This is a genomic window from Paenibacillus sp. FA6, assembly GCF_051550225.1.
Lineage (GTDB): Bacteria > Bacillota > Bacilli > Paenibacillales > Paenibacillaceae > Paenibacillus_AQ.
This window is the reverse complement of the sequence record NZ_CP188820.1, coordinates 634,384-692,054: the sequence shown is the minus strand read 5'-3', so window position 1 is coordinate 692,054 and position 57,671 is coordinate 634,384. Positions and strand designations below refer to the sequence as shown.

46 protein-coding genes, 1 pseudogene and 1 riboswitch (1 of these 48 running past the window's edge) are annotated in these 57,671 nt (G+C 40.7%); of the genes and pseudogenes, 10 read left to right on the top strand and 37 right to left on the bottom strand.

What is annotated here, in order from left to right; all coding sequences use genetic code 11:
* The 6 genes from ACP8HI_RS03120 to ACP8HI_RS03095 all read right to left on the bottom strand — a co-directional run.
* A protein-coding gene (locus ACP8HI_RS03120; RefSeq protein ID WP_438349682.1) for a 5-methyltetrahydropteroyltriglutamate--homocysteine S-methyltransferase crosses the window boundary here: on the bottom strand, positions 1-767 show its 5' portion. Its footprint begins 370 nt before the window's first position; 767 of the gene's 1,137 nt are visible here — the first part of the coding sequence; the start codon lies at positions 765-767; the stop codon falls past the left edge of the window.
* 120 nt (positions 768-887) lie between these two features.
* Positions 888-1,790 (bottom strand): LysR family transcriptional regulator, encoded by a 903-nt coding sequence (locus ACP8HI_RS03115; RefSeq protein WP_438349681.1) that lies wholly within the window; start codon positions 1,788-1,790, stop codon positions 888-890.
* Positions 1,791-1,805: 15 nt separating this feature from the next.
* Positions 1,806-2,819 (bottom strand): LLM class flavin-dependent oxidoreductase, encoded by a 1,014-nt coding sequence (locus ACP8HI_RS03110; RefSeq protein ID WP_438349680.1) that lies wholly within the window; start codon positions 2,817-2,819, stop codon positions 1,806-1,808.
* Positions 2,820-2,975: 156 nt separating this feature from the next.
* Positions 2,976-3,836, bottom strand: coding sequence for an AraC family transcriptional regulator (locus ACP8HI_RS03105; RefSeq protein WP_438349679.1), 861 nt, complete (start codon positions 3,834-3,836; stop codon positions 2,976-2,978).
* A gap of 749 nt (positions 3,837-4,585) precedes the next feature.
* The gene (locus tag ACP8HI_RS03100; RefSeq protein WP_438349678.1) at positions 4,586-6,325 is read right to left on the bottom strand and encodes a methyl-accepting chemotaxis protein; all 1,740 of its coding nucleotides are present in this window, start codon (positions 6,323-6,325) and stop codon (positions 4,586-4,588) included.
* 155 nt (positions 6,326-6,480) lie between these two features.
* On the bottom strand, positions 6,481-7,527 hold the full coding sequence (locus tag ACP8HI_RS03095; RefSeq protein WP_438349677.1) for a YeiH family protein: 1,047 nt from the start codon (positions 7,525-7,527) through the stop codon (positions 6,481-6,483).
* 235 nt (positions 7,528-7,762) lie between these two features.
* Here ACP8HI_RS03095 and ACP8HI_RS03090 point away from each other — a divergent pair, with 235 nt between their 5' ends.
* Entirely contained in the window at positions 7,763-8,644 is an 882-nt protein-coding gene (locus tag ACP8HI_RS03090) for a LysR substrate-binding domain-containing protein (protein WP_438349676.1), read from the top strand.
* 172 nt (positions 8,645-8,816) lie between these two features.
* Here ACP8HI_RS03090 and ACP8HI_RS03085 read toward each other — a convergent pair whose 3' ends face one another.
* Positions 8,817-10,343: a prenyltransferase gene (locus ACP8HI_RS03085; RefSeq protein WP_438349675.1), complete on the bottom strand. Its 1,527-nt coding sequence runs from the start codon at positions 10,341-10,343 to the stop codon at positions 8,817-8,819.
* A gap of 287 nt (positions 10,344-10,630) precedes the next feature.
* Here ACP8HI_RS03085 and ACP8HI_RS03080 point away from each other — a divergent pair, with 287 nt between their 5' ends.
* The 3 genes from ACP8HI_RS03080 to ACP8HI_RS03070 are packed head-to-tail and all read left to right on the top strand — an operon-like array spanning position 10,631 to position 13,707.
* Positions 10,631-11,122 carry a DUF4358 domain-containing protein gene (locus ACP8HI_RS03080; protein ID WP_438349674.1) on the top strand — a complete coding sequence of 164 codons (492 nt, stop codon included), beginning with the start codon at positions 10,631-10,633 and terminating at the stop codon, positions 11,120-11,122.
* 5 nt (positions 11,123-11,127) lie between these two features.
* Entirely contained in the window at positions 11,128-12,513 is a 1,386-nt protein-coding gene (locus ACP8HI_RS03075; RefSeq protein WP_438349673.1) for an MBOAT family O-acyltransferase, read from the top strand.
* Positions 12,514-12,558: 45 nt separating this feature from the next.
* Positions 12,559-13,707 (top strand): DHHW family protein, encoded by a 1,149-nt coding sequence (locus tag ACP8HI_RS03070; protein WP_438349672.1) that lies wholly within the window; start codon positions 12,559-12,561, stop codon positions 13,705-13,707.
* Here the strand turns inward: ACP8HI_RS03070 and ACP8HI_RS03065 are convergent.
* From ACP8HI_RS03065 to ACP8HI_RS03020, 10 genes are all read right to left on the bottom strand, one after another.
* The gene (locus ACP8HI_RS03065) at positions 13,704-14,969 is read right to left on the bottom strand and encodes a DEAD/DEAH box helicase (RefSeq protein ID WP_438349671.1); all 1,266 of its coding nucleotides are present in this window, start codon (positions 14,967-14,969) and stop codon (positions 13,704-13,706) included. The genes ACP8HI_RS03070 and ACP8HI_RS03065 overlap by 4 nt on opposite strands.
* A gap of 182 nt (positions 14,970-15,151) precedes the next feature.
* Positions 15,152-15,715, bottom strand: coding sequence for a hypothetical protein (locus tag ACP8HI_RS03060; protein ID WP_438349670.1), 564 nt, complete (start codon positions 15,713-15,715; stop codon positions 15,152-15,154).
* Between the two features lie 192 nt (positions 15,716-15,907).
* Positions 15,908-17,497, bottom strand: coding sequence for a glycoside hydrolase family 43 protein (locus ACP8HI_RS03055; protein ID WP_438349669.1), 1,590 nt, complete (start codon positions 17,495-17,497; stop codon positions 15,908-15,910).
* 17 nt (positions 17,498-17,514) lie between these two features.
* Complete coding sequence (locus ACP8HI_RS03050; RefSeq protein WP_438351689.1) at positions 17,515-18,471, bottom strand: pectinesterase family protein; 957 nt, start codon at positions 18,469-18,471, stop codon at positions 17,515-17,517.
* A 31-nt stretch (positions 18,472-18,502) separates the two neighbouring features.
* Positions 18,503-19,387 (bottom strand): dienelactone hydrolase family protein, encoded by an 885-nt coding sequence (locus tag ACP8HI_RS03045; protein ID WP_438351688.1) that lies wholly within the window; start codon positions 19,385-19,387, stop codon positions 18,503-18,505.
* A gap of 16 nt (positions 19,388-19,403) precedes the next feature.
* Positions 19,404-20,765 carry a glycoside hydrolase family 28 protein gene (locus tag ACP8HI_RS03040; protein WP_438349668.1) on the bottom strand — a complete coding sequence of 454 codons (1,362 nt, stop codon included), beginning with the start codon at positions 20,763-20,765 and terminating at the stop codon, positions 19,404-19,406.
* A 30-nt stretch (positions 20,766-20,795) separates the two neighbouring features.
* Positions 20,796-21,908 (bottom strand): glycoside hydrolase family 88/105 protein, encoded by a 1,113-nt coding sequence (locus tag ACP8HI_RS03035; RefSeq protein ID WP_438349667.1) that lies wholly within the window; start codon positions 21,906-21,908, stop codon positions 20,796-20,798.
* Positions 21,905-22,819 (bottom strand): pectinesterase family protein, encoded by a 915-nt coding sequence (locus ACP8HI_RS03030; RefSeq protein WP_438349666.1) that lies wholly within the window; start codon positions 22,817-22,819, stop codon positions 21,905-21,907. Before ACP8HI_RS03030 ends, ACP8HI_RS03035 begins: the two co-directional genes overlap by 4 nt.
* Before the next feature lie 79 nt (positions 22,820-22,898).
* Positions 22,899-24,440, bottom strand: a complete 1,542-nt coding sequence (locus ACP8HI_RS03025; RefSeq protein ID WP_438349665.1) for an extracellular solute-binding protein — start codon at positions 24,438-24,440, stop codon at positions 22,899-22,901.
* A gap of 34 nt (positions 24,441-24,474) precedes the next feature.
* A complete protein-coding gene (locus ACP8HI_RS03020) occupies positions 24,475-25,440 on the bottom strand; it encodes an ABC transporter permease (protein WP_438349664.1) in 966 nt (321 codons plus the stop codon).
* Positions 25,441-25,742: 302 nt separating this feature from the next.
* On the opposite strand from ACP8HI_RS03020, the gene ACP8HI_RS03015 reads away from it, so the two are divergent.
* Entirely contained in the window at positions 25,743-26,651 is a 909-nt protein-coding gene (locus ACP8HI_RS03015; RefSeq protein WP_438349663.1) for a carbohydrate ABC transporter permease, read from the top strand.
* Between the two features lie 195 nt (positions 26,652-26,846).
* Here ACP8HI_RS03015 and ACP8HI_RS03010 read toward each other — a convergent pair whose 3' ends face one another.
* A complete protein-coding gene (locus ACP8HI_RS03010) occupies positions 26,847-29,096 on the bottom strand; it encodes an AraC family transcriptional regulator (protein WP_438349662.1) in 2,250 nt (749 codons plus the stop codon).
* Between the two features lie 373 nt (positions 29,097-29,469).
* Between ACP8HI_RS03010 and ACP8HI_RS03005 the strand changes: the two genes are divergently transcribed.
* Positions 29,470-30,162 (top strand): rhamnogalacturonan acetylesterase, encoded by a 693-nt coding sequence (locus ACP8HI_RS03005; protein ID WP_438349661.1) that lies wholly within the window; start codon positions 29,470-29,472, stop codon positions 30,160-30,162.
* A gap of 38 nt (positions 30,163-30,200) precedes the next feature.
* Positions 30,201-31,043 (top strand): sugar phosphate isomerase/epimerase family protein, encoded by an 843-nt coding sequence (locus ACP8HI_RS03000; protein ID WP_438349660.1) that lies wholly within the window; start codon positions 30,201-30,203, stop codon positions 31,041-31,043.
* 501 nt (positions 31,044-31,544) lie between these two features.
* Here ACP8HI_RS03000 and ACP8HI_RS02995 read toward each other — a convergent pair.
* The 8 genes from ACP8HI_RS02995 to ACP8HI_RS02960 form a co-directional block, all read right to left on the bottom strand.
* A complete protein-coding gene (locus ACP8HI_RS02995) occupies positions 31,545-31,700 on the bottom strand; it encodes a hypothetical protein (protein ID WP_438349659.1) in 156 nt (51 codons plus the stop codon).
* A 146-nt stretch (positions 31,701-31,846) separates the two neighbouring features.
* Positions 31,847-32,575: an ECF transporter S component gene (locus ACP8HI_RS02990; protein ID WP_438349658.1), complete on the bottom strand. Its 729-nt coding sequence runs from the start codon at positions 32,573-32,575 to the stop codon at positions 31,847-31,849.
* Positions 32,557-34,227 carry an ABC transporter ATP-binding protein gene (locus ACP8HI_RS02985; protein WP_438349657.1) on the bottom strand — a complete coding sequence of 557 codons (1,671 nt, stop codon included), beginning with the start codon at positions 34,225-34,227 and terminating at the stop codon, positions 32,557-32,559. The genes ACP8HI_RS02990 and ACP8HI_RS02985 overlap by 19 nt, the downstream gene beginning before the upstream one ends.
* A complete protein-coding gene (locus ACP8HI_RS02980) occupies positions 34,200-35,090 on the bottom strand; it encodes an energy-coupling factor transporter transmembrane component T (RefSeq protein WP_438349656.1) in 891 nt (296 codons plus the stop codon). The genes ACP8HI_RS02985 and ACP8HI_RS02980 overlap by 28 nt, the downstream gene beginning before the upstream one ends.
* Positions 35,090-36,061 carry a DUF4430 domain-containing protein gene (locus ACP8HI_RS02975; protein WP_438349655.1) on the bottom strand — a complete coding sequence of 324 codons (972 nt, stop codon included), beginning with the start codon at positions 36,059-36,061 and terminating at the stop codon, positions 35,090-35,092. Before ACP8HI_RS02975 ends, ACP8HI_RS02980 begins: the two co-directional genes overlap by 1 nt.
* 73 nt (positions 36,062-36,134) lie before the next feature.
* Entirely contained in the window at positions 36,135-40,778 is a 4,644-nt protein-coding gene (locus tag ACP8HI_RS02970; protein WP_438349654.1) for an S-layer homology domain-containing protein, read from the bottom strand.
* Positions 40,779-40,934: 156 nt separating this feature from the next.
* Positions 40,935-41,134: riboswitch (cobalamin riboswitch) on the bottom strand.
* A 37-nt stretch (positions 41,135-41,171) separates the two neighbouring features.
* Positions 41,172-42,470 (bottom strand): uracil/xanthine transporter, encoded by a 1,299-nt coding sequence (locus ACP8HI_RS02965; RefSeq protein ID WP_438349653.1) that lies wholly within the window; start codon positions 42,468-42,470, stop codon positions 41,172-41,174.
* Between the two features lie 352 nt (positions 42,471-42,822).
* Entirely contained in the window at positions 42,823-44,589 is a 1,767-nt protein-coding gene (locus ACP8HI_RS02960) for a DUF4127 family protein (protein WP_438349652.1), read from the bottom strand.
* A gap of 563 nt (positions 44,590-45,152) precedes the next feature.
* Here ACP8HI_RS02960 and ACP8HI_RS02955 point away from each other — a divergent pair.
* Positions 45,153-45,371: a hypothetical protein gene (locus ACP8HI_RS02955; RefSeq protein WP_438349651.1), complete on the top strand. Its 219-nt coding sequence runs from the start codon at positions 45,153-45,155 to the stop codon at positions 45,369-45,371.
* A gap of 550 nt (positions 45,372-45,921) precedes the next feature.
* On the opposite strand, the gene ACP8HI_RS02950 is transcribed toward ACP8HI_RS02955, so the two are convergent.
* From ACP8HI_RS02950 to ACP8HI_RS02910, 9 genes are all read right to left on the bottom strand, one after another.
* Positions 45,922-46,341, bottom strand: a complete 420-nt coding sequence (locus tag ACP8HI_RS02950; protein WP_438349650.1) for a MarR family winged helix-turn-helix transcriptional regulator — start codon at positions 46,339-46,341, stop codon at positions 45,922-45,924.
* Between the two features lie 208 nt (positions 46,342-46,549).
* A complete protein-coding gene (locus ACP8HI_RS02945) occupies positions 46,550-47,587 on the bottom strand; it encodes an NADH:flavin oxidoreductase/NADH oxidase (protein ID WP_438349649.1) in 1,038 nt (345 codons plus the stop codon).
* Between the two features lie 415 nt (positions 47,588-48,002).
* The gene (locus ACP8HI_RS02940) at positions 48,003-49,517 is read right to left on the bottom strand and encodes a M56 family metallopeptidase (RefSeq protein ID WP_438349648.1); all 1,515 of its coding nucleotides are present in this window, start codon (positions 49,515-49,517) and stop codon (positions 48,003-48,005) included.
* Positions 49,510-49,893 (bottom strand): BlaI/MecI/CopY family transcriptional regulator, encoded by a 384-nt coding sequence (locus ACP8HI_RS02935; RefSeq protein ID WP_438349647.1) that lies wholly within the window; start codon positions 49,891-49,893, stop codon positions 49,510-49,512. Before ACP8HI_RS02935 ends, ACP8HI_RS02940 begins: the two co-directional genes overlap by 8 nt.
* Positions 49,894-50,101: 208 nt before the next feature.
* Entirely contained in the window at positions 50,102-50,554 is a 453-nt protein-coding gene (locus ACP8HI_RS02930) for an OsmC family protein (RefSeq protein ID WP_438349646.1), read from the bottom strand.
* 26 nt (positions 50,555-50,580) lie between these two features.
* Positions 50,581-51,327, bottom strand: a complete 747-nt coding sequence (locus ACP8HI_RS02925; protein ID WP_438349645.1) for an ABC transporter permease — start codon at positions 51,325-51,327, stop codon at positions 50,581-50,583.
* 28 nt (positions 51,328-51,355) lie between these two features.
* The gene (locus ACP8HI_RS02920; protein ID WP_438349644.1) at positions 51,356-52,387 is read right to left on the bottom strand and encodes an ABC transporter substrate-binding protein; all 1,032 of its coding nucleotides are present in this window, start codon (positions 52,385-52,387) and stop codon (positions 51,356-51,358) included.
* A 17-nt stretch (positions 52,388-52,404) separates the two neighbouring features.
* Complete coding sequence (locus ACP8HI_RS02915) at positions 52,405-53,199, bottom strand: ABC transporter ATP-binding protein (protein WP_438349643.1); 795 nt, start codon at positions 53,197-53,199, stop codon at positions 52,405-52,407.
* Between the two features lie 139 nt (positions 53,200-53,338).
* Complete coding sequence (locus ACP8HI_RS02910) at positions 53,339-54,211, bottom strand: helix-turn-helix domain-containing protein (protein WP_438349642.1); 873 nt, start codon at positions 54,209-54,211, stop codon at positions 53,339-53,341.
* 500 nt (positions 54,212-54,711) lie between these two features.
* Between ACP8HI_RS02910 and ACP8HI_RS02905 the strand changes: the two are divergent.
* Both ACP8HI_RS02905 and ACP8HI_RS02900 read left to right on the top strand, forming a co-directional pair.
* Positions 54,712-55,863, top strand: a pseudogene (locus ACP8HI_RS02905) (glycosyl hydrolase family 8); the annotation flags it as partial.
* Positions 55,840-56,568: a galactose-binding domain-containing protein gene (locus ACP8HI_RS02900; RefSeq protein WP_438351687.1), complete on the top strand. Its 729-nt coding sequence runs from the start codon at positions 55,840-55,842 to the stop codon at positions 56,566-56,568. The pseudogene ACP8HI_RS02905 and the gene ACP8HI_RS02900, both read left to right, overlap by 24 nt.
* A gap of 152 nt (positions 56,569-56,720) precedes the next feature.
* On the opposite strand, the gene ACP8HI_RS02895 is transcribed toward ACP8HI_RS02900, so the two are convergent.
* Together ACP8HI_RS02895 and ACP8HI_RS02890 are read right to left on the bottom strand one after the other, a co-directional pair.
* Positions 56,721-56,984: a zinc ribbon domain-containing protein gene (locus tag ACP8HI_RS02895; protein ID WP_438349641.1), complete on the bottom strand. Its 264-nt coding sequence runs from the start codon at positions 56,982-56,984 to the stop codon at positions 56,721-56,723.
* A gap of 15 nt (positions 56,985-56,999) precedes the next feature.
* Positions 57,000-57,632, bottom strand: coding sequence for a hypothetical protein (locus ACP8HI_RS02890; RefSeq protein ID WP_438349640.1), 633 nt, complete (start codon positions 57,630-57,632; stop codon positions 57,000-57,002).
* Positions 57,633-57,671: the final 39 nt, after the last annotated feature.

Here is a 57,671-nt window from a genome sequence, read left to right as displayed (position 1 = left end):
TTACCACGGCATACATGAGTAGTAATGATCAAATCCGAAGGAAGACCGGTAATTGCTTCTTGATTGACACGAGCGTATTGCTTCGCAATTTCAGCAACATTAGCGCCCTCCTGCTGTCTTGCTTCCCAATAATTCTTGTCGCAGAGCATTCCCCAAGTGCAATCATCTAATTGTAGACTACGGCATCCAGCTTCATAAAAAGCCAGAATTGCAGCTTTGTAGGCATTCGCAATATCAGTTATCAGATCATCCGTATTACTATAATAAGCGTCTGTGCTCGCTTTATTCTCAGGGCGTTCAAGTTCTGCCAGGAATTGTGCGGGTGCCGGTATCGCCTGACGGGCAACGACGTCATCACCTGCAACTTGTTTCAAAAATTTAAAGTCCTCTACGAATGAATGAGTAGAAAAGCCAATTTTTCCCGATAACCGCGCAGTTTCCGCTCTTGTTTCCACACCTTGAAATTGGTATCCTTTTTCAATGATGACCTTCTCCACGCCATCAAGACCCCACATAAAATCAAGATGCCACCATGAGCGTCTGAATTCACCATCCGTAACGGCATGGAGTCCTACAGACTTTTGCTTCTCTACCAACTTGATAATCTCGTTATCCTCTATCTTTCTCAATTCGTCAGAAGAAATCTCATCGTTCTGAAATTTCAATCTAGCTTCTTTGATCACCTGCGGTCGTAGAAAGCTACCAACAGTATCATGTCTAAATGGAGTAACCTTTCGCTGTGTTGCGTTTTCTCTAATGTTGCTCATATGGGTAATCTCCTTTAGCCTTTGAATTGAATGTCTAAAAGAAATATACCATGGGATATCAGTTATAAGGTAACTCCAATATGCTATATCTGGTTATAGCTTTAAACTATACATGCATTGTTATTCGATAATAGCTTGATGAAGTGCCTCAACATAGGCCGATGCAAGTTTCGATAATGCAACATTTTTATGGGAAATCCATCCGACGTTGATCGTTTCCTCACAATCCAACGGGACTGGTATGATTTCATTGCCATTTAGATCAGCACTAAGTACTCCAGTAGAAATGGTATATCCGTTTAAGCCTATCAATAAATTGAAAAGCGTTGCCCTGTCCGTTACACGAATGCTCTTACTGCGCGGTAACGTACTGAGAATCTCCTCGGAAAAGTGAAAAGAATTGTACTCTCCCTGCTCAAAAGATAGATAAGGATAGTGCTGAAGCTGTTCTATCGTAACCACAGACTGTTTGGCTAAGGGATTTTTACTACTAACAAAAACATGGGGCTCTGCCGTAAATAAGCTGTTGAATCGCAGGTTCGCAGCTTGAAGTAGCCTGTTGATTACTTTGGCATTGAATTCGTTGAGATACAATATCCCAATCTCACTACGCAGACTCTTAACATCCTCGATAATTTCATGGGTTTTGGTCTCACGTAGTGCTAATTCGTATTCATCTTGCCCATATTCACGAACCAAGTTCACAAATGCATTCACCGCGAAAGCATAATGATGAGTAGAAACTGAGAAATGCTGTGGTGATGGCTTAGCATCTAGATAGCGTCCTTCCAGTAATTCCGCCTGCTCAATCACCTGACGTGCATATCCAAGAAATTCTGCACCCTCCATCGAAAGAGTGACTCCTTTATTCGTTCGATCAAAAATAGTAATTTGAAGTTCCTCTTCCAAATCTTTAATCGCATTTGAAAGACTAGGTTGGGATATAAACAAATGCTTTGCAGCTTCATTCATCGAACCCCGATTAGCGACTTCAATGACATATCTCAGCTGTTGTAGAGTCAATAGGATCTAGTCCTTTCAGTTTACATTCATCTCAAATGCATCCGCAATCAGCTTATAGGAATGGATTCTTGCCTTCTCATCGTGAATCGGACTATTAAGGAGTATCTCACTAACATTATAATCCTTGCCCATCTGTAGTAGTTGCTCTTTCACCTGAGCTGGTGTACCGATCACTCTACGTTTCCGAATCTCCTTAATATGTTGCAGATCCATCTCCGTGTATGGATAATTCGTTGCTGTCTGAACAGACGGCAAGAATGGGATCTCCAACCCTGTTCTAATTCCGAGGAATAACAAATCACTACTCATCGCCAATTGGCTTGCTTCTTCTTCCGTCTCAGCACAGATCGCAAGGGTTGCAATCATCGAACGCGGATGATCCTCCAATACATGATTGGGCTCGAAATTCTCATTATAATGTTGTGTCGCCATTTCACCGCCAGGCGTGCCAAAGAACTCCGCGAAAGCATAAGAGGTACCCAATGTGGCAGCAATTCGTGCACTCTCCCCACTCGAACCTAGAAGCCAGATTTCAGGAGATGTGGAAATGACCGGAGCAGCTATTAGCTTCTCAAACGGGTGTCCAGCAGGAATTGAATTATTTAAATAGCCGATAATATCAAGCACCTGTTGAGGATATTTATTCACATCAACATACTTATCCTGCTGTAAAGCTCTCGTCGCAAGTGGCATACCGCCCGGCGCTCGACCTAGACCTAGGTCGATGCGACCGGGATGAAGAGCTTCCAGCAACCGGAAGTTCTCAGCCACCTTATAAGCACTATAATGCGGGAGCATTATACCGCCAGAACCGACACGAATTCGGTTGGTAGCTGCTGCTAGATGAGCAACGAGCACTTCTGGACTAGAGAAAGCAAGTGCTGGCATGGCATGATGCTCGGACACCCAGTATCGAGTGTATCCTAGGTCCTCCGTTGCTTTAGCGAGTCGTGTTGATTGATGAAGACCCTCTGTGGCCGTTTGTCCTTCATTAACATATACCTGGTCAAGTACGCCTAACTTAATCATATTTATGCACTGCTCCTCTTCTCTATGGTTTGAAACTTAAATGATACTAAAAAGACCCTTCATGAAAAGGGTCTGATGCTATGAATCATGAATTGTTAACTTACTAAAGTATAGCATTTAATGCTGTTGTGATCCAATTCAAGTAGCGTATCTTTGTTACTGGCCACCTCTCTCTCGGTAGTTCCTCGGGGAAAATCCAGTGATACGTTTGAATACGCGCGAGAAATAAAAAATATCTTTATAACCGAGCGTTTCTCCAACTTCCTTAACGGTCAAATCTGTATTGAGCAGGATATTTTTTGCTTCCGCTACCTTGAGCTGGTGAAGAAATTCATTTAACGGGTATCCTGTATACTCATGAATGATTCTACGAAGTGTCGACACTGATATATGATGCCTAGCTGCCATGTCCGTAGTCTCTTGTGATAAGTGTAGTGAACGGGAGATATCATCAATGACCTTCAGAACGAAGCTTCCTCGATTACCAGCTTCACTCTGATCCGCTTGAGCAACAAGTTCATACAAGAACGATTCTAGCATCAACGAGGCGCGATCTAGATTACTCGGAACGCCACTGTCAATGAGCATGAACATCAATTCCATCTTATGAACAAAAGGTTCATCAATGTTCGCTTTCTTAATGAGTTCCGGATCAGGAAGCCAATTCTCCAACCACTCGGCTATTCTATTTCCTTCCACTGTAAAATAATACTCATCCCAATACCCATCCTTATGCGGTCCATAATTAAATACAGCACCGGGATATAGACAAAACCAGCTTCCTTCTTCAACGATCTGCTGTTCGCCTCCATTAACCTGGTAGTAACCGCCTCCACCTGTAATCATAACGAAAGCCCAAGATTTGAAATCCGCATCCTTTCGCTGAAGTGTTCTTGCGGGTAAATGTCCCGCATTTACCACAGTAAGCGACCTTATTTTCTTTTTACTCGAATCTACCATTGGATCATACACACGGATCGGATGAGGACTGATCATATAATCCATATACTTTGTCATCCTGCCCATCCTCCCCTTTAAACAACTATATTAAATTAATCATACTTAGATAAATATAACATGTATACGCATAAATATTGATCTCATTGTACCAATATCGTATAGATAACGAAAGAAAGTAAGCGCGAACAGACACAGCTTTTGAAGATGTTCCGCTTGGTGAGGGCAATGTAGATTTCCCAGCCGACTTCGCTGTCCTACAGGAAATTGGTTACAAAGACAATTTGACGATTAAGCGAGGAAGTCGGATCAAATCCTGAAGATGATATACGTAAGACAGTCACTTTTATCAAGTCCTATCGAGGATGAAAACCAAATCTATTACTAAAGAGAAGCATAAAGTACACTTAAATCCGGCCAAATTCCCCTATCACTAAGTTTAGTTGCATAAAGGGCATCTAATTACTGGAAAGTCATCTATTTTCACTATTTCCCCTGTTTTAACTGCCATTTCTGCAACTATTTCTTCATCACCCACCCTTTTCTTCTGAGTAAGTACCATTTCTGCAACTATTCCATCTTATTCTAGCGACCTACACGTATGAAATGTTCTTCTAAAATATAAGAAATAGAGTATCAAGTGAAACTTATACTTTCTTATATTTCAAAAAAAGGACGCCTCTTGGCGTCCTTGGTGAAAGATTTCATGATGTTAGAAGGGATGTAACTCATCCCCTTCTTTGGTTCTACTTTCGAGGGAGCTTCTACTTCCATTTTTGTAATAAGTACACTTAGATCCGAATTTCCCGTTATTCTAATTTAAACTTTCCAATCTCCTTCTCTAGATCATTAGCCATCTCTTTAAGAGTTGTAGCAGAGCTTGATATCTCTTCCATCATGGCCATTTGTTCCTCAGATGAAGCGGCGACACTTTGTGAATTTTGTGATGCATCTCTACCAATTCTGGCAAGCTCATCGAGTGAAGCAGCTACCTGCTCGCTCCCAGCAGACATTTGTTCAGACGCTGCCGATACTTCATGCACTTGTTCAGAGACGCTCTGTAAAGCTCCAACAATCCCTGAGAACGTCTCTCCTGCTGTATATACGGATTGAATCCCATTGGTGACCTGACTCATGCTTGTGTTCATAGCTGCCGAAGCCCGATCGACGTTCTTAGCAATATCATTTAATAGAATTGAAATCTGCTGAGAGGAGTCATTCGATGACTCTGCCAGATTCCGGACTTCGTTCGCGACAACAGCGAACCCCTTCCCGTGTTCTCCCACTCTCGCAGCTTCAATAGATGCGTTCAGTGCCAGCAGATTAGTCTGTTTGGAAATGTTCGTAATAATGGCTAGAATCTTTCCAATTTCCTGAGATCGTTGCTGCAACTCGGCTAGTATATTTACGGTATCTGATACCGACGTATGAATAGCTTCCATCTCATGAACCGATCGATGAATAATATCATTCCCTTGCTCTGCGTTTCCTGTAACTTCATTAGCACGTTCAGACAATCTCGAGGAAGATTCCGCAATTCGCTGAATTCCGATAGCCATTTCCTCCATCGCAATTTGGCTTTCCATCGCAGACTGCATTTGTGTCTCCGAACCAGATGCCACCTCTTGAATAGAACTTGCAATTTCTTCGGATGCCTTTGAAGTCTGTTCTGCACTTATCGTCAATGCATTCGAGGATGCTGTAACATTTACAGATGTCGACTGGACATTGTGAAGTAATTGACGGATATTACTGATCATCGCGTTGAAATTTCCCGACAATATCCCTACTTCATCCTGATTTTTAACAGGTATATTAACCGAAAGGTCTCCATCAGCAACTAACTTACTTAGTTCAGACAGCTTACCGATGGGGCGTAGTGCAACTCGTATCAGTACGATAGTTAACACTACAAAAAGAATAATTAGAACTGCTCCAATAATAATCGTCACTTTTAACTGAGATGCTTGCTTTTCAGCTAAAATACCATAGTCAAAGTCGACTCCAAATATCGCAATTCTATTCCCGTTATCATCGTTGATCGAACTGACAATACTTACCCACTTGCCGAATTCATCCGTAAACACATCCGAAGATGCATATCCGTCTATTTCCATCTTAGCTAACGCTTCAGCGAAAGTCCCTGTCGCTTCATAGCTAGTACCTGGCAACAAATTTGAGTCGTACAATTCTTGATTAGCCAGTAATAGTTCTATCTTTTTAGTATCTCCACTCGTCTCTACATCCGGCATATAAATATAACTATTCGCTATCATTTGATTGCTTTTCATGCTATTTAACTGCCGCTGTACTTGTTGAATCCCCTCATCTATCATGAACTTATCCGAGCCAATTAAGGTTTTTGCTTTCTCGATCGCTGGAATCTCTTGGACCATTAAGTTATGCAATGTCCATTCCATCATAACCATTTCCTCGTCTTGCTCCGCTCGTAACCGTTCGAAAGAAATATAAGCCAACGTACTCCCGAACAATAAAAACAACAACGATAATACAATACTTGATTTAAAGACTAAACTTTTCGTTTTCATTATATATCCCCCCGTAATTCCATAATGTATTTGATTGTGTTCCCTGCAAAGTAGAACCTATCGATATAATAGTTCAAATTTGTGATACTCTCTTATATCGACATTTAATCACTTAAAATGAATGGTACCTTTTGGTGGGAAAACAAAAAATCTCTTCATTCCAGCCCGAAGAGATGTACCAGCGTATAACCTAAACCCGAGAGCAAGACCGATCCGACGAGTCCCGCAACAAATGGCTTCATTCCCAGTCTTTTAAAAGTCACCAAATCAACGTTTAATCCCAGGCCTGCCATGGCCATAGCAATGAACATATAAGCGATGATTACAACGCCATTTGCAATGAACGGGGGAACAATTCCTAGCGAATTAACTCCGCTAACAAACAGAAACCCAAGGATAAACCAAGGAACCGGGATCGACTTCCACGAAGTCTTGGCATAATTGCCCTGCTCTTTTCTCTCCGAGCGATTGTTCCATACGCCAATTACAATTGCAATCGGAACCAGCATCGCCACCCGTGTCAACTTGACCATAACTGCCATATCTACTGCATCATTTCCTCCAGGGGCCGCAGCCGCAATGACGTGAGCAATCTCGTGCAATGTTGCTCCCGAGAAAATTCCATAACCTATTGGTGATAAACCTAGGACTGGATATAGGAAGGTGTAGCACAGGGTAAACACTGTCCCTAATATCGCTACTATCGCTGCTGCGATCGCAGTTTCGTCGTCTTTCGCCTTGATTTGTGGAGCAATCGCAACAACCGCTGCAGCACCGCAGATCGCTGTTCCGCATGCAGTCAAGATGCTTAAACTCTTCTCTATTTTAAACAAACGAGCCAGTCCATAAACGACTGTAAGAGTAAAAATAATTACGGTCACTGCAATAAGAAATACTTTCGGGCCTGCATGGATCATATCCATAAGATTAAGCCTCATACCAAGCAAAATAATACCGAGTCGCAACATTTTTTTACTAGAAAAATGAATCCCAGCAATGATCGTTTCCAGTACACCGACAGTTGCCCTCCAAGCAATCCCAAGCAAGATAGCAATTACCAGTTGTCCCATGATAGCGAGGAACGGGAGACCAGCTAACACTTTTGCTACTATTGCAATAATGAAGGTTATTCCGACTCCCAGCGTAAAACCAACATATTGTTTCTTCTTATTCTCTATGGAAAGTATGTGTAATTGACCCATGATCGTACTCACTCCTTGTTAGAATATCTAGTTGAGGAAGCATGATTGCTTTCTATGACTCAACTATAAGCCGCTCCAACTTAGATGTGAAATACCGATATGCTATCGGATGTATTAGGATTACTTATGCTTCCACAAATAATATAGAGGTTGTTTGTTCATCAAGAAAGAACGCGATACAATGGATCTAAGAAATGAAACGATTATAGCGTATCGGATAACGGAGGAATGTTGATTGTTAGATACATTGAAAGTATTTATAACGGTAGCAGAACTGAGCAACTTCTCACGTGCTGCGGAAATACTCAATTTGTCTCAGCCTGGGGTTAGTCTGCATATTCGGAATTTGGAGAATGAATTCGGAGTCCAGCTCATGCATCGATCTTCTAAACATGTGAAGATGACTGAAGCTGGCCATATTTTATACAAGCAAGCCAAACAAATATTAGCCCAGTATGAGGCAGCGAAAGAGGAAATACACCTTTTACGGAATGAGGTCACGGGATCTTTAAAAATAGGTGCAAGCTTTACGATCGGTGAGTATATACTACCTCGTCTTCTAGCTCAATTTGTCAATCAGTATCCGCAAGTCGACATTCAGGTAACGATAGCCAACACAGAAGAAATCGCTCAAGCGGTTCATTCCAATGAACTCGACGTCGGCTTGGTCGAAGGTCATGTTGAATATTCGGAGATTCAAGTACAACCTCCTTTTATGGAAGATGAAATGTTGTTAGTCTCTTCTACCGGTCATCCTCTACATTCCCTAAGAACCGTTGAACCACAGATGCTGCAAGATCAAACCTGGGTATTTAGAGAAAATGGCTCAGGCACTCGGGCATACAGTGATCAATTTATCCAAGATACAGATCTTCGTGTGAAACGATCTTTCGTGTTCAATAGCAGTCAAGGTGTCAAGGAGGCCGTCGTCGCTGGACTAGGTATTGCTATGTTATCTCGCTGGGTCATACATAAGGAGTTGGAATCAGGAGATTTACATCATATTCAAGTGAAAGGGCGCCGTTTCACTCGCGATTTTCACGTTCTACTGGAATCCAAGTCCATTAGCACGATGGCTGTGAAAATGTTCATTCAGAAACTAAGAGAATTTGAATAATCAAGTAGAAACGGCTATGCCGTCCTTTGTCAAAGACGGCATCCGTTTCAGCAGAAATATAAGAAATAGAGTATCAAGTGAAACTTATACTTTCTTATATTTCAAAAAATGCCAAATCCCTTGATAAACAAGAGATTTGGCATTACATATTAGATAATCTATGCAACTAATATTACTTCTTAAACGCTAATCTGAATTCATTCATCGCTTTTCTATGCCGTTCAATGTAGTTCCACACCCAGAAGACCAGTATTAGGGAAGCTACTAAATACAAAATTGGGACGATTACAGTAATACTGTTTAATAGAAAAGCGAACACAAGAAGTAAGCCATTGAACAAGTGATTTATCGCCGTATGAGCGTTACTCGGGATCAAATCTACAGCATTCTTATCATAGTTCTGATGTGCGTAGCGGATCGCTTGTGCGGCAAATGGGATGGATAAGAAAGAAAAGTATAATGTATACGGTCCATATCCAAGAATCGGAAGCAAAGCGATGATTACATAACCTAGAACGAAACTACCGATGAGCACGTTCTTAGTTTTCTTCTTACCAAGGCGAACGACCAACGTTTTTTTGTTAGAGTTCCTATCTGATTCTTCATCTGGGAACTGATTAATAATCAATACATTATTGATAAACAGGGCGACAGGTAGTGAGATCAGGAATGCTTGTAACGAATAGTGTCCAGTCTGCACATAGTAAGCTCCCATCGTCATTAGAACACCATAGGTCGTAGCGACGAGGAATTCAGCCACACCTGCTGCCATATTAATGAAGGAAAGTTTTCCTTTTCCACCCGTATAAAAGATACCCGCAATCAATCCATAGCTGATTAGTGGGATCAGACCAAGTCCACTAGCGAAAACTAAATATATCCCAATTAAGACGGCACTGGTCGATAACGTTATCCCGAAGAATCCCATATCTGCTCTCGAGATTAATCCGAGCTGAATCATCCGCGATCCCCCGGTAAATGGGCGGATACCTGTACGATTCTCGCTGTCACGTTCGGCGTCCTTCCAGTCATTGATCATATTCGTCCCAGCTTGAATCATGATCGCTCCGAATAGGGTTAATAAAAAAGTAAGCATATTGATCTGATCCGTTTGCGACAAAGCCAGGGCTGCGCCTAAAAGAATTGGTACTAATGACGCTGTAAGCGACAACGGACGAACCGCTTCTTTCCATGCCCGTGCCTTAGCTTTAACATCATCCCACACATTTACATTCTCGCGATTATGTTCGAATTCGAACACCGTTGGGGGTTCCCCTTGAAGAATTTCTGGTACATAACGATACTTAACCGTAAATGGCTTAACACGAATAAACTCCAATCGATCGAGAGCACCAATACTATGAAATTGACCTACAATGGGTGAACGGTTTAATAGTAGTTCAATCGCTTTATTTCGTTCCTTCTCATCTTTCAGTACCTCCGCCCTTCCGATGACTTCGCATTCTTCCATTTCCATGAAGGTAGGACCCTGATGGATCAATATAGCTGTCTCAGGTATGTTAACCCATTGAATCACCTTCGGATCACCCTTCGTACTCGTCAAATAGAAATTAAATTGTTCATCCACTGCGAAATGCATCATTCTCTGCCGTGGTAAACCCATATTAGAGGTACCCACTGCTGCGACCTCTGCCCGTCCTAAATATTCGAATACCTCTTGCTTACTACGCTCTGCCATACAATATATCTCCTCCGTACTTTTCTATTATAATTAAATACCGCACATGATATTTAGGTAACTATTCTATCTTACTATAACAAAGGAAGAGACAAACCGATAATCGTCAAATATATCTCAGGAGGCTACCAGAACGCATTATTGGGCGTATTATGGGGATAATCAATATATAATTGCAACATTAACGACATCACTGCCGTCTTTACTTTTAGATGTTGTTCAAAAAGTCATCTTTTGAACTCGGACAATTATAGTGGCAATACACACAACAAGGAGAATGAACAAAAATGAGAAAAAAGAATGTTGTAATGATCATGGTAATCGTGCTTGGAATTATGCTAACGGCATGTGGGGGATCGAACAAGAAAGAAGAAGTCTACCAACCGACACAATCTACCAAAGAAATGATAGACACCGTATTAGCTCAGATTGAGCAACCCTCATTAATGGAGATGCCCGAAGATATGATTCTCCAATTCTACCATTTAGATACGGCTCTGCTTGATCAATATACGATTATGATGCCGATGATGAATGTAAAGACCAATGAAATTGCTGTTCTGAAAGTTAAAGATGCGAAAGACATCCCCACAGTAGAAACGGCTGTCAAACAACGTGCAACAGATATTCAGAAGCAGTTCGAGACTTATCTGCCAGACCAATACGAGCATGCCAAGAACTATAAACTCGTTACAAAAGGCAACTATGTGATCTTCATTATTTCAGAAAACGCTGCTGATATTGAGACAGCATTCGAAAAATTCTTCGTTAAGCCTTAAGCCGTATGGTATTCAGTAGCCTACTATTCTTATTTTTGTTCTTGCCTGCTGTTTTAGCTATATACTATTGCTCACCACGGCGTTCTAAGAATCTAATCCTATTCGCTGCTAGCCTCGTATTCTATGCGTGGGGCGAGCCTGTATATATTGTCATCATGCTGCTCTCCACCTTCACTGATTACTGCTTTGGTCTGCTTCTAGACAGACCAAAGTTCAGTGATCACAAGCGGAAGTGGATTGTGGTATTTTCTATTATCGTTAATTTGAGCTTACTATCATACTTCAAATATGCGGACTTTCTGATCGACAATATCAATACGCTACTCGGTACTAATATTCCTTTAACCGAGCTACCGTTGCCGATTGGCATATCCTTTTATACCTTCCAGTCCATGTCCTATATCATTGATGTGTATAGAAGAACCACCCCAGCACAACGTAATTGGCTCGATTTCGGTACATACGTCGCTTTATTCCCACAATTAGTAGCTGGTCCTATCGTGCAATATTCCACCATTGCTGAGCAATTACGTAACCGAACTGTGAACAGAGAAATGTTCGCAGAAGGGGTTCGTCGTTTCACCATTGGGTTGGCTAAGAAAGTGTTGCTTGCGAACAATATCGGACTACTCTGGAACACAATTTCCAGCTCCAACCCAGATACACTATCCGTTCTAACAGCTTGGCTTGGCATTATCGCCTTTGCATTCCAAATTTATTTCGATTTCAGTGGATATTCGGATATGGCTATTGGTCTTGGACTCATGTTCGGCTTCCGGTTTAATGAGAACTTCAATAGGCCTTACATAGCACAGAGTATCACCGACTTCTGGAGACGATGGCATATTTCATTAAGTTCCTGGTTCCGTGACTATGTCTACATTCCTTTAGGTGGTAATCGCCGCGGGCTAGGGATACAACTGCGGAACATTCTGATCGTATGGATACTGACGGGGATATGGCATGGGGCAAGCTGGAACTTCCTCTTATGGGGCTTGTACTTCGGTATTATTCTTATATTCGAGAAATGGCTAGGGCTGAAGCTACTTCAGCGCATGCCAAAGTGGTTGCGGCATAGTTACGCATTACTGCTTATCTTGATCGGTTGGGTGCTGTTCGCATTCGATGAGCTTCTTATGATGGGAAGTTACTTTAACGCCCTGGCAGGATTGAATGGACATTCGTTATGGGATTCTGAATCATTGTATCTCCTATACACGAACGCGATATTGCTCGTTGTACTAGTGATTGCCTCTGTTTCAGACCGGACGAGCCCGCGCTTGGAATCTAGACCCTATCTACAACTAACATGGCATGCTGTATTGTTTCTACTCTCTATTGCATATTTGGTTGATGCAACCTTCAATCCATTCCTATACTTCCGATTCTAATAGAGGTAGTTCAAAAAGTCTTACTATAAAAGGAGCATGATCGAGATGAATAAACGCGTAGATCAATTGTATATCGCTGGATTTGTCACTATTCTCTTCATCATGCTCTTCTTGTTCCTTCTTCTTCCTAAATCCTATTTCTCTGACACGGAGAACCGTAACCTACAAAAGGTTCCACAGTTCACATGGGATAATCTTTGGTCGAAGACATTTTCAGAGCAGACTGAGAACTATATTACTGATCATTTCCCCTTTCGGGATAAATGGGTTGCCGTGAAATCGACCATGGAGCAACTACGACTTCAACAGGAGAACAACGGAATCTATAAAGGCCAGAACGGCTATTTATTCGAGAAGTTCAATCAGCCTAATTATGAATCCGTACAGAAATATACAGATGCTGTTAACAAGTTCGCAACTAACCACACCGATGCTAATATAACGTTCATGCTCGCACCAACATCCATTGGCTTATATCCGGAACGGCTGCCTTGGCTTGCTACTGCTTATTCCCAATCGAAGGTGAACGGGTTCATTAGCGAGCAGTTGGGAAACAACTTGTCTTTCATTGACGGGTTTGATTATCTACGTCCTGCAGCTAACGATACGACACCGATATACTACCGTACGGATCATCACTGGACGACCTACGGTGCTTACTTAGCTTATCATGCCTATGCTGAGAAGATGGATTGGAGGGTAAAGGACGAATCGGAGTTTACTGTTGACACAGTCACCGATTCATTCCTTGGAAGCTATCAAACGCGGAGCCAATTCAATAGATTGGATGCAGATTCCATCCAAGTCTATCTACCGAAATGGCCTGTTATTTCGGAGTTGTATATCGCGGACACAGATGAAACCGTATCTGGTCTATACGACTCTAGTTATTTGGATAAAAAAGATAAATACTCGTATTTCCTCGGTGGGGTTCATGCACTGATGACCATAACTAGCGATATTAAACCAGTAGACATTGAACAGCAAAAGCTGCTTGTTCTCAAAGATTCCTACGCTCATAGTGTGCTTCCATTTCTAGCCCTTCATGTGCCAGAAATTCACGTCATCGACCTGCGTTATTACAACGGAAATATTAGCGATTATATGACCGAGAACGGGATTGATGAAGTATTAATGTTGTTCAATACCTCAACGTTTGTGGACAATAGAGAAGTGTTGAAGCTGGGGTATTAGGTAAGTTTACTTCCCTTTGTAAACCATTCGTTCTTGGGCTTACGAGCTGGGTTCGCCTTCGATTTAGCAGGTTTGGCAACTGTGGGTTTCGATGAACCTTCTACCTTCGCAGATCGAATTGATTTAGGCATCGGATAAGAATGATCCTTCACTTCGGGAATGGACTTTCCGATTAATTTCTCTATATCGCTGAGGAACGGAAGTTCATCCACTTCGCAAAAGGAGATCGCACTCCCGCTCAACCCTGCTCTACCAGTACGTCCAATTCGATGAACGTAGGTTTCTGGAATATTAGGGAGGTTGAAGTTAATGACATGCGAAAGTTCGTCAATATCAATTCCTCTAGCTGCAATATCCGTCGCTACTAACACTCGTGTTACACCACTCTTGAAATTTCTTAATGCATTCTGTCGGTCTATTTGAGACTTGTTTCCATGAATGGCCTGAGCAGAAATGTTCTCTCTAGCCAGATCACGCACAACGCGGTCGGCACCACGCTTCGTACGGGTAAACACCAATGCCGATACAATGGATTTATCTTGCAACAGATGATTCAATTGTTTCTGCTTGTTCCCCGTTGCTAGCAAATAAACAGATTGTTTAATTCTATCGGCAGTGGATGATACCGGAGTAATCTCTACCTTTACTGGGTTAACCAATAACAATTTAACCATTTTAGATATTTCAGGCGGCATCGTTGCCGAGAAGAAAAGAGTCTGTTTTTTGTTCGGCATTTTTGCAACAATTCTCTTCACATCATGAATAAAGCCCATATCCAGCATTCGATCGGCTTCATCAAGTACTACTATTTGGACATGTTGTAAATCAATACGTTTTTGACTTATTAAATCGATGAGCCTGCCCGGGGTTGCAATAATAATATCTGCACCATGATTTAGCGCCCGTTCCTGTACTTTTTGAGATACGCCACCCACGATGGCAGTACAACTCACTTTGGTATATTGACTATACGACTTAATATTTTCTGAAATCTGAAGGGCAAGTTCTCTTGTCGGTGTTAAAATCAATGAGCGAATATGACGCCCAGCGTTTGGTTTACTTTGCTGTTCGCTCAACAGTTGGATAATAGGTACAGCAAACGCAGCGGTCTTCCCCGTTCCAGTCTGGGCGCAACCAAGCAAATCTCTACCCGCTAACACAGCTGGAATTGCCTGTTCCTGTATGGGAGTCGGAGTAGTATAGTTCTCTTTACTTAAAGCTCTTAGGATCTCGGGTATAATATTCAATTCATTAAATGTCATGTTGTCTCCTTAATTATAAATACATTTCTTCTAAACATCTCTCTTAGCATTTCCTTAAATCGCTACTTTACGTCATAACATACAAGGATAACACACATAAGCGCAGAAATAGAAGCGGAAATTTACCCGCTCCATTATTGGATGTAGCTTACTCTATATAACCAATTAACGATGTTCTCCAATTAATCATCCAATTCCACGCTTAGAATTTGTCCATCGGTATCTACTTCCCATTCGATTTCAACACCTTTATTCAGCCCAAGCTTATCCTCATCATCGATGACGATATCATTTGGAATGGTCAAAGTTTGTTGTCCTCCTCGTTCCACTTGAACGGTGACCTCATTTCCTTTAACTGCCAGGATGACTCCGTCATATTCAAGATGCCGCATGACAATCCCATGATTCGAATCCGTGATTGTCATGCGCTTACCGCCGTCTGAAAGCAATTCAACCTTTTTACGATAGCCATTTTTTATCACTTCATCTTTGATTATTTTTTTGATTGTCACACCAGCGGGAATTCCCTCTGTATCATCGGACACAGTTGAACCTGATTGCGAATTTGGTTGTTCTGTTGTGTTATTCGTATTCGATACTGTAGGTGGTGGGGTTTCTACTAGAGGAGTTGATCCTTGTGATTCAGGTTGTGCCTTAGAACAACCACTTAGTAGAGTGAATATACAGATAAGTAGAAGAAGTGTCGATTGAATAGGACGCCGAATGCTCTTTTTATTAGGTATCATCTCGTTGCCTCCTTAGGATTAACTTGTATTCAAATGTTACATCTTGGTCATAGTTTTCACTTCTTATTTTACTATTATGCACTAGATATCTTATAAGTTGAACATTAGCTAAAAACCCGAATGTCATTCCTTTTCAAGGAATGACATTCGGGTTGGTTTGCTTTTATAGGTTGCGCATGAGCCCTCGGAACTTTAATCTTGAGAGGGTCTATCATCGTTTCCTTGATAACGGAAGTGAACGAAATCAGCGTAACTCCCTTTAAACTGTTGCATATCATGAGCCGCAATACCGACAAAATTCCCAGTAAATCCACCTGATAAGAAACTAATGTTTTGAGTTTCAAATAGTGGCACCCATACCGATTCATCTCCAATATGGTAATAAAATTGCGCTTGTGTTTCATTTACCTCTACTGCCAAATGAATAGGGAGATCATCTTTAATCGCTATCGCTTTAGGTACTAATGTAAACGAATTTTCCTCACATCTCATCATCCGTAATACCTTTCCTTGTCCCTCTTCATGACTGACGTACGCATACAGGTAATTCTCATCATTGAGATATAGCAACAATCCTGCCATTTGCAAATAACTTTTAGGATCATACTCTAGAGCCGTTTCAACCCGAAAACGCATATCCGTTTGCCGTATCGCAACAATATGGTGTTGGAAGAGACTTTGAATAGATTCTCCAGCCACCAATCGAAGATAACCGGGACGCTCTGTAAATGAACACCAACTATCGTCTGCCAGTATCCGCAACGAATTCCATGTTTTCTTTAATTGTGGACCCTCGAAGGAATCTTCAAATATATGACGCGGTTGTTGTACTTGCACAGATACCCCTTTAGGTGCGGGAACTTGCAATTGTGGTGTATTGCCCCCTGCTGTTAATCGCAACCAACCTTCTTCATTCCAGTACACTTGCTGTATGGCGGACTCACGTCCTAGGATGGCATACTTCCCTTCAATGGGACGGGTACACAAATGTGCCATATACCATTCCCCATCTGGCGTCTGCACGAGACTGCCATGTCCTGCACATTGTAGCGGTAACTCGGGATGATCACTAGAAGTAAGCATTGGATTTAGCGGGTCAACCTCATATGGTCCTAATAGTTCCTTGGAGCGTGCTACGGTGACCGCATGTCCTGAACCCGTTCCACCTTCTGCTGTAATCAGATAATAATAACCATTTTGTTTGTAAATATGAGGTGCTTCTGTTTTCTTTAATGGTGTACAATCAAATAGTTTAACAGGATCGCCAATCACTCGTTGTTGTTTACTATCATATTGTTGCATGACAATACCACTGGATTTATTACCCTCCGTAATACGATAATCCCACAGCGCATTCAGTACCCACTTACGTCCATCATCATCATCATGAAATAAGGAAGGATCGAACCCGCTACTGTTCAGGTAAATGGGTTCTGACCATGGTCCTTCAATCGATTCTGCAGTGATGAGATAATTATGCGCGTCTTTGAATGGACGTTTCGTACTTTTAACATCTGTATATACTAGATGGAATAAGTTATCGTGATAGCTAAGTTGTGGTGCCCAGATGCTACAATTTTTCGCATTTCCTCTTAAATCAACTTGATCAGTTAAGATATCCGTACAATGCTCCCAATGAGCCAAGTCCTTCGATTCATACACCCTTACTCCTGGAAGCCATTCAAACGAGGATACTAGAATATAGTAAATATCCTTGACTCGTATAATATACGGATCTGGATTAAACCCTCTTAATATCGGGTTTTCGATCATATTAGTCATAACTCTCACCAATCCTTCTACTTATTTGCCAAACTCGAATTAGCAAAAACATACTCCTTACTCAATTCTACTTCCACTGTTTCAAAACAATCTGCCCATGGAACACGTTGCAAACGTACTGCAGCAGCGTCCTTCACGCCATATTCTTGATAGCAAACCGTTTTCTTATTAGCGGCATTATTCCAATGATCCCATCCGAGTGGATGAATATATTCGCCCATCTGACAATTCACAAATGCAGTCTTGGCATATTCACGCCAAGGACGTCCCAGAAATACCGGAGAAATATCAGGTTCTGCTGTTAAGAAACATTGATTGAAAATATAACCGTGTGCTGCACCCTCGGGTGTAGATGCCGCTGTAATATAACCTGCTTCATTCTCACAATGTCGTAAACTACGAATTTCACATCGTTCAAAATATGCCGTTGCACCACCAAATATAAAATCCACGGTTCCCTCAATATAACAATTCTGATATAGCTGACGATAGTGTGTATGATGTTCCCGTATAGGAACTCCGCCAAACTCTAATCGCTCTCTGGGTGCGGGTGGCAATGGACCTGTAAATAATGTATCTTGATAGCCTTTGAAGGTACAATTTCTAAACATCGTTTCATCACAGTGAGCGTAGACTGCAATAGCCTGGCCAATATTTTTTCCTTGCCCCGATGAGTTCACAATAGTGAGGTTGTCCAAGACAAGATGACTGCCTCCCAAGAATAAGGTTGGAGTTGCAAAGGTTTCGATTTCTGTTCCTGTCTCATCCCGTTCTTTGGCATATCGATTCATTCGAATCTCCACATGCCCAACGCCTATCATTGTAAGATGCGAACGATATATTCGCACCTCTTCTTCATAGACACCGGACAATATAACTAACGTTTCCGCTTCGGTTGTAAATTGCTGTTCTAGCGAATCAACGGCTTCTTGAATCGTGTGAAAATCACACAAGGGTTCTTTTCCTACTACAATCATAGTTGGTTTTATGTTCCCTTCATTTAAGTTATAGGTGTTTAGCTAAAAAATTCTGCCACCTGCTCCGCATCTCTAGCGTCTCCATATGTCCGCCACTAGCAACGACAGATTCCCAATGTTCCAGCTTCCCTGCATCTTGGTAAGCTTCGGACAGCCCCTTAGCCAAATGTTCTACTCCTTCAATGGGACACATCCGGTCGTTTCTCCCTACTAGACTCATTCGCGGACGAGGAACAATACGTTTTTGAATATCCAGTGTTGTATAATGCTTTAACAAACCGGGGACATAAGAATAGAAACCATGATGATCCAATCCCCTTTTGGCAATTAAGGTATGGGCATCGACTTGTCCGCAAATGTCGATGGTGACCTTAACCCGTTCATCTAATGCAGCTAGCCACCAGGCCATCAAACCGCCCATGGACATACCAATCGTTGCAATTCGAGACGACTCAATGTCCTCACGCTGGCACATATAATCCACCATTCGAATATTGTCATACAGCATCATGCCCCACATCACTTGCCCCTGCCACAACATTTCCTTTACTAGTTCACTCTCTTTTTTACCACCACGTTCATTGAAGCCCCACATGTCAATGCAACAAGCTGCATAACCCATTTCCGTGAGGGTCTTAACGAATGATGGCTGTTGCAAGTAAGGACTACTACGAACAAATTCGTTGCGCCCATTCGTATAATCTCCCCCATGAGAATGATTGAAAACAACCAAAGGAAATGGGCCTTCGCCTTGCAAGGGTATGGCTACATAGGCAGGTACTTGTTCAATGCCGTTCAAATCCAGCAAGAGCGATTCGAGACGATAACCATCTCGCTCTTCTTGCTTCAGCACCGTCACCGTAATCGGCTTGTCCACGGGCAGATCACCTAACAATTGCTTCAATTTATCAATACCCATAATCTACCCCCTACTCAGGAACATTTTGCTCTGAAGGTGATACAGTAACTTGTTCTACAAGCTTTTCTGGCTTGCTTGTATTCCTCGAATGACAATTTAAAATTTCAACGGCTTCTCCATTTTCAATGTAAAAAGCAGGTCCTTCATGGTTCTCAATCGTCACCTGATGAAATTGGACATCTCTCACATTGCCTAAATAAAATCCTCGGTTATTCATATCCTTAAGACCTGTCATCATATCAGGTTGGCCCGGAGTACCGTTTGGCGCCATTGAAATATCGATGTTAGTAAACGTAACTTCTGAAACATATTGCTCAGCAAGTCCATATATGAAACCCGCAGAGGCATGAACATTACGTGCGGTAATATTTGCGAAATGAATACGTCTGAAACAAGGTGTTTCCTCTGTAATCGGATACGGATTCTTGTCCCACACATATTTCTCTTTACCACGAGGCCCACAGAAATAATAAAGGTTCATCGTAAATGGACAAATCACATCTTCCATCACAATATTGCTGATACGAATGTCCTCAACGACCCCCCCGCGTCCGCGTCTTGATTTCATGCGGATACCACGATCGGTTTGTTTGAAAATACAATTGCTAATTGTAACATTACGAATATCTCCACTCATTTCACTTCCAAGTACGACAGCACCATGTCCGTGAACCATCGTACAGTTCGTAATCGTAATATTCTCGCAAGGAATCCGGTCTTTTGTATCTTCCGTTCCTGCCTTTATAGCGATGCAATCATCACCCACATCAATATTGCAGTTGCTAATACGAACATTAGAACAGGATTCTGGATCGATACCGTCTGTATTCGGTGAATCAGCTGGATTAAGAATAGACACATTATCAATCGTAACATCATAACAAGCGATCGGATTCACGGTCCAGCTTGGGGAATTCTTAAGTGTTACATCTTTGATTGTCACCCGCTGACAACGATCGAAGCTGATTAGCTTCGGTCTTGGATACTGTAGGTTCTGCCGATTATTACGGAATAAATCCCACCATGCTTGACCATTTCCCTCTAGAGTTCCGCTTCCTGTAATCGATACATTATGCAAATTCTCGCCATACACACAAGAAGCATAGACCTCTTGTTTGACACCTTCCCATCTAGATACAACGACAGGATAATCCTCTGGATTCGTACTAAATGAAAGGGTAGCACCTGGACTTAGATTCAACTCAATATTACTTTTCATAATAATAGCGCCGGTTAGGAAAGTACCTGCGGGAATATGAACCGTCCCTCCACCTGCGTTACTTGCCGCTTCAATTGCAGACGCAATAGCCTCAGTTGCAAGCGTCCCACTATTCCTAATCGCTCCGTAGTCTAAGATATTATACATATTCATCCACCCTTCACCCATTGTTTATATTCCTTTCTATCGTCTTAATTGTTCATACTCACCGCAAGCTTGCAGGAATGCACCTAATCCCTTTTGATCGTTAGTAATGATCGGTTCACTAATATAATACTCAAAGCTACCGTCACGCTTCTCACCTACACCTAAGCCAGCAACTTCACAGTTTTTATTGAGATTTACCCATCCTTCTTTCGTTTCAAGTACAAACTCTGTGATCAATCCATTAAATGCCAAGTCCAACGTTTCATCCCAGCTCGTGTCCAATACTCCTAATCGAATCCCTTTAGCCATAGCATAGGTAATCATGCTGGAAGCAGATGCCTCTAGATAATTCCCTTTGCGTCCTCCAAGATTAACCACCTGATACCAGACTCCTGATTCCGCATCTTGGTACTTCTTCAATGCACTTAAAGTATCGTTTAGAATACGTACAAGTTCTTGATAATCTGCATGTTCAGTCGGTAATATTTCCAATACGTCCACTAACGCTATGAGATACCAACCTAATGAACGCCCCCAAAAGTTAGAGGATAGTCCCGTTGTAGGATCACACCATAGTTGAACACGTTGTTCATCCCAAGCATGGTATAGCAGACCTGTAACGGAATCCTTCGTATGCTTCTCGCAAAGAATGAATTGTTTCGTCACGTCATCTAATCCTTGTCCTTCTTCGAACGTCAACAAGTATTCCAGATAGAAAGGCGCTCCCATATAAAGACCATCCAACCAAATTTGATATGGATATATTTCCTTATGCCAAAATGCACCTTCCGATGTACGAGGGTGTGTTTTTAGTTGTCCTCTTAACAAGGTTGCTGCTTGTTTGTATTTATCTTGCTTGGTTTCTTTATATAGAAGGAATAACAATTTCCCATTATTAATGTGATCGATATTGTACTCGTCAAGACGATAACCTTGAATGCTGCCATCTTCTTGAATGAAATAGTCCATATTGTCTTGAATGAACTGCAAATATTTACGATCTCCCGTTTGCTTGAACAGCAACTCGAATCCTTTGAGTATCACGCCATAATCATATGACCATTTACCCTTTTTCCCTTTGTCTTCGTATAGTTTCGGTGTACGTTCCATGATGGAATCGGCTGTTTGGATCGCCCATTGTTTATTCATGTAAATCCCCTCCAACATATATTTTTATCATTTACAAAATCCTTGTCATCCAATTGTTGCGCCCAAGCCACACGTGTAGTTGAGCTTGCTCCTGGCCCTACCGAACCTAACTCTCCATAATATACGGTTGTCTCCGCAGAGACTTTATCCCAGTCATTCCATCCTTCTTGATGAATATGTTTATCCATCCAACAATCAATAAATACGGTTCTAGCATAATCTCGCCATGGTCTTCCTAGAAAGACGGTATTCTTATCGGCTTCACTTATTAATTTGCATCTATGAAAAACAAACCCTATTTCTTTATCCATCGGTGTGGCTGCGGCGGTAATATATCCATTAATCTTCTTCCCTTGATCAATACTTACGATTTCACATTTATGAAAGAATGCCGTTGCTGAACCGAAGATGAAATCGATATCTCCAACAATCCGACAATTCTCAAAGTAGTTCCGCCCACTTATGTTGCTAAGTTCTTCCTTAGGCCTTCCTAAATACAACGTATCTTGCGCTGATATAAAAGTACAATTCTTAAATGAAACCTTATCTGCATCTACATATAATGCAACTGCTTGAGCTACCTTGTCACTTTCACCTGCTGAGTTCTCAAAAGTAATATTGTGAACTTTAATATTGTCAGCTGTAATATAAGTACTACTCGAAGCAAAGGTCCCCATAGGAACACCTAACTGATTAAGTTTCGGGGAATAATCATCAAAAGTAATCTTTACGTCTCCCTCTCCGAATAGATGCAGGTTGGGTTTATTAATCTTAAGTTTTTCCTTATATACACCTGATTCAATAGTGACCATTATTTCCTCTGTGGAATGATTCGGAATACTATTTATCGCTGCTTGGATCGTTCTGAAATCACCGTTTCCCTGCTGACTTACCTTTATCATGTTCTTCATAGATTCACCTTTAAGTTGTTTTCGCTAACCAATTGTTAAAAGTGACCCCACCATAAGGTGGGATCAGCTTAATAACTATTTACTTTTGTGATTTTTTATAAGCTTCTTCATATTCAGCCGTAATCGCGGATCCACCATTTTTCTTCCAAGATTCTACTGCTTTTTTGAAGTCATCTTCAGTAGCTTGGCCCATGATGTATTTGAATGAAGCATCTGTGATGATTTTCGCTAATTCAGTACCTTTTTCATTGGAAGTAGCTGAATCCAATGGAACAGTTGGATCAAATATTGCAAACTTATCATTTTCTCTGATCAATTCATTAGCCAGTTGTTTCTTAGGATTGGAATCCTGCAAATCATAGGTAACTTCACTTGGTCTAGAGCTAGAGAAAGGCTGTACATCCGCTTCCCATAATTTTTGATTTATAATTTTGAAGGCTCCCGTAGCATCGAATTCATAGTGAGTTCCTTCAATACCACCTGTCATATACATAAATACTTCTTCATCAATCAAATCATTTACGAATTGTAGCAATGCTTTCAGTTCTACTTCTGTTTTAACATCTGATTTAGGGAATGCTAACAATCCACCGACTCCGCCGCCTTCAGACCAGATACGATATTGTCCATCACCATTAGAAATCTTATTAACAGGGATTAAATCCATACCCTCTTGCAATCCTTGTGCTAAATTCTGTAGGTTGGCAATGTCAACCATACCTGTGTAAATACCGGTTTTACCTTGTGCGAATTGTGCCTGTTGGTCCGTTTTAGCAGTTACCGCGAAATCTTGAGCCAAATACTTATTCTCATATAACTTCTTGGAGTAGTTAAGAGTTTCTAAATATTGTGGTGTATCGAATTCAGGAGTAAACTTGCCATTCTCATCTACTGCCCAACCATTCGGTGTTCCGAAATAAGAACTAAGTGTTTTAAAACTACTGTATCTTAGATCTGATCTATCACCAAAACCTGCTGTATCATTTTTGCCATTACCGTCAGGGTCATCCTCTGTAAATGCTCTAGCTATTTCGTAGAGTTCATCCAATGTTGTTGGTTCAGGTAGACCCAACTTATCTAGCCAGTCTTTACGGATGATAAGACCTGAACGTGCCAAGTTCTTCTGGAAAGGTACGCCATATAGAACCCCTTCTATGGAAGCTGCATTTCTTACTCCTTCTGGTATCTTCTTCAAATTCTCGTAGTCATCAATATACGGACCTACATCCCAGAACATTCCGGATTTCAATGAGTTTCTAACAGATGAATTCGTCATCATCGTTAGAGTAACGATATCTGCTAGCTGACCTGAAGCAAGTGATGTTGTAATACGCTCCTCTTTGGAAGCATCTGGCACCCAATTGAAGGTAATCTTAGTATTCGTATATTCCTCAATTTTTTTCTTAATTACATCCGTTGGAGGTGATGCCGTATGCAGGATATGTAACCAAGTAAATTCAAGTGGCTTAGCAGTTTCCACTACAGCTGGAGCATTGCCGCTACCCGTTGTTGTACCGCCACTGTTATTTTGTGCTGTGTTTCCACTTCCTCCTCCACATGCTGCCAGCATTGAACCCATCAAGGAAAGAACAAGCACCGAACTCATAAACTTTTTTTTCATTTTAATTCCCCTTCGCTATTTTTTATTGTCGATCTTAGTACACGCCATCTTCCCCAATTTTTCTAGCAAATTTGTTAGCTGCAACGACTAGGACTAGACCAACCACCCCTTTGAACATTCCCATTGTCGTACTGAAACTTAACTGACCATTTTTTAAACCTGCTGTGTAAATATAAGTATCAAATATTTCAGCAACTTCGCGGTTTAATGAATTTAGGAGCAAGAACATATGCTCAAAACCAAGATCTAATGTGCTACCAATCTTCAATATTAGCAACGTAATGATAACTGGCCGAATTGCCGGTAGTGTCACGTGCCACATTTTTCTTAAGCGTCCTGCACCATCCATTCCTGCTGCTTCATAAAGAGTTAGATCTACTGTAGTAACAGCAGCTAGATAAATAATGGTTGACCACCCAAGTTCCTTCCAAATGATTTGTCCGATATACATCGTCCTTAGCCACTCTGGTGAAGTTAAGAAGCCAATCTTTTCTCCTCCCATAGAAGCTATCAATTCATTGACTACTCCACCGTCTAATGATAGGAACACATAAGTGATGGAAACGATGATAACCCATGACATAAAGTGTGGAATGTAAATAATCGTTTGAATCATATTTTTAAAGAAACGGTTTGTTACCTCATTTAACATTAACGCCACAATAATAGGTAATGGGAAGAAAAATAATATATTCATTCCAAACAGTATCAATGTATTACGTAACAACATAATAAAGGTTGGTTCCGTAAACAATCGAATGAAATGCTTAAACCCTACCCACTCGCTTCCTGTGATACCTAGATATGGTTGATAGTCTTGAAACGAAATGACCAATCCCGCCATTGGCAAATACTTAAATATAATGAAGTACACTAATCCGGGAAGTATCATAAGATACAGCAATTTATATTTCTTTAAATTTGCAATAGCTGTTGATATTTTCCCCTTTTCCAATTTCTCTAAATTTATATTGGTTGCGGTTACAGTGGAACTCTTCACTTCTCATCCTCCTCTACCTAATCGTTGTTTGCTTTCGTTGTTTGTTCTCTCAGATTAAATAATTTATTGCATTACGTATATAATCATTACATGACAGCGATTGCATTTCCGCGTAAACACTGCGATCTTCGCCTATCAAACTCATTTAAAGACCATTCAACAAGAAATGATTACTCACAGATTTCAAGATGCTTCCATCCATTCTATAGATAAAAGATGAATAAGACATGACCGGATTATTCACGTAATGCGACACTCTTGTTACAATTTAAGGGTAACATCAATTAAGAGGAGGAACATACATGATAGAGAAATCCAAAAAAACCGAGATAAAGATATCCAACAACACTGAGTCCCTTGCCAGCCGTCTTTTCGCAATAGCAAATAACCTTATATTGCTACTACTTGCTCTGGCCTGTCTATTGCCGTTTATTAATATTATCGCTAGTTCTTTTTCTTCCACACAAGAAATGATCGAGAGAAGGTTCATGCTGTTTCCAAGAACATTTTCACTGGATGCTTATAAGTACATCCTGTCAACTTCAACTATCTTTAAAGGACTTGCAGTTTCGATTGGCACTACCGCAGTTGGAACAATCGTTAGTATGGCCCTGACGTCCACGATGGCCTATGGATTATCAAGAAAGTACCTTCCAGGTAGAGTTACTATCAACTTTATAGTCGTATTCTCTTTATTGTTCAGCGGTGGCATGATACCTACTTTCTTAGTTGTAAAGAGTGTCGGACTTATCAATTCCTATTGGGCACTGATTCTACCTGTTGCTATTAACGCCTTCAATATGATTATTATGCGGAACTTCTTCCAAGCTCTTCCGGAAGAATTAGAAGAATCAGCTAAGATTGACGGTTGTAATGATTTAGGTACCTTCTTTAAAATAATGCTTCCGCTCGCGCTACCATCCATAGCGACCATCTCTCTCTTTTACGCAGTCGCTTACTGGAATACGTATACGCAAGCGATTCTCTATCTTACAGACTCATCCAAATGGACGATTCAAGTATTACTTCGTCAAATCGTTATCGTCTCCAGTGGGATGCAAGCTGAAGGAACTTCAGTGGATATCATTCCACCCGCACAAACGGTCAAAATGGCTGTTATCGTCGTAGCAACCGTTCCAATGCTCATATGCTATCCTTTCGTACAGAAACACTTCAATAAGGGTGCATTGATGGGAGCGGTCAAGGGATAATCTTTATCTCTACACAAGTAGAAACGGCAATGCCGTCCTTTTTCAAAGACGGCACCCGTTTCAGCGGAATTATAAGGAATAGAGTATTAAGTGAAACTTATACTTTCTTATATTTCAAAAAAAGGATTGTCCCTAGCCATTCAAGATGGCTCATGGGACAATCCTTTTTATTAACTTAAGGTGTGAATTATCTCCCTATACACCTTCATGCATCTTGCGGTAAATACCAGGCGTAACATGCTCTTCCTTTCGAAATGAGCGGATAAAGTTTTGCGAGTTATTGTATTGTAATCTTTCAGCTATTTCTTTAACAGTCATATCGGTCTCAGTCAACCACTTCTTTGCTATTTCTAGTCGGTAGTTCTTCAAATACTCACTAAAAACAGTCCCATATTCTTTTTTAAAGATTCTGCTTAAATAATTGGGATTATAGTGAAGTCGCTCCCCGATGATTTCTAAAGTTAATTCTTGATCAAATTCAGTACTAACAATGGAGATAATCTTTTCTGAAATACCCCGGAATTGATTATTCGTTTTCTCCTGCATGCTATCCACCATTGGATAAATAACTTGTTCCACCAAGATACGTTCAATCTCTTCTGGATTACGGATATCCAACAATGTGTGATAAAATTTCTGATTATCTTGCGTCAGTAGTACATTTATCCCTAATTGTTGCTCTAATTGAATCAGGTTATTGACTAATCGTACTAACATCACTTCGAAGTTCATTGAATTCTTATTTTTCCCCATCATTTCAGCTAGAAATGGATATAAAGCTTGGCTGACCTGTTCTTTGTCTCCTAAGCGAATGCCATCAAACAGCTGCGATTCTAGATCTGCAGGATAATGAAGCAACACTGGGCCTGAGACCACCATAGAAATATCTTCATAGAATATGATAGATTCTTTCCCTAAATTTAAACGTTGGTGCAAAGCTTGTTTACTCATTTCAGCAGCCTTTTTACTCTCCATTAAATTATCATATGTTGCACTAATGCCAATACTAATAGATAATTGCAAATATTCTTTTACTGCCCTTAGGAGCGCTTTAGCATATTCTAGTGTTTGCTTACTCATCTCTTGTTCAGTCTTCCCTGTAAACACCAATATGGTTGCTTGAGTATTGTCGTTTAAAATAACAGGAAGCATCCGTTGCTGCTTCGGAACAACATCTTCTACAATTTTATTAATTGCTAGTAACAATACATCTTTATCAGAAGACTCTTGGTTACCGAAATTATCTAATTGAATCAACATCGTGACATACAATTGATTCTCTGTCTCCTGATACCCGAAACGTTGCAATTTACGCACTATTTCCTCCGAAGTTATTCGATTTCGGAATAGGTTTAGAATCAATTGTGTTTCAAGTTGTGGCATTTCAGCTTGAATTAGGTTTTCCAGAGATTCTTTCTCTGTTAGAATCATATCGATTGAATCCATAATCCATTCAATTTCATTTCTAGGATTAGAATCAGACTGCGGATCTTTAGGTAGACTACGTTTAATTTGTAGGATTGGCTTCGTAAAGAAAATAGATATTACATAAGCTATCACCACAATAAATATCATTAACACGAGTCCCATCGTAGATAACCCATATTTGGTTATTTTCAACGATTTAGCAATTTCCTTCTGATCTAATATAGTAAGATAGATCCAATTGTTATATTTAGATTTAGCATAAATAAACTGAGTAGATTGATGATCCACATTTTCCTGTGTGACCATTCCTGTATCATTCTCTGATCCAATACTCTCGGAGATTTGTTGGAGCTGTTCGTCGGTGAACATTTTTTTGTCTGGATCAGATTCATACATCAAATCGCCTTGTTTGTTCAGAATATAGACTGTCGTATTTTCTCCTGTTTTGATAGTACGATCCAATGTTTGTAGCGAGATATCCGACAGTGCAATGGCTTGTTTATTCTTGGAGAATACAGGTAAGGTGTTCACAAAGCGTATACCCTTATCTGTCTTGATCCAGAATAGCCCTTGATCCTTATTGGCAATATAGGCTTCAATCAAATTCTCCCGTTCACTTACCGTTAAGTAAGATAGAGTTCCATTAGAGATTTGCCAATTCTGCACTAGACTAATCAGGGAATACTCTGTCCCTTCTAATGCCATCGAGGCAATATAATTAAGCTGTGTATTTACATCTCGATAAGCTATGAAATCCTGTACCGTAATGGGATTCTTAACTACGTCTTGAAATGAACTGGTAGTACTGTACGTATTGAAGGCATATTCAATGCCTTGAATTTTATTCTCCATATTATTCTTTATCTGTTCAATATAACTTTGTTTACTACTAGAGAATCTGTCAATAACTGAATTTATTGTACTCAAGTAGATGTAACTTCCAAAACTAGCTACCAGTCCTATTGCTAAAACTAAAATCGGAATAAAGATTCTATAGAACATTTTTCCTCTTTTCATGTTGCAGCCCCTTTAATTCATATCCACTTTATATATTATAGCGCTTTCATGAATCAAAACCAATCATTTAACGTGTGCATTAACTTTCATGACAGATACGAACCTATCTAATCGAATACGTTTTCCTAATAAAATCGATTGTTAACCAATCTTCTTCAATGTCAATCTATAATATCATAATAACATAATAACATAATCACTAACCCTCGACATGTTAGGTGTTTCATATGTGCATTCCATTTTAATCCTTGACTTAAAAATGGGTACTTATTAAAATGAAACCGTTAACAATATTACGAAATACTGATGAAATATACTTTATACAAGAGATAAATGTTAACGTGTGCAAAATAATGCTAAAGAAGGAGAACAAATGACACATACACTGTTTATTGCTGGAGATTCTACTGCGGCTATTAAAGGGGCAAGCGAAAAACCTATGACCGGCTGGGGAGAATTCCTCCAAAGTTATTATGGTAAATCTATTAAAGTGGAGAATCGAGCTATCAACGGCCGAAGTACCAAATCTTTTCTAGCAGATGGTCGCTTGGCTGCTATTGAACAAGACTTTCAAGCTGGCGATTACCTTTTCATACAATTTGGACACAATGACGAAAAGAAAGAAGATCCATCTCGCTATACCCATCCTGATACAGAATATCGTCATAACTTAATTCAATATATTGAATCTGCTCGGCAGCGTGGTGGAACTCCCGTGCTGTTGACATCTTGTAGCCGTCGTCTATTCACCACAGAGGGTAAGCCCGACCCACTTGCTGTAGGTCCTTATCCAGCAGCGATGAGACTAGTAGCCGAAGAGACACAGACACCACTACTCGATATATTCGAAGCTTCGCAACAGCTATACGATACACTAGGTGATGAAGAATCCATGAAACTATTTATGCATTTACCTAAAGGTGCACATCCAAATTACCCATCAGGTGTTGAGGACAACACTCATTTCTCTGAAGAAGGTGCTCGGCAAATCACCAAGCTTGTAGTACATGCGATTGAACAATCCACTGACTTACCTTTACTAGAGTTAAAGGAACTATTGCAATAATCCGATTCATATCACATTAATTAAAGAGGAGTAATCATATGACAACCCCCCTTCATCTAGGTATACGAGCGCATGATTTCGGACAAATTCCATTAGAGGACTTGATTGGAAAGATACAACAGTATAACTTGTCACATATTCAATTTGCTCTAAAAAAGTCATTTCCTAAAAGCGCTCCGAGTCTAGAAGCTATTAGTCCAGGAACGGCCAGTTACTATGGTAATGCATTCAGACGAGCCGGCATCCAAATAGCCGTTCTCGGCTGCTACGTCAACATTGTGGATACTGACCCACAAAAGCGATCACAGGCTCTATCTGAATTCAGTACTCATCTTCGCCTAGCCAGAGACTTCGGAGCTAGTCTAGTAGGCACAGAGACCGGTAGTGTTGGGCAAGGCTATACAACGGACAACTTTACAGAAGAAGCTTTTCAAGAGGTTGTTACTTCCGTAAAAGCAATGGTGGCGGAAGCCGAACGCTTTGGTGTGACCGTGGGTATTGAAGCTGGATTACATCATCCGCTGTACACGGCACCATTGACACGACGGCTACTTGATCTTGTTCCTTCCAATAATCTTCAAGTGATTCTAGATTGTGCAAATCTTATGTCGCCTACTAATTACTCACAACAGGAATCCGTCGTTGCAGAAGCTTTCGAACTTCTAGGAAATCGGATTGCCGTCATTCACTTGAAAGACTTTATAGTTGAGGATGGACGAATCCAAATTGTCCCTGTCGGCCAGGGTTGGCTTCAGTTTGAGCCTATCCTTCGCTATATGAAACACCAACGCCCGCATATTCAGGGTATATTAGAAAGTACCACTGAAGAATATTTGGAAGAAAGTATAGCCTTTTTAAATCGAGTTTATGAGGAAGTATAATGATAAATCAGTCGCAACTCATTAAATTATCAACAAAAAAAGTCTACACGAATCTGTGTAGACTTTTTTAACATAGTAGAAAGTGGGGGTACATAGTGATAAGATACATGTCAAAGAGACCTTTATTCCTCGCACTCATCGCCAGCAGTTGCATAAAGTACAACTAAATTCGGGTGAATTGTCCGAAGACTCATTATAGTTGCACAACCTACATCTAGATACGAGTAAACAGCCACAATTCATCGTTACCAGCAAAGTAACTGTACATTATGCAACTGTTTTCCACTATCGCTATCTTTCCTGCTAAATAAGTGTACATAATGCAACTACGATAGTTGGCGAAACAAGAATTATAAAGGAGTGCATGGTTATATCTACCGGATCGAAGATCGGTTAGCAATAGATCTGGAAGTAACAGAAGGCTCGGAGTAGAGTAACAGAAGGCTCAGAATAGAATAAGAGAAGGGAATGGATATGGAGCGAAAAGTTTACGCTCCGCCTTTAAAGTCGTGTTTCATCTTTTAAGAATAAATCAAGGAACACGACTTTAACAGCTGATGTAGCCCATAGCTCAAAGCGATACAGAGTATCGCTAGCATCGGAAGCATAAGTTCCCTTCCCACCCACGCTCGTAGCTTTTTCATGGTCCTTAAACACTCGCTCTTTCCGCAGTTCATTTCTACTAATCCACTACATAAACTCCTCAACCAAGGACGCCGCAAGGTGTTTTTCTTAGTGATCTCTAAGCAGGTTTAGTCTGCTAAATATGCTGGAGCCTAGGAGGAACGAATCGAACTACGGAACTACGGATCTATTAACCCATACTTCATTTTGATCCGATCCAATTTTTCAATCATGGGCTGGGAGATGAAGAAGAGGAACACGACCGTGGCAATGGCATGCACCATATCGAACCAAAAACCTGAAATATAGGTGGCAAGCAATGCCTCCCATGAGAAGTGTGAGGTGAACATCAACAATGAGCCTATATTAATAATTCCACCGTAAATAAACAATGTCGCTAATCCTCCAAATATACACAGGGAAAGCTTTGTCTTTTTAAGCAGACCCTTTTCAAATAAAATGCCTGCCACAAAACCAATAATGCCAAAACAGAACATTTGCCAAGGTGTCCAAGGACCTTGCCCAAAGAAAAAGTTAGATACAAATCCCGTAATGGCTCCTACAAGAAAGCCCGCCTCTGCACCTAAGCTCACACCTGCGATAATGACAATGGCAACCACGGGCTTAAACTGCGGCAACATGAAGAATGCTCCTCGTCCTGCCACCGCAATGGCTGTTAATACAGCGATCACGATTAACTCTCGCGCCTGTGGCTTTCTCTTCTCAAACACCATAGCGAAAGGAATCATCGTATACAGTACGATTAATAGGCTTATAAAGTAATATTTCCGATCATTTAATACGAACACTCCTATCATCATCGTAGTAGGAATGACTAGGAAGATAAGTACCGCTGCTAGCCATGTTCGACGACTCAAACGATTAACCACTAGCTGCTTCTCTGACATCGTTCAATCACATCCTCTATCGTTACTCCATCACGCCATATATGACGTACCATACGATTGGCAGCCGTCGTATAAAAGCTATTTCCTGAGAAAAATGGTTTCGTAGCATTCGAAGTAATGATACTTCCATCAAAGAACATCGCACAAACTTCTGCATACTTGGCACAAAACTCAATATCGTGCGAGACCATCACAATCGTAACCCCTTCAGATTGTAGCTTCTTCAGAAATGCGGCAAGCTTTTCCTTGAAGAACCCATCCAGTCCTTTGGTTGGCTCATCAAGTAGCAAGATCTTCGGCTCTAGTAAAAGAACCTTGGCCAACGCCGCTCGCTGCTGCTCTCCACCACTCAAGTCATATGGATGCATAGAGAGTAAATGTTCGAGTTCAGCAAACTTGACCACGGCATCAACTTTACCCGCTTTTTCTTCTGCAGTTAAATCCACATGTGATAACATTTCGTATAAATCTTGTTCTACTGTTTTTTTCACAAATAATGTTTGAGGATTTTGCGGAAGGATGCCTAGATTGTTCGTAAAAAGTTCTTTTGATTTCATTGAGGCCGGGTTTTTACCACCGATTAGAACTTTCCCTCTATATGGCTGGAGAATTCCGCTAATAAGAGATAGGGTCGATGTCTTCCCTGTTCCATTCCCACCAACGATACAATAGAACTGACCCTCCCTCACTTCAAACGACAAATCTTTGATAGTATCGGGTCCGCTCTTATCATATTTAAACCACACATCTTTGAACTTTATAGCAATAGGACTGGATACATCGGAAGTTTCCTTCGCATCAACCCATTGGGTCGCTGTTTTATTATGAAGGAAAGCATTCAGCCATTGCCGTCCCTCCTTCACTGTAATAGGACAGGACAAATCATTATCCACGCCAGCATAAATCTGCATCGGTGTCGGCATCGCACAGAACATAGGATGATTCATAGCACTTAATATTTCTCCAACGTGATGAGGTGAATCATCTGCGATGATCACTCCCGCTTCCATGACAATGAGACGATCAGAGATCGGCAATATATCCTCCAGACGATGCTCTGTCATAATAATGGTTGTCCCTAGATCCCGATTTATTTTTTTCACCGTTTCTAAAAAATCAGCAGCTGCAATCGGATCTAATTGAGACGTTGGCTCATCCAAAATTAAAACCGATGGATGCATCGCCATAATCGATGCCAAATTTAGAAGTTGTTTCTGACCTCCAGAAAGATCTGACACATTTTTGTGAAACCAGGTTTGGATTCCAAAAAAACTTGCCATTTCAGCTACGCGTAAACGAATGGTACTCTGATCATAACCTAAACTCTCCAGTCCGAATGCTAGCTCGTGCCATACCTTGTCTGTCACAATTTGATTGTCAGGATTTTGGAGTACAAATCCTATTTCTGCGGCCTGTGTGCGTTGGTCCAGATCCTCTATCGGTTGACCGTTGAACGATATACGTCCATTACGTTTGCCGTGTGGCGTAAGTATCGTTTTGAGATGCCTAAGTAATGTACTTTTCCCACAGCCTGACCTCCCGCATATCGTAATGAACTCTCCACTATTTATCGTAAGATTAATAGCGGAGAGGACCGCTGTTTCTTGTCCAGGATAACTAAAGCTTAGTTCTTCGATTGTATAAGTTTCCATTTCATTGCCTCCACCGCATTGATGATCACAGGTATCATGCATAGAACAGAATAGGCGATATATACAGCCACACTAAACGGCGTCATTGCTAACGCTTTAATGGAAGGAAAGAATCGTATCGTATTCTCACCCATTGCTGCGCCTATCAAGATCATTGTAATTAATCCCATCATGATGATGAGTACTACTGTATCCCGGCTATCAAACCGGAAGATAGAAAAGCTCGTGCGGTTTGGCAGTCCATAACCTCTTGATTTCATCGAATCAGCCGTTTCGATAGCATTTTCCAATGCCCAAGTGGTCATTATAGAGAGAATGGTAATCCCATTCCGAGCCCTCTCTAGTAATTTCCCCTGAGACACATCTCTGCCTATACATTTCTGAGCATTGGAGATCACCTTTATTTGTGTTATATACCTCGGTACGAATCGAAGAACCATTGAAAAGATCAATGATAATGCAGGTAGTATTTTCCCGAAAATATAAATAAACTTATCTGAAGTCATCACGACGTTATAACAAGAGAACCATATAATAACTGTCACAAACATACACGCTGCTGCCACTCCAAAAAGAATCGATTCAAGCGTAATGGGGTTCCCATTGTTTAGATAGAACAGAATCGTAATACCCGCATGATTAAAAACAGGATTCATAGCTGCCATGAACAATAGTAGCGGTAACATATATAGTAAATTAAATATCATAGCACGTTTTCCTTTTAACATAACGGAATAAACAACCGCGCTGATAAGGGCAATAACTTGAAAGATCGGATGCATAAACACCATACTAAACACCAACACCATGACGAAATAACCGAAATTAATAATCGGATGAAAGGTAGTAAAAGAATCTCTCATTACTGCCCGGCCCCCGTTACTACCGTATCTCCACCTATATCTCGACCTAAATCACATGTGTATACCCAGTCCACGATATCCCCGTCTTTGAGTACATAACGACTACTGCCGTAGTTGGGAAACCATCCATTGACCTTATACATCCAACCGCTCAATTCTCCACAGTCGAATTCATATAGATTGTTAATACCTTCAATATAATTACTGTTGTAGATCGGTGTCATCGAGAATTCCATATGAATTTTATTGTTCTTCATCTCTCTTAGTAACACATCAAACACGGACTCTCCCTCATAAAAGGTTACCGTTTGGGCTTTATAAATAATCCCGTCCGCTGGCAGTACTTCAAGCTTATCCTTATTAAATTGATCCATATTATTCAAGATCGTTTTTGCTGATACAGACAAGGTGATGGTTAATTCTTCACTTTTGTTTATCGTTGCATCCTGCCACTCCACAGGTTTAGGTTTCCCCTTCGGTATGGGATCGGTCAAATACTTGTCTTTTTTAGTTTCCTGATTATCTACTTTTGGTTTCGGAGTCACTGCAGGCTGTTTTGAGACGGCCTTTTCTGACTCTTCTACTTTACTTACTGGTTTGTCTGTCTCTACTGCTTTTTCTGTTTCTAGCGTAGTTTTCGTTTCCTCTTTTTCTATTTTTTCAGCTAATTTTTCTATTTCTGCTGGTGTATCTTCTGACTTAGGTAAGTCCTGTGAATCTTCTGTTTCTAGCTTCGTTGCGTTTCCATCCGATTCTATTGTTGTTATTGTATCCGCTGGACTATTAGCCTCTTCGTCTAGCTGGGACTCCATATTTTGAGGAGAAGCTACCTCGCTTATACCTCCAACCTCAGTCTCAGAGTTAACTTCAACAAGCTTCGTCGAGTTCTTCTGAACATCCCCACCCCAAAAGAATGCGATAGCCAGTACGCTTATGATCAATAAAGCTGTTAACCATCTTTTGTTATTCATTTGCTAATTCCCCACCTTAAATAACTAAGCAAGGGCACAATATCTACCCTTGCTTAGTTCTCCAAATGATTTGCTATTTAACATCTGTCATGTCATACAGACGTGTGTGTCCTTTTATAAATCGATCGTAGGCTACAAGTGCATACATAGCCTGATCTGTAGCCATAAGATCAACTTCTCCTGGTTTTGCACCACCATTATCTGTCCCACCTTGCTTAATGTGATAGAATCCTCCATCTACTGCAGCGAAGCTCAGTAAGGCATCCATAGGTGACTTTCCATTTTTAATAAATCTAGCGTCATTGTGTGGATCTATGCCAAGGCTAGTCAAAGCTACTATAACCTGAGCAACGCTCTCAGAGTTAGCGGATTCCCAACTTGCATAACCGCCATCCGCTTTCTGAGCTTTGGATAACCATACAACCCCTCGATCCACGGCAGCTTTCACATTTGGATTTGTTGAATAGTACGGCGTAAGACCTTGAATAGCCATTCCGGTAATATCTGGGTCTGGTTGAGAAGCGTTATTCCCTAATGCCCATCCACCTCCGCTAATCTCTCTTTTCACAATGAAATCAATCAGCATCTCTCTAGTTGTCTGTGTCTTTACACCTTTATCGATCGGTATTTCATAATGATTACTATCCAATGCGATAAGTGCAAAGATCGGTCCATTAATGCCTTGTTTGATTAAAGTATCAAAATCCGCGAGAGGTTCCCGTAAGTTATATCCCGCTACATTGTCAATTCCTTTGCCCATTGAAGTTAATGCCAAAATAACTCTATCGTATTCCGTATATTTTACACTGTGCAGTTTCCCTGACTTCTCTTTCAGTATCTTCTCAACATTGGCATAGTATTTAGCATAATAGGCATCTGGAACGTATACTTCCGAACGTGCTAACCCGAATACAGTCCAATCACCGCCAACACTAGCTATAACTGGATCAGTAATTGCCTTTTGCAAAAAGACTGCTGTTTCTTGAATCGTTTTCTTAACCTCTTTGTTCTCTACTTTACTTACATTTTCAACTTTCACGTCATTTTCAACGGTTACTTTATTTCTATTCTTATAATCGTAGGCCCGAGTAGCGATTACTGCTGCCATCTCTCTTGTGACTGAATCTTTAGGTTTAAATTGACCATCACTACCCAACATTAATTCAAGCGCGACAATCGTCTCTACATCTGTTCTAGCCCAAGCGGATACCTTATCGCTATCTTTCATGACAGTAGTAAGCTTGGTAGGTTGAATACCCAGCGCTCTTATGATCGTTGCTGCCATTTGCTCACGAGTTATTGTATCGTTCGGACTAAATTCATCATTAAAGCCCGTAATGAATCCTGCTTTATACGCAGCATTAACATAAGGATAGAACCAATCATCCGCAGCAACATCCTTAAAGTTAATGACCTTGTCCGTTTGAATATTAAGCCCTAGAACAGTAACCAACACTTTGGTGAACTCTGCTCTTGTAATGTTAGACTTCGGATTGAATTTACCATTGTTACCTTGGATAAATCCATTTTTCGTAGCTTCACCAATAGCCTTATACGCCCAAGACGAGATGGCATCAGCATCTGTATACATTTTTTTCAAATCAACATTATTTACCGAATCAACTTTGGTTGTTACATCAGCTTTACCTACAGTGTAGGAAACGAAAGTAGTGAAATGGTTTGTTTTTACAATTAAATCGTTACCGTTAACAAAAGCATAGGTTTTCTTATCATTTCCTTTTGTTTCCTGTAAGCCTATTTGTTCTGTTTCATAAATCTTAATAGGTGTAAATTTATTGGATTCAATAAACCCTAGATGCTGCCCTTTTCCACCCTTAAAGGTTAAGGTGAGCGGCTTATCAAATACAACCGAACTCGCTGTATTACCCATAATGAAGGCTTGGTTAATTTCAACAAACTTATCATTGCTGCTTAGACCGTCTTTGATTAACTCTTGAATTTTAGTATCATTCGGAGCCATTGTTGTAATCAGCTCTATGTTTGTATTTCCGCTTTTTAATTGGGTACCTTTCTCAATAACAAGTGAAATATCCCCTTTTGTAACTGTGATCATGGGTATATTGCTTATGACATCTTTTAGAGTAAGGAATACTTTTGATGTAACATCCGGGATGTTAATTGTGATATTAATTGTGTTTTTCAGTTCCTTCGCTATATTCAAGGTGTAATCCTTTTGAATATCCTTTGGAACATTGATGACAGGTGTTTTATCATCCGGATGAATGACGATTCCTTGACCCATCGATATAGAACCATCTGGAGTCTTCTCATACTTACTCAGGTCTTCTCCTAAGTCAGCACCTAGATCAGTAGTGTAACGCCATTGTAGCGTATCGCCATCACTTAGAGTATACTTACTTGCTCCATAGTTGGGGTACCAACCGTTGACATTATACATCCAGCCACTACCGCTACCGTGGTCAAATTCTCCATCACCAGCTATAGATTCTACATATACGCTCCCGTATTTTTCAGTCCATATATAATCGTAGCTGATACTTCTGCTATCAAGCATTCTTTTTAATACTGTCCATGCTGTATCACCAGATTGTATTTCCACACTTGTAGGTGTAACCACATAATCTTTGTTGATGGTTAGCTTATCGACTGAAAGCGTCACATATTGTTTGGGTTGAGGAACAGGAACGGTTCCACCGCCGGTATTCCCTCCATCACCGTCACCGCCAGGCGTTTCTATTACGCTGGAAGTATACGCTATGAAATCAGTAAAGTGGTTTGTTTTGACGATTAAGTCATTTCCACTGTCATAGGCGTACTCATTATTGCTACTATTTAGCCCTTCTGAATCACCAGCATATTTGTGAATCGCATGAATGGACCCACCTTGGATATAAGCAGCTTCCTTACCGCTCATCCCCGCAAAGGTTAACGTAATAAATTGGCTAAACTCTATCCTTGTATTGCCGCCCATGGAGAACGCTTGAATAATGTTATCCAGCTTCTCACCCTCAGGAACAATCCCGTTCACTTTATTTATTAATGCCGCATCAGTTTTATCTTTAGATGTCATTAATTCAAGTGCAGATGCATCACCACTTGTCACTTGTGAACCCTTCGGAATAACTAAGGATACATTCCCCTTCGTAGCCTTTAATTCAGGTAAACTGCTGTTCACAGGCAAATTAACACTAACCGTCGAATTCTTATCAGCTGGGATTTCTAATGTGATTTCTTTGTTGCTATCCTCTAGATGGATAGGAATGATATAATCTAGCTCATCTTCTGGAATGACAACTTCTGGTTGATCGCCAGATGGCAAGGTTACTTCTATTTCTTTTGGTGACTCTGGTACTTCTGGTACTTCTGGTACTTCATCAGTCATATCATAAAGACGGTTTTTACCATCTACAAATCGATCATAAGCAACAAGTGCATACGTACCTTGATCCGTAGCCATTCCATCTACTTGCCCTGATGCAATATGCTTAAAGCCACCTTCAGGTAAAGCAAAGGTAAGTAAAGCATCGATAGCTGACTTTCCATTTTTGATAAATCTTGAATCTGTATGTGGATCGATACCCAATCCGGTTAAAGCTACAACAACTTGTGCAGTACTTTCAGTGTTGCTACTACCCAAGCCCGCAAAATTACCCGTACTTGCATAACTACCATCGTCCTTTTGAGCTTGTGATAACCAAGTAATTGCCCGATCAACTGCAGCTCCTACATCCGTGTTCGTTGTATAATATGGCGTAAGTCCTTGTAGTGCCATTGCCGTTATATCGGGATCTGGGCCCCCACTGCCTAATGCCCATCCTGCTGCAGCATCAGTACCCTTCTTTATTTCTGCATTCAAAATATATTGTATGAGCATTTCTCTCGTTGTTTGAACGGTCACGCCTTGCACTTGTGGTACTTCGTAGTTCTTACTATCAAGTCCGATAAGAGCAAAGATAGGACCATTAATACCTTGTCTTAGAAGATAATTAAAATCAGCTAGAGATTTCTTTAAATCGTACCCACCGACATCACTTATATCTTTGCCAATGGAACCGAGTCCCAGTATTACTCTTGAATGTTCTGTACTTTTATTTTTATCAAGATGACCATTGTTGTTTTTATTTGAACTTAATTCAATTACTTTATTTACTACATTGCTATAGTAAGTTTCGTAATAGTTACTAGGCACAGGATAATTGGCTCTTGCTAGTGATAGAATCGACCACTCTCCGCTAATCGTTCCAAATGTCGGATTATCTACGGTTTGAACAAGAAAAGTAAGATTCTTATCTAACTGTTCCTTTATTACATCGGTGGATCTTACTTTGTTGAAGACTTCTTTGTAATGGACGACTAGAGTTTCCTCTGCCTTATTTCCTGCTCCGTCTATTGCAGTTATTATAACTATATTATCGCCAGCATCTAGAGAAACTTTGTATTCCTCATTTGAGGCTGATATGACAACGCCATTTAACCTAACCTCTGGCGTTATATCATGATATACATGGTCTGTGACCGTTACTTTAAAACCAAATTCCCTTTCTGTTACTTCCTCATTATTTACTAGTCCTTCTACTACAATAATTGGACTTTCTGTATCTTCCTCTTCCATATTCGTATGTACTTGTGGTACAGATTTTATTACATCCGCATATGACACAGTCAAACTAGTTGAAAACATGGACAAAAATACACTTACAACAAGTAACCAAGCTATGAATCTATTATTTCTCATTTGTACAAACTTCCTCTCATTCTCTTGCTCATAGTAAAAAACGTGATGACACCAACACAATAAAAAAACCCCTCAACATGACATAGTTAAGGGGTTTAATAGAGTAAACAGCTGATTAGCGTGCACTAAAAAACACCTTCCTATCCATCGTAGAGTTAAGGTATATCAAAACAGGCAGGTATTCTGGCTCAAGTATCATCATCCCTACAACCTTCCCAGTTTCCCAGTGGTTTCTTGCAAGGACTCCTCTATTACAGCGGCGGGACCGCGTGGGATTGTCACCCACTTCCCTTTTAACCAATTCATCGTTCAGTCTATCGAACGAAAACATCGGCACCTGTTTTTCTTATTTTATTATCTTGGTCATCATCATATCTAATATATCTTCTTTTGTCATGTTAATATTTTCTTGTCAATATCTCCCCATTTAATGGTAGTCTCCATGATCAGAGAAATAAGGACTCCCATGATGAATCCATTACTAATTATGGGTTGTACAACAGCAGGTAGATTAGCGAATAGCTTAACATCTATTGACATCAGACTTACCCCTATGAGAACTGGTGCTGCAACCCTATGAATAGTGATCGAATCAAATGTGTATCCCTTTAAACTTTTAAAAGAAGTTCCCAACAACTGAAGATAGGCAATAAATAGTACTGCGTTCCCCACTGAGATCGGGAGTGTTGCCAGCATTACCCCAAGGGACGGAATGATTCCTAGAATGATAATAAGTGCTCCTCCAATAAAGAATGGCTTTCGATGAAAGATTTGCGTACTTTCCAAAAATCCGATAGAAGAAGCAAACGGTGCGTAAGACACAAGCCCGAATAACGATGCTACCATACAATATGCACCTGTTAAGAAAAGGGAGTTTCGATATTGACTCGTTGAAGCCTTTTCATTTAATAGTTTAGAAGCTGCTTGAAGAGATGCGATCGTATTGCTCATATTAATAAAACAGCCTAAAAAAGTAATAGTGATAATCCCAAATTGTAAATTTGGACTGCCCAGTGGAAATATCGAAAAAACACCAACTTCGTTCCCACTTAGGGAGTTTGCAGTTGGAAAGAACATAGCATAAAGGCTCCATCCTACGACGATGCCGATTAATAATGAAAAGTTTCCTATGTTCTTACTTCCTTTAATTTTTAAGAGAGCTACAAAGATAGCAATTCCTAATGAAAACAATGTGATCGGCAAATCCAATGTCCCATCTTCATTCACTGTCAACATACCTTTAAAAAAAATAAAAGCGAGCTGAAACGTTAACAGTAACAAAAATACGTTCATCACCATTGGGCCGAATATCTTACGAATAAAAGGAATCGCATTACAGGCAGCCAATATCATAATTAGAGCCCCGGCAAGCAGCATTCCTGTAGCAATTCCCCCTCCGATTTCGACCAGACTAAGTCCAAGTGTAGGAGCAGATAAGCATAAGTTAAGAATTAAAGCCCACATGACACCGGAATGACCTTCCATCAAGGGAAACCGATGCCCAATTAAGCCCTGCAAAATACACGCGACACCTGTCACAATTAGCGAACTTCGTAGAATTGTAGCCACCTCATGGGGAGGTAAATCAAAAGCTAAACCGATTGAAATCGGCACAACGACAATGTTAGCAAAAATGAAAAACACCCATTGTATCGATGCAAATATCGTTACTCGAGAAGTAATTTCCTTCATACTCACCCTATCCTTTATATTAGTAAAATCTCTATTTCTGTTGATCTGATGATATCACAACAACAAAGTCAGCTAAGCTTAACAAATAGACCGCCCCTCGCAAGGTATGCAGTCTATGCTTTCTCGTATTATCGAAGCTTACCACTTAGAAGCTATGTATTGTGCATAATATCAGTAACTGCAAAATCCTTTTAACATTTCATTATAACCACATGCTCTTAAACTTGCAAAATGGAAATCTGTACAATCTAATTGGTCTTAATACAATCTGCCAAAAAAACCAAAGGCTGACCACCCATTTTTGTGGTTCCAGCCTTTGGTTCTGACTTGGTATTATATTAAATCAACCTTATCATTCCAATGTAACCTTAGGGCTTAAGGTAATTTCAAATACACGCTCCCAAATATAATCAGGATTTGCATACGCAAGTGATGCGCTAAAATATTCTGAAAATAACCACGTTGACCCGCTGATTTGGCGTACATTGCAAGCATTCGTCGAAGAGCCGATCCGGAAGGCACTTTTCCCTGCAAGGGTGTTTGTGTAAGTCTGCATCCGATCTCTCAGAAGGATAATCATATGGTTGTAGTCACTCGTCGAGTTGAAAAGACCCATATTTTGATCCGGATAAAGAACATTCGTATACAGCGTATGTTCTCTCGAAAAGGTTCGGATTTCGGCAATGGCCACAGCTTTATAGTAATAGTCTTTCAAGAAACGTTTGAACAAAAGCGACCCATGCGCATTCACTGCCTTCTTTAGGGCTGCGGAATGCGTTTCCGTTACCAAATATGCGTACCGTGCCTGTCCCATTCCAAGTGCAATCCCGATTTTATTCCCCGCAGTATTCCACGCGCTGTATCCAAGAAGACCTCCTGTGAATGGACTGTCGAGTAATGCCCCTGTTACCGTTCCATTAGCCGCACCGTTGGCCACAAAATCAATTGCGATGGTCGGGATACGGTTCTTACCATTAGATTGAATACGACTCACCGCACTGGATACTTCGTTAGCGTCCGTAATTGCGATAATTTCCAGGTCATACGAACCACTTGTGACAAATTCACCGCCAATTATTTCAATGTGATGCTGAATATTTTGATGCACGGTCATATACTCGTATGGGTTAATGATCGTTGAACCATTTGGCCCATAGTATTGTACCATGTAACGCGGTTTTTCTCCGCAGCGATACAACTGGTTCGCCATGCGAGCCATGAGCGAATGACCCAATCCGTCTGCGTCAGGAAGAATAATAGCACGGTCAGGATTCTGCCCTTCAGTACCGCCTCCAAGCCAATCATTGATGCGTCCTTCAATAAAGGAAATTTCATTTGCCTGCACCCCTTGGGTAGATGAATCATCAACACCAATCGCCAGAAAGTCAATATAATCTAACCGGGCAAGTTGATCCAGGATATAATAGTTCGATTTAAATTTATGGCTTCGTGCATTATAATATTGCTCCTTGTTGAAGTAGACCGAATCTTCAAAAGTCGTGTTGTCTGTTTTTGTATTATAGCCGTTCAAAATGTCATTGAAATCAGAAAAACTTTTTCGAGGCTGTTGGTTAAAGTTACGGGACTCCGTATAAGCATCATAATTCTGACCCTCAACATATGCTGACGTAGCCAACCGCATGATGGTGTCCAGAACATAGACAGGTTTACTCGGATAGCATTGCTTGATTTCGCGAATAACGTCTAACAGATTTGTTGTAGCAACATCGTAGTTCGGATATGTCCCTCCGCTGCTTGCACGAAGACGTCTGCTTCCGATTAGTCCACCATAAGCAAGCATATCCGTCGAAATAATGAACCCGTCAACAGATGATGCGTTATTGAGAATGAATTGGCGAATGTTCGACGTTGTTCCAAAGGTGGGTGAAGATGTGCTTAGGAGCGTCGTTCCCGAATTTGTTTTTTGTGAGTCTAGACGGTTCTTAATATCCTTAATACGTGGCGTAATGACCTCAATTCCAGCCGATCTCCCCAGTACGATGACATCATCCAAGTTTACCGGACGGTCATCAAGTGGTACATACAGAACTTTTTTCATATTAACAACCCCATTCAGTAGTGATAGGCACATAAGTTCATTCCATTTCTTTTCTTTCATGTTTGTGCCTTCACTTATATAGGTAATTCACGGTTCAAAAAAACAACCGACAAGTATATTCTTTTACAATAATCGACTCACTATTTTTCTTTTCTGTACGTTTAATAGATTTAGTTGCCTGCGTCCGTTGGTTCTTCAATTCAAATTCACAACTAATCATCACTAAAATATGGTACAATGTATAGAACGTATGTTCTCATTACGATTGTGGAAATGCACTTGGAGTTTCCCTATAGATATAGACCACACAGAAGGGGAGAGATTTAATTGGCATTTGAGACACAACAGAGTGTTTATGAACGTTACAAAACAGAGGTTTATCGTATTGCATGGAGGTTACAATATCGAGCTAAAGTCATTAATAAACGGGAATGTTCTTTCTATGGAATAGAGCCTGCTACACCCAACTTCACTACCTCCACTGAAAACAAAATATTGGTTCAACAGCTCATAGACACTTTACCTCCATATGGAAAGATCATTCTGTATAAACTCTATATACAAGATCAGACAGAATCCGAAGTCGCTCGTCAACTAAAAATGAGCCAACAGGCGGTGAATAAATGGAAGCGAAAAATGATACAGAAATTATCCCAGACAGTGAATTCCTAGACTTACTTCATTCGGCGAAACAAGATGATCATGAGTCCATGTTGGAACTCATTGAATTGTTTAAAGAGGACATCCTTCGACTAAGCAAGTTTATCTATATGCCGCAAGAAGATGCCATATCTCAAATCGTTTTAGAGTTTCTTGAATATATTAAGAAAAGTAAGGATTAACTCTATATTCTTAAGCTGAAGTACCTTCATTTCCCTAGCTGTCATTGAACGAGTTTGCCGCCATCATCCGACTCCACTCTTCCATTTCTCTAAACAAACAAATTGTCCAAATGCGCCCTATGCACCGATACGGTGCTCTTCGTATATCATAGCAACCTTAATCCACAGAATTATATACTTTCTTATATTTAAAAAAAGCCGGTCCTATACAGGACCAGCTCGGATTATTTTGTATTAAGCACAGAACTTTACAGTGTGAGACAAGGTAATCCTCTTTTTCTAATTACAAGTATGCCTATATGAATTAATATGTAGGAAGCCGTTTGCCACTGCTCTTCTGCTATCAAAGGGAGTAGCTCCCTAACTATTTAACGATCCAAAATTCCATCCCCAACCTACAATGATTCCGATTATTAACGAAAAATTACCGATGTTCTTACTTCGTTTTAATCATAATTGCGAATATTATCATCGTTACAACAACATATGGATCATTAATTTCCCCTTTTAAAAAAGGTTTCTATGACTTAAGTAAGCTAGAACATATTTATTATTGTTTTAACTTCAGCATTTGTTGCAGTAACTGTTCTACTTCTATCTTTGGAAAAGCCGCTAGTAAAATTTCTTTAAAAGTTACTTGTGATTTATCGAGCTTATCTTGGCCTATTGGTGTCAGTGAGGTGTAGATACTTCTGCGATCATTATCGCATGCATGTCTTTGTAAAGCCCCACAACCTTTTGCTTCAAATCGACTAACAAGTCTGGATACAGCGCTTTGGCTTAAACCAACCATTGACTCCAACTTTTGCAATTTCAGCTTCTTATCTGGTGCCTCAGACAAAAATAACAGCAAATAAAATTCTTTTAATGACAGGTCATGTTTCTCTTGCAAATTAGCTTCTAATTCATTGGTTACGTTCATTTGTATATGCGTTAATGTCAACCAGTTAGTTATAAGGTCATTGTTCATCTCTCGATTCCTTTCCCGGGTGTATAGCTAATGATGAATTCATTTATCTTTCCACCTGATATTATAACATTAGGATAATCATTTAACGAGCATACTTCCGTATTCAAGCCTTTACTATACCTAACATCTTTTATGAAAAAAAGAGACCCACTTAGCTAACAAAGTCGGTCTCCCAAAAAGTGTTTATCATTTTCGGTGGTTGTTGTCTTTACCCTTTGATTCTAGGAAATCCAGGTCCATACTGTTTGGGTATGTCTGTCTCTTTATTAAGTGCGACCGCAGCCTCCAATGTCCAGTAAGGATTTCTTAGCATTCCCCGTCCTACTGCTACAAGGTCAGCATCTTCATTCCCGATTACCGCATTGGCAAGCACTGGTTCATCTAATCTTCCAACCGCAATAACAGGAACATTCAGGTTCTCCTTAAATTCTCTAGCCAACGGAACTTGATAAGCTGCATGCGTTCCTGGCATTCCTGCCGCTGCAATAGCTCCTTCACCACCTGCGCTAATATGAAAAATATCTGCTCCCGCTTCTTTATATACCTTACTGAACTCCAGACTCTCGTTAATTCCATATCCCCCTTCGACATATTCCTTAGCGGAAATACGCATGATTAAAGGCATACCTGTTGGCATTTCACTTTTTGCCGCATGAATGACTTCTTTACCAAATAGGGTTAAATCTTCTCCATATTCATCCGTTCTGCGGTTTGTTAGAGGCGAATGAAACTGATGAATGAGGTATCCGTGCGCACCATGAAGCTCAATGACATCAAATCCCGCTTGGATAGCTCGTCTTACACCCAGTCGGAATTTCTCGACCATCCCTTTCACTTCTTCAGTCGTTAGTTCCCTCGGCGTTTTAGATTCAGAGTTAAAAGGAACTGCCGATGGGGCTACAGGAACCGGAGCATCCTCAGCCTTACGTCCTGCGTGGGCAATTTGGATACCCACTTTAGCACCATAAGAATGGCAGGCCTCAACGATTCTGGCCAACGCAGGAATCTGTTCATCGGACCAGATTCCGAGATCATAATCGCTAATTCGGCCATCAGGTTCAACATCAGTCATTTCTATAATAATTAGCCCGGCTCCACCGATTGCTCTGCTCACATAATGCATATAATGCCAATCCGTAGCGATTCCGTCTTTGTTATCGACAGAATATTGACACATCGGTGGCATAACCACACGGTTTTTCAATTTTAAATCCATCATTTCATAGGGCGTAAATAAATCCTTCATAATCTCTCTCCTCTTGATAATATATCTAAGTTTATTTTACTCATATATACGAATATTTATAATCACATATTAAATGCATGCTCATACATGTAATATATCTAATATAGATACTTCTGTCAACAGCCGATAAGTTCCATGGGTTTATTGTCGGATTAAACAAGTAGAAACGGCCTCGACGTCATTTTTCAAGGACGTCACCCGTTTCAGCGGAAATATAAGGAATAGAGTATCAAGAATCAGTTTCATAATTACGCAACCCGATTTAGCTGCATCGGCGATTATGAAATTGATTCATGTGAAACTTATACTTTCTTATATTTTGAAAAACAGATCAACCACGTCTGGACAATGTGGTTGATCTGTTTTGTTAACGAAGAATGAAACTGATAAATAAGGTATCCGCGTATAACATTCACTACTCAGTTACATAGTCAAACTTGCCGTCTGATGCAAATACATATTCGCAACTATTGTCACCCCATGTAGCTGTAATGCTAAAGACACGGCCTGAAGTGGGAATATCACTTACCGCTGCCGGAGGATTCACAAATTCATATACACCATTAACATTCATTACAGAAACATCTATACTTGGAAGCAATGATTCATTAAAACTCTCTGTTAAATACGCCATTTGTACTGTTACTTTTTCCGGTGTATACATTCCGAAATCGACCTGTAACTTCTCCCCTGGTTTTAAGCGGCGAAGCCCTGTTAATAAAGTAGGCTCACTATGCCAAGCGGCTTGGTAAAACGAAGGTCTATCATATTTAGAACCATTCCAGCTCGTCTTAAGTATTTGATAGTTTTCAATAGGATCGGAATCATACTCATGTGTTATTGTAATAGGCGGAGGTTCTGTAGGGATTATGATGTCGTTACCGTCTTTATATAGATTGGTTATCCCTCCACTTGCTCCAAGTACTACAGCACTACCAATGAACAATGCCATTAGAACCATTGAAATGATCGCAGTCCTTTTCGACTTTTTATTATACTTCATGATGGCCACCAACCTATCTTTAAGATTCGATTTCTCCTCAGTGAATGTTGCATGCAATAATCCTCGGGGATGTATATTCTCAGAGGCTACAGATATTAGAACTTCTCCATATAGCTGCTTTTCTGAGGAACTTAGATTTCTAATAACGGCTTCATCACAAGATAATTCTCCAGCATGATTGATTTCCTTTTTCAGAAAATACATAAGAGGGTTGAACCAGTGTAATGAAGTAACTACCATTGTGAACCATTTAACACCAATATCATACCGTTTCACATGTGTCATTTCATGAAGCAATATATTCTTAAGCTGATCTTCGTTAAAGGTAAAATCCGGGATAACAATGATAGGTTTTCGAAGTCCAATAAGCATAGGGGATGTAGCATATATGTTCCGAACTAGCCTCACGTTATATCGTTCATTTAACAAAGAAGTAAGCAATCTGTTCTCCCATTCTGAAGCCGGTATGCTCGTTTTCTTAAGCTTTTGTGAAAACTGGATATATCCTGCTATGTTTACTGTTAGGAAAAGAATCACTCCAGCTATCCAAATAAAAATAACATATTGATTGATTAGAGCTCCCAAATATGTACCATGATCCGTATCCCCATTATATAATCCAGTTGCCACGCTATTCTCTACATCCGTAGTTATAAATGACTTATTTTCATCCAGAACCGTATTAACATGTTCCGTATTTGAGGACATTGTAGATGCCGGTGATAGATCTCCGCTAAAAACGTAATTCATTATACTCCCATCCAATGAAAAGGGAATAACAAGTCTTAGGAGTACCATAATCCATAAGTAGTATTGTATCGACTTTGATAATCTGTGCTTCATAAAGGGCTTCATCAGAAATAGTAATCCTGCCATAATGCTTCCTGATAATGAAAGAGACACAATTAATTTCAATGTGTCATTCATCTTTATTACCTACTTTAAATAAAGAACGTAGCTCTTCAATATCTGCATCATTAAGCTTATTCCCTCCCAGAAGTGATGCCACAAGACTTTTCGCACTTCCTGCATACAATCGATCAATTAAATTTTGAGTCGTATACTCGTTATAATCCTTTTCACTAAATAAAGGTTTGTAGTAAAATACTTCCTTCTTGCTAGCCTCTACCACACCTTTTTCACAAAGCCTGCGGAGTAAGGTTTTTATGGTGGAACTGTCCCAATCGCTTGATTGTTCAAGAGATCTTCTAATATCAGAAATGGGCAATTCACATCCCGCTTCCCACAATACACGTATGACCTCAAGCTCCGAATCTGTTATCTTAGATAGTATCTTCATCATTCCCTCCTCACAGGTTACAGGTGTAACCTTAATTAGAGTTTACAGTTGTAACCTCCAAAAGTCAAACATTAGATAAATACTTCAAAATAATAAAAGACCCTCTTGATATTCTCAAGAAGGTCGATCTATTCCCAATCTAACGTTCCAATTCCATCTCAAACATGAACCCGCGCTGTGCAAGCATCATCATGACGGAATCATTCATAAATTATGTGCAACAATTTCCACCTTCTAATGTACAACTGCTGCCTTCATGCGGAGCATCTGTTGGATCAGATTCTATATAACTGATAGCGATATGTGGGCCAACGGTGCGCAGAACCTTGCAGTTGCTTTTCACATGCTGCAATAGATTTGCTTTCTGCTCAGCTGTTAGATCCCCCGTAAAAGTAACTCCAAAGTCTATAGCGGAAATATCCCCATTACTGTCCATCCTATCTTCCGCAGTAACCGATACAAACGTGAGCGGTACAGCCTGCTCTTCCGCATAGCGAAGTAGCGTCATCATCGAACATGATGACAGGCCGATGAGCCATAGCTCCGTCGGACGAAAACCCAAATCCTCGCCTCCGCGTTCCACGCTTTGATCAATGCTTACCGTACGGTTCTGTGCGTGAGCCAGCTGTAAAAACCTTTTCACGCGCTGCAAATATATTTTCATAACGGATTCACTCCCTTGATATTGTATTAGCCCTTAAGCGCCCAAGAAGCAAACCGCTTCTTCAACGGATAGAGCAGTGCAAATTCGAAAAACATAGCCAAAATACCAATAGTGATAATTCCAACCATAACTAACGGCGAATTACCGATTTGCCCGCTAGACGAGATAAGCCATCCGATCCCTGCGCTTCCACCAATCATCTCCGCTGCAACAAGCGATCGCCACGCGACTCCGAAGCCAACGACTATACCCGTGAATGCCGATGGCATCACCTCTGGCAAGTACACATGCCATGCCAACTGAACCCGATTGGCGCCGAGTGTTTGGGCAGCACGGATATGTGAAATTTTGATTCGTTCCATCCCTTGAATAACATTAACGAGAATAGGAAAAAATGCGGCAATAACAATAACAGCAATCATCGGTGCATTCCCCAAATCCAGCATCAAAATAAGCAATGGAGCCCATGCCATCGGTGGCGTTGCTTGAAATAGCATGACCATCGGAGATAGAAATTGCCTGAATGCGTTACTTATCCCAGCTAACAGTCCCAATACGAATGCGGAAATGGCCGCTATCGCAAATCCGGCGAATAATCGATAGAGACTAATCCCGATATGATGGTAATAATCCGGGGAACCGAGTTGCTTCTTCAGCTCTAGCCAAGTAGCCCATGGTCCCGGGAAAATAATAGGAGGATATTGCCTTGCAACAAGCATCCATACAATTATGATAAAAGGGATGGCAAGTATGCCAAAATGAAATTTTCTCATGCTGTTCCCCCTGCCTTTGAAGGCTTAATTATTTGATCCAACTTGTATCCATGATCGTTTCTATGTCAAGCGGGTTCTCAATCGATTTAAGTGTAAAACTATTGTCCGCCACCTCTTGGTAATACTTGAGATCAGCATCGGTAAATTGATATGCGAAATTGTTGCGCTTCAATGCTTGGGTCATCACCTCAACCGGAGTGTACGTTTTATCTATCCCTTTAATCTCCGGCACGTTAAAAGCTTTGGCCAACACCTCGGCAGCTTCTGCCTCATTAAGTTTCAATTCCTCAATCGAGGCGATATGTCCTTGAATGAATTTATTCACAGTATCAGGATGATCATTTAAGAATGAGTTCGAGCCGAGCACCACAAACGCTGGATCCGGAAGTTCCTTTACAACCTTAAGTCCACGTAGTTCCGCAAACGTCAAGAATGGCTCACCAGCTACTGCCGCATCGATTGTCCCGTTCGTAATCGCTGTCTCCATGTTCGCGGTCTCCATCTGTACTAATGTTACGGATTCATCCGTAAGCTGTCCCTCCGGAAGTAACACAGCACGGATAAGATAATCTACACCGCTACCTTTGACCAAGTTGCCAATCTTCTTGCCTTTCAGGTCAGCTACTTGCTCGATTCCAGAAGATTCTTTCGTGAACAGCCCATTCTTCCCGTCATTCACTTTAGAAATCACTTTAAATTCTGCTCCTCGTGAGCCCCAGTTGACTGCCGCTGGCATGCCCGCATACGCCACATCCAGCTTCCCTGAGGATAGAGCCTTATACAGATCCGGTCCATTCGCAAAAGAGTAAAATTCTGCTTTCAAACCCTGCTTTTCGAGCAGTTTCTTCTCCTTAGCAATAATAGCCGGGGCTGCCGCTATCAGATTGACATATCCGACCTTGATTTCCTGTTGTGTTTGCGCTGCACCCTGACCTTGACCCGCTGCAGAATTGCTCTGTACGTTACTATCTTTGCTTCCGCATCCAACCGTTAGTGCTCCTACCAGCACAAGGCTACCTACCAAGCTGAATAATTTTGTCGTTCCTGATCTCTTTTTCATCTGTATATTCCCCTTTTTTATATCCCAGAGCCATCGGACTCGTAGTAAATTTGAAAATCATATCTTAAATCCTTCATCAACTGCTTTTTATATTCATTAAAATACGATGACACCCGAATTTCCGGAATTCTTGGTCTTCCTAAGCCTATATTCAAAATGTTATGTATTTGTCCGCGATCATCAAACACCACGACCCGATCCGATAAATAGATCGCTTCATCAATACTGTGGGTAACCAAAATAATCGTCATTCCCGTCTCCTTCTGGATACGGATCAGTTCCTCTTGCAACGATTCCCTCGTCTGTTCATCCAAAGCACTGAACGGCTCATCCATCAGAAGAATGCTTGGTTTCGTCACCAATGTTCGGGCTATGGCTACCCGCTGCTTCATCCCGCCTGAAAGGTCTGAGATGCTCTTATCCTCAGAACCAGAAAGTCCAACCATCTGAATGGCTTCCTTGCTACGCTCGACTCTCTCCTTCTTACTAATCCCAGCCATACGCAGGCCGAAAGCAACATTGTCCAGTACATTAAGCCAAGGAAATAAGGCCAAATCCTGAAATACAAACCCACGATCCGGTCCAGGCTTGCTTACCTCTTGACCATGAATAGCAATACTTCCCTGCTTCGGTTGTATGTACCCAGCGATCACATTGAGCAACGAACTTTTGCCGCAACCGCTCTTGCCGATAATACTGACGAATTCACCTTGATTGACAGTGAAATGAACATCGTTAATGATACTTTTATTATCCTTATAAGATACCGTGATATGGTTAATTTCTAACATGGAATTAGCTGTGTGAGACATGCTGATCACCCCTATTTCAATTACAAGTATGCCGATATGAATTATTATACAAATTATCACTAAATGGTTGTTTCGTCAAGATTTATCTCTGCTGATTCCAACAGCAGTTGCACATTGTACATTTAAGTCTTCTTCATTACTAATGCTTCGCTTCACCCAATACCTCGGTTCGATACCCCTTTGGCGTTATCCCAAATGCTCCTTTGAATACCCGACAGAAATAGGATGAATTCTCGAATCCAACCTCACTTGCAATCTCACTAACACTTTTGGACGTCGTCTCAAGTAAATGACATGCCTCTCTCAATCTCCTAGAACCTATAAACTTCGTCAGACTACTACCCGTTTTCGCGCTAAATGTATGCGACAAATAAAAAGTAGACAAATGAAGGTCTTTCGACAACTTTTCCAACATGAACTTTTCTCTAAAATTAGCATTCACCCAGTCGATAATGAGCTTAATCGTCAAATTGGTTTTCAGCTGAGGAGTCGAGTCCTTTAGGGGAGCTAATTTGTCCTCATAACGACGAAGTTGCTGGAGAAATGATATCACGAATAAAACAAACTCCTCATGCGATTTAACGAAAGAGACATTTTTAGACCTTTGATTCAACATTTCATATAGGTTTAGAAACTCATTTTGGACCGGTGGCAAATATAGAACAGGATGAGCTATCGTAGATTTCCATAGAACCGTAAAAAACTTGTGGAGGGATGGAAAGGCAATCAGTACCGAATCTATAGGAAAAGGATCAAATATAAACACCGTCCTTACAAAAAGATGACTAACCTCCAATCGATGCGGCTGAAAAGGCTGAAACAGCAGCAGCATCCCTGGCACGATCGGAAACAGATTACCATGGATGTGGGCTCTACCTTCGCCTTCATGCACATATAGAAACTCCATACCTTGGTGAGCGTGAACGGTCTCCCAGTTGCGTTGATTGCTCGTTTTGAGATAGTTAAGGTGGAAAGGCTCCTTATTCAAATTTACTTTCGTGCTAAATTCCATATGAAACCTCCTAAAAAGTAAAATAAAAGTATTTTATTTGAAAATACAGCAATTAAATATCATTTTAAAACAATAGATTGAAAGTTATAGCGCTTTCATTTTGCTATACTTAATGTATGGCAACATTTCAGATGATGTCATAATTCTTAAGTGAAGAAGGTGATGAGACCTTAGCTATGTAATGTAATATGCTGCTTACGAGCATCCGGTGATTTGACAACATCATAAGATACGCCATCTTCGATCCAGGTATTACAAGCCCAATGGTTGAAGTATTGAAGTGTCATACAACGGTAAAATCTTCTAAATTAATTTTAACATAACACTAAGGTTAAAGCGCTTTAATTTAAAAGGATTCATTATACTAAAAGGAGGAATTAATTATGAACAACGCAACATCAATCAAACGTAATTTGAAATTGATTGGCCTTGTACTTCTATGCCAAGCTCTGCTTATGACGCTTCTGGTTGCCCCCACTCCATTTCAACCGAAAGCTCATGCTGCAGGAGAACTCAAACCGTTCCCGCAACAAGTCAACTATCCTGGCATCATAAAGCCTAATCATGTCACCCAAGCTGCTATGAATAGCGCAGTTTCAAGTTACTATGACTATTGGAAAGGAAAATACTTAAAAAATAACTTGTCTTCACTGCCTGGTGGTTATTATGTGAAAGGTGAAATTACTGGTGATTCTGACGGTTACACTGCGCTCGGAACTTCAGAAGGACAAGGATATGGAATGGTCATCACAGCTCTGATGGCAGGATACGATTCAAATGCAAAAACGATCTATGATGGCCTATTCAAAACGGCAAGAGCTTTCAAAAGTTCGAACAATGCAAATCTAATGGGCTGGATTGTCGCGGATAGCAGCAGTGCCCAAGGGCATTTTGGCTCAGCTACCGACGGTGATTTAGATATCGCTTATTCCTTGATTCTTGCAGATCGTCAATGGGGATCGTCTGGTACCATTAATTATTTGGCAGAAGCCAAAAAAATGATTACCAATGGAATCAAAGTAAGCAATGTGACAACGAATAATAGGCTAAATCTTGGAGACTCGTTTGGGAAAAACACATTGGACACTCGTCCATCCGATTGGATGCTCTCCCATTTAAGAGCTTTCAACGAAGTTACAGGAGATCAAGTATGGTTAGATGTCATCAATAACTTGTATACCGTTTACGGCCAATTCTCAACAACTTACTCATCTACTACAGGTCTAATCTCTGACTTTGTTATTAGCAATCCACCTAAACCGGCTCAACCCGGCTTTTTGGAGGGTCCGTATGATAAAGAATATAACTACAATGCAAGCCGGGTTCCATTAAGAATTGTAATGGACTACGCTTTTTACGGAGATACTAGAGGCCGGGATATTGCTAACAAAATGGCGGTATGGATTAAAGGTAAGACAAGTGGCGTTCCAGGCAACATTAAAGACGGATATCAATTGAATGGTACAGCAAGAGGATCATATGCTACAGCCGTGTTCGTATCACCGTTTATTTCAGCAGCGACAACGAACAGCGCTCATCAAACATGGGTGAATTCTGGTTGGGACTGGATGAAGAACAAGAAAGAGGGATATTTCAGCGATTCCTTCAACATGCTTAACATGCTCTTCATTTCAGGAAACTGGTGGATACCAACGGCTGGTAGCGTAACACCAACACCAGATACACAAGCCCCTACAGCTCCTTCTAACCTGACTACAGCCGTTGTATCAAGCAACCAAATCAATTTAAACTGGACAGCTTCGACGGATAATGTTGGCGTAGCTGGATACCAGGTTTTCCGCGATGGCACTCAAGTAGGCACACCGACTGGTACCACTTTTAATGACACAGGCTTGACTGCATCAACGGCTTATAGTTATACCGTTAAAGCAGTTGATGCTGCTGGTAACCTTTCGGCAAACAGCAATACAGCGACAGCTACAACAAGTACAAATCCAACGACCGGATCTAACCTCGCTCTAGGCAAGACTGCTGTGGCTAGTTCAGTAGAAGAAGCAGGATTCGAAGCTTCCAAAGCGACTGACGGCAATTCTTCAACAAGATGGGCAAGTATCGAAGGAAACGATAACGAGTGGATATACGTGGATCTGGGTTCAAGCAAGAGCGTCAACCGGGTGAAATTAAACTGGGAAGCCGCCTACGGTAAAAGCTACAAAATTCAAGTATCCTCCAATTCAACGTCTTGGACGGATGTTTATTCAACAACAACCGGTAATGGAGCAATAGATGATATTACATTTACGCCCCAAAACGGACAATACGTACGTGTGCTTTGTTCAGCGCGAGGTACAGCGTATGGATATTCTCTCTTTGATTTCGAGGTATATGATTCTTAATCTACAGAAGGCCTAACTCCTCCTATGCACCATACGCTGTACTTGATAAAAGGAACCACTTCCGATGAAGTGGTTCCTTTTTTTGTATAATCAGCAATGGATCGCATCTACGGAAAAGGAATAGCAGCGCGCGGGGTAACTTTTTCATCTTTTCACTCCGATAGCTTCCATCTTTCCAACTTGTGAATACCTCTAACAAACATACTGGCTAAAAACTTCGGAAGCCCCATTTCGATACATTTGTTTTTTACAAACTCCTTCATCTCCTCAACAGAGATACCCTGTTGCGTAAACTTGCCTTCCTGATAACAATGATTGCAATACATCGAACTTTTTACTAACATTTTTTCGGTTCCACGATCCTCCGCTTTTTTTAACGGCATGGCGCAACTTTGGCATTTTTTATATTCTTTCATAGCGAGTCCTCCTGATTATTCATTATTGGACAACGTTTTGTAGATTTTTTTGATTCTCTTGAGCTGCGCAAGCGTAAGAAAAGGCTCTCTTTGCGTAAGCACGTTGACATAGGAAAGTTTGTTGTCATCCGTGACGGCAATCAAGGTGCTCTCCGCATGCTGTGGAACTTCTTTGGATCTACAGGTTGCTAGATGTTGAAGCAAAAAAGGAAAAATACGCTCATTGTAGGAATGATCCACCGATGCGAGCTTGGCCAGCGTTAGTATTCCTTTGTCCACAGTTATGACGGAGCCTTGTTTAATCGTAAATAATAACGTTTCGAGATGATCCATCATTGCTGAAGATGATATCTCGGCAAAAGTGGATAACGCTGTGAGCGCTCCCCAAACCATACGATTATCGCGACTTTTCAGCAAGCCGATAAAGATCAATATATGCGGACTGATCAGCTCCGGTTTAAGCACACCAATCTCGTATGCTACTTTGATGCAGTCGTGTTGAATTTTTTTGTTTTTATTCGCTAAATTTTCGATGATTTCATATACGCCACTTATCTGATTATCGTCGATCAATCGATGAGCCAATTCAATATTTGGTTGCTCGTCTGCCCGGTCCATCTGCGAAGCTAATTGATTCAATATCGTCATTGGAACCCCTCATTTACGAATTTAAAAAGCTATCCTCAT

Bases quoted from the DNA above. Each gene is read 5' to 3' on its own strand.
- ACP8HI_RS03110 (WP_438349680.1), bottom strand. From the start codon at position 2,819: ATGATTAAGTTAGGCGTACTTGACCAGGTATATGTTAATGAAGGACAA.
- ACP8HI_RS03105 (WP_438349679.1), bottom strand. From the start codon at position 3,836: ATGACAAAGTATATGGATTATATGATCAGTCCTCATCCGATCCGTGTG.
- ACP8HI_RS03100 (WP_438349678.1), bottom strand. From the start codon at position 6,325: ATGAAAACGAAAAGTTTAGTCTTTAAATCAAGTATTGTATTATCGTTG.
- ACP8HI_RS03095 (WP_438349677.1), bottom strand. From the start codon at position 7,527: ATGGGTCAATTACACATACTTTCCATAGAGAATAAGAAGAAACAATAT.
- ACP8HI_RS03085 (WP_438349675.1), bottom strand. From the start codon at position 10,343: ATGGCAGAGCGTAGTAAGCAAGAGGTATTCGAATATTTAGGACGGGCA.
- ACP8HI_RS03080 (WP_438349674.1), top strand. From the start codon at position 10,631: ATGAGAAAAAAGAATGTTGTAATGATCATGGTAATCGTGCTTGGAATT.
- ACP8HI_RS03075 (WP_438349673.1), top strand. From the start codon at position 11,128: ATGGTATTCAGTAGCCTACTATTCTTATTTTTGTTCTTGCCTGCTGTT.
- ACP8HI_RS03070 (WP_438349672.1), top strand. From the start codon at position 12,559: ATGAATAAACGCGTAGATCAATTGTATATCGCTGGATTTGTCACTATT.
- ACP8HI_RS03065 (WP_438349671.1), bottom strand. From the start codon at position 14,969: ATGACATTTAATGAATTGAATATTATACCCGAGATCCTAAGAGCTTTA.
- ACP8HI_RS03060 (WP_438349670.1), bottom strand. From the start codon at position 15,715: ATGATACCTAATAAAAAGAGCATTCGGCGTCCTATTCAATCGACACTT.
- ACP8HI_RS03055 (WP_438349669.1), bottom strand. From the start codon at position 17,497: ATGACTAATATGATCGAAAACCCGATATTAAGAGGGTTTAATCCAGAT.
- ACP8HI_RS03040 (WP_438349668.1), bottom strand. From the start codon at position 20,765: ATGAATATGTATAATATCTTAGACTACGGAGCGATTAGGAATAGTGGG.
- ACP8HI_RS03035 (WP_438349667.1), bottom strand. From the start codon at position 21,908: ATGAATAAACAATGGGCGATCCAAACAGCCGATTCCATCATGGAACGT.
- ACP8HI_RS03030 (WP_438349666.1), bottom strand. From the start codon at position 22,819: ATGAAGAACATGATAAAGGTAAGTCAGCAGGGAAACGGTGATTTCAGA.
- ACP8HI_RS03025 (WP_438349665.1), bottom strand. From the start codon at position 24,440: ATGAAAAAAAAGTTTATGAGTTCGGTGCTTGTTCTTTCCTTGATGGGT.
- ACP8HI_RS03015 (WP_438349663.1), top strand. From the start codon at position 25,743: ATGATAGAGAAATCCAAAAAAACCGAGATAAAGATATCCAACAACACT.
- ACP8HI_RS03010 (WP_438349662.1), bottom strand. From the start codon at position 29,096: ATGAAAAGAGGAAAAATGTTCTATAGAATCTTTATTCCGATTTTAGTT.
- ACP8HI_RS03005 (WP_438349661.1), top strand. From the start codon at position 29,470: ATGACACATACACTGTTTATTGCTGGAGATTCTACTGCGGCTATTAAA.
- ACP8HI_RS03000 (WP_438349660.1), top strand. From the start codon at position 30,201: ATGACAACCCCCCTTCATCTAGGTATACGAGCGCATGATTTCGGACAA.
- ACP8HI_RS02990 (WP_438349658.1), bottom strand. From the start codon at position 32,575: ATGTCAGAGAAGCAGCTAGTGGTTAATCGTTTGAGTCGTCGAACATGG.
- ACP8HI_RS02985 (WP_438349657.1), bottom strand. From the start codon at position 34,227: ATGGAAACTTATACAATCGAAGAACTAAGCTTTAGTTATCCTGGACAA.
- ACP8HI_RS02980 (WP_438349656.1), bottom strand. From the start codon at position 35,090: ATGAGAGATTCTTTTACTACCTTTCATCCGATTATTAATTTCGGTTAT.
- ACP8HI_RS02975 (WP_438349655.1), bottom strand. From the start codon at position 36,061: ATGAATAACAAAAGATGGTTAACAGCTTTATTGATCATAAGCGTACTG.
- ACP8HI_RS02970 (WP_438349654.1), bottom strand. From the start codon at position 40,778: ATGAGAAATAATAGATTCATAGCTTGGTTACTTGTTGTAAGTGTATTT.
- ACP8HI_RS02965 (WP_438349653.1), bottom strand. From the start codon at position 42,470: ATGAAGGAAATTACTTCTCGAGTAACGATATTTGCATCGATACAATGG.
- ACP8HI_RS02960 (WP_438349652.1), bottom strand. From the start codon at position 44,589: ATGAAAGAAAAGAAATGGAATGAACTTATGTGCCTATCACTACTGAAT.
- ACP8HI_RS02955 (WP_438349651.1), top strand. From the start codon at position 45,153: ATGGAAGCGAAAAATGATACAGAAATTATCCCAGACAGTGAATTCCTA.
- ACP8HI_RS02950 (WP_438349650.1), bottom strand. From the start codon at position 46,341: ATGAACAATGACCTTATAACTAACTGGTTGACATTAACGCATATACAA.
- ACP8HI_RS02945 (WP_438349649.1), bottom strand. From the start codon at position 47,587: ATGAAGGATTTATTTACGCCCTATGAAATGATGGATTTAAAATTGAAA.
- ACP8HI_RS02940 (WP_438349648.1), bottom strand. From the start codon at position 49,517: ATGAATGACACATTGAAATTAATTGTGTCTCTTTCATTATCAGGAAGC.
- ACP8HI_RS02935 (WP_438349647.1), bottom strand. From the start codon at position 49,893: ATGATGAAGATACTATCTAAGATAACAGATTCGGAGCTTGAGGTCATA.
- ACP8HI_RS02930 (WP_438349646.1), bottom strand. From the start codon at position 50,554: ATGAAAATATATTTGCAGCGCGTGAAAAGGTTTTTACAGCTGGCTCAC.
- ACP8HI_RS02925 (WP_438349645.1), bottom strand. From the start codon at position 51,327: ATGAGAAAATTTCATTTTGGCATACTTGCCATCCCTTTTATCATAATT.
- ACP8HI_RS02920 (WP_438349644.1), bottom strand. From the start codon at position 52,387: ATGAAAAAGAGATCAGGAACGACAAAATTATTCAGCTTGGTAGGTAGC.
- ACP8HI_RS02915 (WP_438349643.1), bottom strand. From the start codon at position 53,199: ATGTCTCACACAGCTAATTCCATGTTAGAAATTAACCATATCACGGTA.
- ACP8HI_RS02910 (WP_438349642.1), bottom strand. From the start codon at position 54,211: ATGGAATTTAGCACGAAAGTAAATTTGAATAAGGAGCCTTTCCACCTT.
- ACP8HI_RS02895 (WP_438349641.1), bottom strand. From the start codon at position 56,984: ATGAAAGAATATAAAAAATGCCAAAGTTGCGCCATGCCGTTAAAAAAA.
- ACP8HI_RS02890 (WP_438349640.1), bottom strand. From the start codon at position 57,632: ATGACGATATTGAATCAATTAGCTTCGCAGATGGACCGGGCAGACGAG.